52 protein-coding genes and 1 tRNA gene (2 of these 53 cut by a window edge) are annotated in these 57,671 nt (G+C 66.8%); 18 read left to right on the top strand and 35 right to left on the bottom strand.

What is annotated here, in order from left to right:
* From OH799_RS30935 to OH799_RS30925, 3 genes are all read right to left on the bottom strand, one after another.
* Positions 1 to 4,549: the 5' portion of a carboxyl transferase domain-containing protein gene (locus tag OH799_RS30935; protein WP_406271458.1), read on the bottom strand. The gene continues 986 nt to the left of window position 1, outside the view; 4,549 of the gene's 5,535 nt are visible here — the first part of the coding sequence; the start codon lies at positions 4,547 to 4,549; its stop codon lies off the left edge, out of view.
* Positions 4,550 to 5,036: 487 nt separating this feature from the next.
* A complete protein-coding gene (locus tag OH799_RS30930) occupies positions 5,037 to 5,669 on the bottom strand; it encodes an NAD(P)-dependent oxidoreductase (protein WP_406271455.1) in 633 nt (210 codons plus the stop codon).
* Positions 5,666 to 6,622, bottom strand: coding sequence for an EamA family transporter (locus OH799_RS30925; protein ID WP_406271453.1), 957 nt, complete (start codon positions 6,620 to 6,622; stop codon positions 5,666 to 5,668). Before OH799_RS30925 ends, OH799_RS30930 begins: the two co-directional genes overlap by 4 nt.
* Positions 6,623 to 6,701: 79 nt before the next feature.
* Between OH799_RS30925 and OH799_RS30920 the strand changes: the two genes are divergently transcribed.
* The gene (locus OH799_RS30920; RefSeq protein ID WP_406271451.1) at positions 6,702 to 7,580 is read left to right on the top strand and encodes a LysR family transcriptional regulator; all 879 of its coding nucleotides are present in this window, start codon (positions 6,702 to 6,704) and stop codon (positions 7,578 to 7,580) included.
* 67 nt (positions 7,581 to 7,647) lie between these two features.
* On the opposite strand, the gene OH799_RS30915 is transcribed toward OH799_RS30920, so the two are convergent.
* A complete protein-coding gene (locus OH799_RS30915; RefSeq protein WP_406271448.1) occupies positions 7,648 to 11,106 on the bottom strand; it encodes a protein kinase domain-containing protein in 3,459 nt (1,152 codons plus the stop codon).
* 505 nt (positions 11,107 to 11,611) lie between these two features.
* Here OH799_RS30915 and OH799_RS30910 point away from each other — a divergent pair.
* Positions 11,612 to 12,928 carry a lipase family protein gene (locus OH799_RS30910; protein WP_406271445.1) on the top strand — a complete coding sequence of 439 codons (1,317 nt, stop codon included), beginning with the start codon at positions 11,612 to 11,614 and terminating at the stop codon, positions 12,926 to 12,928.
* Positions 12,929 to 13,212: 284 nt separating this feature from the next.
* Positions 13,213 to 13,923 (top strand): TIGR02206 family membrane protein, encoded by a 711-nt coding sequence (locus tag OH799_RS30905; RefSeq protein WP_406282751.1) that lies wholly within the window; start codon positions 13,213 to 13,215, stop codon positions 13,921 to 13,923.
* Between the two features lie 27 nt (positions 13,924 to 13,950).
* On the opposite strand, the gene OH799_RS30900 is transcribed toward OH799_RS30905, so the two are convergent.
* From OH799_RS30900 to OH799_RS30795, 22 genes are all read right to left on the bottom strand, one after another.
* Positions 13,951 to 14,520 carry a hypothetical protein gene (locus OH799_RS30900; RefSeq protein WP_406271442.1) on the bottom strand — a complete coding sequence of 190 codons (570 nt, stop codon included), beginning with the start codon at positions 14,518 to 14,520 and terminating at the stop codon, positions 13,951 to 13,953.
* A gap of 14 nt (positions 14,521 to 14,534) precedes the next feature.
* Entirely contained in the window at positions 14,535 to 15,479 is a 945-nt protein-coding gene (locus tag OH799_RS30895) for an MlaD family protein (RefSeq protein ID WP_406271439.1), read from the bottom strand.
* Positions 15,476 to 16,483, bottom strand: a complete 1,008-nt coding sequence (locus OH799_RS30890; protein ID WP_406271436.1) for an MlaD family protein — start codon at positions 16,481 to 16,483, stop codon at positions 15,476 to 15,478. The genes OH799_RS30895 and OH799_RS30890 overlap by 4 nt, the downstream gene beginning before the upstream one ends.
* Complete coding sequence (locus tag OH799_RS30885; RefSeq protein ID WP_406271433.1) at positions 16,480 to 17,499, bottom strand: MlaD family protein; 1,020 nt, start codon at positions 17,497 to 17,499, stop codon at positions 16,480 to 16,482. The genes OH799_RS30890 and OH799_RS30885 overlap by 4 nt, the downstream gene beginning before the upstream one ends.
* A gap of 1 nt (position 17,500) precedes the next feature.
* Positions 17,501 to 18,487, bottom strand: a complete 987-nt coding sequence (locus tag OH799_RS30880; protein ID WP_406271430.1) for an MCE family protein — start codon at positions 18,485 to 18,487, stop codon at positions 17,501 to 17,503.
* The gene (locus OH799_RS30875) at positions 18,484 to 19,494 is read right to left on the bottom strand and encodes an MCE family protein (RefSeq protein WP_406271427.1); all 1,011 of its coding nucleotides are present in this window, start codon (positions 19,492 to 19,494) and stop codon (positions 18,484 to 18,486) included. The genes OH799_RS30880 and OH799_RS30875 overlap by 4 nt, the downstream gene beginning before the upstream one ends.
* Positions 19,491 to 20,525: an MlaD family protein gene (locus tag OH799_RS30870; protein ID WP_406271424.1), complete on the bottom strand. Its 1,035-nt coding sequence runs from the start codon at positions 20,523 to 20,525 to the stop codon at positions 19,491 to 19,493. The genes OH799_RS30875 and OH799_RS30870 overlap by 4 nt, the downstream gene beginning before the upstream one ends.
* 2 nt (positions 20,526 to 20,527) lie before the next feature.
* Positions 20,528 to 21,373: an ABC transporter permease gene (locus OH799_RS30865; protein ID WP_406271421.1), complete on the bottom strand. Its 846-nt coding sequence runs from the start codon at positions 21,371 to 21,373 to the stop codon at positions 20,528 to 20,530.
* Complete coding sequence (locus tag OH799_RS30860) at positions 21,370 to 22,167, bottom strand: ABC transporter permease (RefSeq protein ID WP_357267782.1); 798 nt, start codon at positions 22,165 to 22,167, stop codon at positions 21,370 to 21,372. Before OH799_RS30860 ends, OH799_RS30865 begins: the two co-directional genes overlap by 4 nt.
* A gap of 38 nt (positions 22,168 to 22,205) precedes the next feature.
* Entirely contained in the window at positions 22,206 to 23,840 is a 1,635-nt protein-coding gene (locus OH799_RS30855; protein WP_406271417.1) for a fatty acyl-AMP ligase, read from the bottom strand.
* Between the two features lie 43 nt (positions 23,841 to 23,883).
* On the bottom strand, positions 23,884 to 24,135 hold the full coding sequence (locus OH799_RS30850) for a phosphopantetheine-binding protein (RefSeq protein ID WP_406271415.1): 252 nt from the start codon (positions 24,133 to 24,135) through the stop codon (positions 23,884 to 23,886).
* Between the two features lie 38 nt (positions 24,136 to 24,173).
* Positions 24,174 to 24,920, bottom strand: coding sequence for an ABC transporter permease (locus OH799_RS30845; RefSeq protein WP_357267917.1), 747 nt, complete (start codon positions 24,918 to 24,920; stop codon positions 24,174 to 24,176).
* A 65-nt stretch (positions 24,921 to 24,985) separates the two neighbouring features.
* The gene (locus tag OH799_RS30840) at positions 24,986 to 25,948 is read right to left on the bottom strand and encodes an ABC transporter ATP-binding protein (RefSeq protein WP_406271412.1); all 963 of its coding nucleotides are present in this window, start codon (positions 25,946 to 25,948) and stop codon (positions 24,986 to 24,988) included.
* The gene (locus tag OH799_RS30835; RefSeq protein ID WP_406271409.1) at positions 25,945 to 26,667 is read right to left on the bottom strand and encodes a hypothetical protein; all 723 of its coding nucleotides are present in this window, start codon (positions 26,665 to 26,667) and stop codon (positions 25,945 to 25,947) included. The genes OH799_RS30840 and OH799_RS30835 overlap by 4 nt, the downstream gene beginning before the upstream one ends.
* Positions 26,668 to 26,690: 23 nt before the next feature.
* On the bottom strand, positions 26,691 to 27,215 hold the full coding sequence (locus OH799_RS30830; protein ID WP_406271406.1) for a hypothetical protein: 525 nt from the start codon (positions 27,213 to 27,215) through the stop codon (positions 26,691 to 26,693).
* Positions 27,212 to 27,871, bottom strand: a complete 660-nt coding sequence (locus OH799_RS30825) for a hypothetical protein (protein ID WP_406271403.1) — start codon at positions 27,869 to 27,871, stop codon at positions 27,212 to 27,214. The genes OH799_RS30830 and OH799_RS30825 overlap by 4 nt, the downstream gene beginning before the upstream one ends.
* Positions 27,864 to 29,381 carry a pyridoxal phosphate-dependent decarboxylase family protein gene (locus tag OH799_RS30820; RefSeq protein WP_406271400.1) on the bottom strand — a complete coding sequence of 506 codons (1,518 nt, stop codon included), beginning with the start codon at positions 29,379 to 29,381 and terminating at the stop codon, positions 27,864 to 27,866. The genes OH799_RS30825 and OH799_RS30820 overlap by 8 nt, the downstream gene beginning before the upstream one ends.
* Positions 29,378 to 30,742 carry a diaminobutyrate--2-oxoglutarate transaminase family protein gene (locus tag OH799_RS30815; RefSeq protein WP_406271397.1) on the bottom strand — a complete coding sequence of 455 codons (1,365 nt, stop codon included), beginning with the start codon at positions 30,740 to 30,742 and terminating at the stop codon, positions 29,378 to 29,380. The genes OH799_RS30820 and OH799_RS30815 overlap by 4 nt, the downstream gene beginning before the upstream one ends.
* A complete protein-coding gene (locus OH799_RS30810; protein ID WP_406282747.1) occupies positions 30,739 to 31,752 on the bottom strand; it encodes a fatty acid desaturase family protein in 1,014 nt (337 codons plus the stop codon). Before OH799_RS30810 ends, OH799_RS30815 begins: the two co-directional genes overlap by 4 nt.
* A 44-nt stretch (positions 31,753 to 31,796) precedes the next feature.
* A complete protein-coding gene (locus tag OH799_RS30805; RefSeq protein ID WP_406271395.1) occupies positions 31,797 to 32,792 on the bottom strand; it encodes an NAD-dependent epimerase/dehydratase family protein in 996 nt (331 codons plus the stop codon).
* Positions 32,789 to 33,961, bottom strand: coding sequence for an N-acetyltransferase (locus OH799_RS30800; protein ID WP_406271392.1), 1,173 nt, complete (start codon positions 33,959 to 33,961; stop codon positions 32,789 to 32,791). Before OH799_RS30800 ends, OH799_RS30805 begins: the two co-directional genes overlap by 4 nt.
* Positions 33,958 to 35,040, bottom strand: coding sequence for a hypothetical protein (locus OH799_RS30795; protein WP_406271389.1), 1,083 nt, complete (start codon positions 35,038 to 35,040; stop codon positions 33,958 to 33,960). Before OH799_RS30795 ends, OH799_RS30800 begins: the two co-directional genes overlap by 4 nt.
* Positions 35,041 to 35,589: 549 nt before the next feature.
* On the opposite strand from OH799_RS30795, the gene OH799_RS30790 reads away from it, so the two are divergent.
* Together OH799_RS30790 and ilvD are read left to right on the top strand one after the other, a co-directional pair.
* Positions 35,590 to 35,713, top strand: a tRNA-OTHER gene (locus tag OH799_RS30790).
* A gap of 97 nt (positions 35,714 to 35,810) precedes the next feature.
* Positions 35,811 to 37,517 carry a dihydroxy-acid dehydratase gene (gene ilvD, locus OH799_RS30785; RefSeq protein WP_406271386.1) on the top strand — a complete coding sequence of 569 codons (1,707 nt, stop codon included), beginning with the start codon at positions 35,811 to 35,813 and terminating at the stop codon, positions 37,515 to 37,517.
* Positions 37,518 to 37,589: 72 nt separating this feature from the next.
* On the opposite strand, the gene OH799_RS30780 is transcribed toward ilvD, so the two are convergent.
* Complete coding sequence (locus tag OH799_RS30780; protein ID WP_406271383.1) at positions 37,590 to 37,952, bottom strand: cupin domain-containing protein; 363 nt, start codon at positions 37,950 to 37,952, stop codon at positions 37,590 to 37,592.
* 517 nt (positions 37,953 to 38,469) lie between these two features.
* On the opposite strand from OH799_RS30780, the gene OH799_RS30775 reads away from it, so the two are divergent.
* Positions 38,470 to 39,738, top strand: coding sequence for an ATP-binding protein (locus tag OH799_RS30775; RefSeq protein ID WP_406271380.1), 1,269 nt, complete (start codon positions 38,470 to 38,472; stop codon positions 39,736 to 39,738).
* A 224-nt stretch (positions 39,739 to 39,962) separates the two neighbouring features.
* Here OH799_RS30775 and OH799_RS30770 read toward each other — a convergent pair whose 3' ends face one another.
* Complete coding sequence (locus OH799_RS30770) at positions 39,963 to 41,543, bottom strand: hypothetical protein (protein ID WP_406271377.1); 1,581 nt, start codon at positions 41,541 to 41,543, stop codon at positions 39,963 to 39,965.
* 438 nt (positions 41,544 to 41,981) lie between these two features.
* On the opposite strand from OH799_RS30770, the gene OH799_RS30765 reads away from it, so the two are divergent.
* Positions 41,982 to 42,290 (top strand): YbjQ family protein, encoded by a 309-nt coding sequence (locus OH799_RS30765; protein ID WP_406282744.1) that lies wholly within the window; start codon positions 41,982 to 41,984, stop codon positions 42,288 to 42,290.
* 82 nt (positions 42,291 to 42,372) lie between these two features.
* Here the strand turns inward: OH799_RS30765 and OH799_RS30760 are convergent, their stop codons facing one another.
* Positions 42,373 to 43,392, bottom strand: a complete 1,020-nt coding sequence (locus tag OH799_RS30760) for a crotonase/enoyl-CoA hydratase family protein (RefSeq protein WP_406271374.1) — start codon at positions 43,390 to 43,392, stop codon at positions 42,373 to 42,375.
* Between the two features lie 108 nt (positions 43,393 to 43,500).
* Between OH799_RS30760 and OH799_RS30755 the strand changes: the two genes are divergently transcribed.
* Positions 43,501 to 44,142 carry a TetR/AcrR family transcriptional regulator gene (locus OH799_RS30755; protein ID WP_406271371.1) on the top strand — a complete coding sequence of 214 codons (642 nt, stop codon included), beginning with the start codon at positions 43,501 to 43,503 and terminating at the stop codon, positions 44,140 to 44,142.
* A gap of 180 nt (positions 44,143 to 44,322) precedes the next feature.
* On the top strand, positions 44,323 to 45,228 hold the full coding sequence (locus OH799_RS30750; protein WP_406271368.1) for a cutinase family protein: 906 nt from the start codon (positions 44,323 to 44,325) through the stop codon (positions 45,226 to 45,228).
* A 14-nt stretch (positions 45,229 to 45,242) separates the two neighbouring features.
* Here OH799_RS30750 and OH799_RS30745 read toward each other — a convergent pair whose 3' ends face one another.
* Together OH799_RS30745 and OH799_RS30740 are read right to left on the bottom strand one after the other, a co-directional pair.
* The gene (locus OH799_RS30745; RefSeq protein ID WP_406271365.1) at positions 45,243 to 45,695 is read right to left on the bottom strand and encodes a MarR family winged helix-turn-helix transcriptional regulator; all 453 of its coding nucleotides are present in this window, start codon (positions 45,693 to 45,695) and stop codon (positions 45,243 to 45,245) included.
* A 122-nt stretch (positions 45,696 to 45,817) separates the two neighbouring features.
* Complete coding sequence (locus tag OH799_RS30740; RefSeq protein WP_406271362.1) at positions 45,818 to 46,360, bottom strand: Rv3235 family protein; 543 nt, start codon at positions 46,358 to 46,360, stop codon at positions 45,818 to 45,820.
* A 412-nt stretch (positions 46,361 to 46,772) separates the two neighbouring features.
* Between OH799_RS30740 and OH799_RS30735 the strand changes: the two genes are divergently transcribed.
* The 3 genes from OH799_RS30735 to OH799_RS30725 all read left to right on the top strand — a co-directional run bounded on the left by OH799_RS30735 (position 46,773) and on the right by OH799_RS30725 (position 49,084).
* On the top strand, positions 46,773 to 47,867 hold the full coding sequence (locus OH799_RS30735) for an LLM class flavin-dependent oxidoreductase (protein ID WP_406271359.1): 1,095 nt from the start codon (positions 46,773 to 46,775) through the stop codon (positions 47,865 to 47,867).
* On the top strand, positions 47,864 to 48,463 hold the full coding sequence (locus OH799_RS30730) for an FMN reductase (protein WP_406271357.1): 600 nt from the start codon (positions 47,864 to 47,866) through the stop codon (positions 48,461 to 48,463). The genes OH799_RS30735 and OH799_RS30730 overlap by 4 nt, the downstream gene beginning before the upstream one ends.
* Positions 48,464 to 48,535: 72 nt before the next feature.
* Positions 48,536 to 49,084, top strand: a complete 549-nt coding sequence (locus OH799_RS30725; protein WP_406271354.1) for a YceI family protein — start codon at positions 48,536 to 48,538, stop codon at positions 49,082 to 49,084.
* 54 nt (positions 49,085 to 49,138) lie between these two features.
* On the opposite strand, the gene OH799_RS30720 is transcribed toward OH799_RS30725, so the two are convergent.
* A complete protein-coding gene (locus OH799_RS30720) occupies positions 49,139 to 49,978 on the bottom strand; it encodes a DUF72 domain-containing protein (protein ID WP_406271351.1) in 840 nt (279 codons plus the stop codon).
* 246 nt (positions 49,979 to 50,224) lie between these two features.
* Here OH799_RS30720 and OH799_RS30715 point away from each other — a divergent pair, with 246 nt between their 5' ends.
* Together OH799_RS30715 and OH799_RS30710 are read left to right on the top strand one after the other, a co-directional pair.
* A complete protein-coding gene (locus OH799_RS30715; protein ID WP_406271348.1) occupies positions 50,225 to 50,593 on the top strand; it encodes a hypothetical protein in 369 nt (122 codons plus the stop codon).
* 224 nt (positions 50,594 to 50,817) lie between these two features.
* Positions 50,818 to 52,497, top strand: a complete 1,680-nt coding sequence (locus OH799_RS30710; RefSeq protein ID WP_406271345.1) for a glycerol-3-phosphate dehydrogenase/oxidase — start codon at positions 50,818 to 50,820, stop codon at positions 52,495 to 52,497.
* A gap of 46 nt (positions 52,498 to 52,543) precedes the next feature.
* Here the strand turns inward: OH799_RS30710 and OH799_RS30705 are convergent, their stop codons facing one another.
* Positions 52,544 to 52,708: a hypothetical protein gene (locus OH799_RS30705; RefSeq protein WP_406271342.1), complete on the bottom strand. Its 165-nt coding sequence runs from the start codon at positions 52,706 to 52,708 to the stop codon at positions 52,544 to 52,546.
* Positions 52,709 to 52,825: 117 nt separating this feature from the next.
* Between OH799_RS30705 and OH799_RS30700 the strand changes: the two genes are divergently transcribed.
* Complete coding sequence (locus OH799_RS30700) at positions 52,826 to 53,500, top strand: class I SAM-dependent methyltransferase (protein ID WP_406271339.1); 675 nt, start codon at positions 52,826 to 52,828, stop codon at positions 53,498 to 53,500.
* Positions 53,501 to 53,518: 18 nt separating this feature from the next.
* Here the strand turns inward: OH799_RS30700 and OH799_RS30695 are convergent, their stop codons facing one another.
* Positions 53,519 to 53,923, bottom strand: coding sequence for a GNAT family N-acetyltransferase (locus OH799_RS30695; protein WP_406271336.1), 405 nt, complete (start codon positions 53,921 to 53,923; stop codon positions 53,519 to 53,521).
* Positions 53,924 to 54,121: 198 nt separating this feature from the next.
* Between OH799_RS30695 and OH799_RS30690 the strand changes: the two genes are divergently transcribed.
* Both OH799_RS30690 and OH799_RS30685 read left to right on the top strand, forming a co-directional pair.
* Positions 54,122 to 55,345, top strand: a complete 1,224-nt coding sequence (locus tag OH799_RS30690; protein ID WP_406271333.1) for an Ig-like domain-containing protein — start codon at positions 54,122 to 54,124, stop codon at positions 55,343 to 55,345.
* Positions 55,346 to 55,375: 30 nt separating this feature from the next.
* Positions 55,376 to 55,567: a hypothetical protein gene (locus OH799_RS30685; RefSeq protein ID WP_406271330.1), complete on the top strand. Its 192-nt coding sequence runs from the start codon at positions 55,376 to 55,378 to the stop codon at positions 55,565 to 55,567.
* A 196-nt stretch (positions 55,568 to 55,763) separates the two neighbouring features.
* Here the strand turns inward: OH799_RS30685 and OH799_RS30680 are convergent, their stop codons facing one another.
* Positions 55,764 to 56,417 (bottom strand): SDR family oxidoreductase, encoded by a 654-nt coding sequence (locus OH799_RS30680; protein WP_406271328.1) that lies wholly within the window; start codon positions 56,415 to 56,417, stop codon positions 55,764 to 55,766.
* 190 nt (positions 56,418 to 56,607) lie between these two features.
* Here OH799_RS30680 and OH799_RS30675 point away from each other — a divergent pair, with 190 nt between their 5' ends.
* Positions 56,608 to 57,671, top strand: the 5' portion of a protein-coding gene (locus tag OH799_RS30675) for an LCP family protein (protein WP_406271325.1). 559 nt of this gene lie beyond the right edge of the window; the window shows 1,064 of its 1,623 coding nt (coding positions 1-1,064); its start codon is at positions 56,608 to 56,610; its stop codon lies off the right edge, out of view.

Here is a 57,671-nt window from a genome sequence, read left to right as displayed (position 1 = left end):
TCAGCACATCCCGCGCGGCGGTCAGGTTCGGCGCCCAGTACTGCGCCTGCCCGTTCGGGCCCATCACCCGGTCGTAGCCGCCGATGCCGAGGTTGTCCTCGGCCGACACGCCACCGGAGAAGTCGAGCGACTCCTTGCCTGTGAGCACCATCGCCGAGTCCGGCGTCATCACCAGGATGCCCTTGGTGTGCATGAGCATCGTCGCCTCGGCATTCCAGTAAGGCTGCGCGCCGACGTTGATGCCCGCGACCACGATGTTGATCTCGCCGCCGCCCTGGGTGAACTCGACAATCCGCTTGAGCGCGGCAGCCACCCAATCCATGTTCTCCGTGCCCGACTCCATGGAGATCCGGGCGCCGGCGGACAGCGCGTACCACTCCAGCGGCACCCGCATCCGGTCGGCCAGGTCCAGCGCCGCGATCACACGGCGGCACTCCGGTTCCGACAGTGCGCCGAGCGACTTCGTCGGGTCGCCGAGCAATACGACCCTGGTGACGCCCTGCGGGTGCCGCCGGGTCGGCGTGGTGATCACACCCGCGACGATCGCCGCGGTGTTGCGCCCCTTCGGCCGGTCAACCGGCACCAGCGCGTGGTCGGCGTCGAGATCGTGCTCAAGGAAATCGCCGAGTAAGCCGGTCAATTCGTACGGGTACACGGTGTTGCGGCTGCTCGCGCGCAGCACCTTCTGTCGGTAGTCGTCGACCGGCTCGACCGGCTCGGCCGACGGTTCGCCGACGGTCAGCTCGGTGCCGCCGGTCGCGTCGAAGGAGATGCGCACGGTGAGCTTTGTCAGCTCGCCGGTCTTCCGGTCGCGCCGGCGCGCGATGAACAGGATTTCCTCCAGCCCTGCGCCCGCGGTCGTCGGCAGCACTCGCCCGGCGATCATCTCCAGCTCGGCGCGGGTGAGGTCGCTCGGCGGCCAGATGTAGACCACGATCCGGTTGGTGTTGAAGCGAGTCTTCGACGGTCGCCGCGACTGCGCGCGGCGGATCGAGTCGATGCAGGTGGCGATGGTGTTCTCGGCCGTCGGCAGCGCGATAAGCCGGCCCGTGTGCTCGCGCAGCCCGGTCAGGTCACGCACCTGCGCGAACGCGACGAGGCGGTCGTCCGACGGGTTCTCCCGCGCCACGCACCGGAAAAGATAGACCTCCTCGTCCAACGACGGCAACCGGGTGAGGTCGAACTTGCTCAGCCGCTCCAGCTGCATCCGCTGCGCGATGTACGGGTGCAGGCCGCGGATCAGACGCTCCTCATTCATCCCCGTGGTCGAGGGACGGAAGGTGAAGTGGTGGTGTATCACCGCGGCACCGCGGCCCGCGACAGTGGTGGTCAGCCTACGGACCTGGTTCGGCAGCGGGTGCGTCCTGACGACCTCCTGCAGCGCAGCCGCCATCACGTCGGAGTCCTCCGGCTGCTTCTCCCAGGCGAGATAGATATCGGCGTCGATGGCGTTCCCGCCGCTCGCCAGCTCCGCGAGCCCGCGCAGCGCGCTGCCGAGCGCTTCGAAGCTCACCGCACAGGAGACCACCCGCGAGCCGACACGCTCGGCGACCACGAACGTGCAGCCCCCGACCCCGGCGGTGCGGACGCCGGTGAGCCCCTTGTTGCCGTAGTACCGCCTGGTCAGCACTTCCAACATGACCGCGTTGTCCAGGTGGTGGTGGATAAGCCGCTGACCGAGCAGCCGCACCAACGGCTCGGTGCTGCGCACCATCTCGGCGATGCGCTCGGCGCGGTCCGGCGAGTCCGGGTACGCATCCAGGTGGCGCAGATGCTTGCGGACATCGGCATAGACGCGGGCGCGGTTGCGGCGCAGCAGTGGCTGGCCGAACCAGGCGAACACCACGCCGCGCGCGAGGTCGGAAACCACGGGATAACGGACCTGTGTTGCGGCCACCAGCCGCTCCAGCGCGAGGCCGGCAGGCTCACGGAGCGTCTCGTCGGGCATCGGTTCCCACAGCCACGCGCGCAACAACGTCGCGACCACCGCGGCGGTGGCGGGCCCGCGTTGCAGAGCGAGGAAGATCCGGAACACCGCGGCTTCGAGCTCGGGGGAACGCTCCAGCTCGGTGACACCGTAGTGCCCGAGCGCCGTGGCGAGCTTGGCCTGAAACGACTCCGGCAGCCGAGCCCGCTCGACGTCGAGGCTCTGCAGGTAGGTGTGGAAGTACTCGCGGGCGCTGTGCAGGTGGCCGCCGACATCCTCGCCCGCGGGCCGATTGCGGCTCAGCTCGGCGAGGTCGGCGAACACGTCGAGGAGCTCGAGCTCCTCGGCCAGCGGCCGGCGGCCGTCCGCCATCACCGCCCGGCGCGCGACCAGGTAGTCGTCGAGCACCCTGCGTTCGTCGTGCGGGTCGACATCGAAGCCCAGCAGCAGGCTGCGCAAGTCCTCCTGACCGCGCGAGGCACGCTCCCGCGCCGTGATCTGCCCGGACGCGTCGGGCAGGTCCAGCTCGACGGATCCCGCGGCCGAAGTGTCCTCGGCTTCGGTGTCGTCGTCGGCGAGCGGCTCCAGCCGCAGCAGCGGCGCACCGGTCTCCACCTTGCTGCCCACAGACACGACACATTCCTTCAGCCGCGCCTTGAACGGCGCCCGCAGCACCGTCTCCATCTTCATGCTCTCCAGCACAAGCACCGGCGCACCCGCCTCGACCTCGGCGCCGACCTCCAGCGGCGTGGCGACCACCAGCGCGGGCGCGGGCGAGCGGACGACGCCGCCCTCGTCTCGGCTGACCCGGTGCGTCACGCCGTCCACCTCGACCAGGTGGATCGGCCCGTGCGTGCCGGTGAGCAGGCGGTATCGGGTGCCGTTGACGACGATCCGCCCGGTGTGCCGGTCGAAGCGCTCGAGCTCGACGTCGGCGGCACGGATGTGATCCGACGCAGTCTGCGCGGGGCCCTGCGGTGGTGACGCTGCGCTACCCCCTCCGGGCCTGACCGCGCGAACTGGGCCACCCGATTCGATGCCGACGCGGAACCGATGCGCGCCGACCCGCGCGACGCGCACGCGGTAGCCGACGCCACGCAGCTTCAGATCCAGCGGCCGTCCACTCTCGTGCTGCACCTGTGGGCGGCCGCCGAACGCCGTCGACAGCAGCCGATGCCGCTCGACGCGTTCCTCCTCCTCGTACGCCTCGATGGCGGCGGCTGCCAGCGCGACGGCGGAGTGCTGATGCGAGACCAGCCTGCCCTCGCCGCGGGCGCGGTCGATCCAGCCGGTGTCCGCGCTGGCGTCGATCACCTCCGGCTGATCGAGCAGATCGAGCACGAAGCTCTTGTTCGTCGCGCCACCTTCGATGATCACCGTGGTTTCCGACATCGCCCGGCGCAGCCTGCCGAGCGCCTCGTCGCGGTCGCGGCCGTAGGCGATGATCTTCGCGATCATCGAATCGAAGTCGGCGGGGATGGTGTCGCCCTCGCTGACGCCGGTGTCCACGCGGATGCCCGGCCCGGTGGGCAGGTCGAGGCGCGCGATGCGGCCCGGGGAGGGCGCGAAGTCGCGGTCGGGGTCTTCGGCGTTCAGCCGGGCTTCGATGGCGTGCCCGCGCTCCACCGGCGGCTCACCTTCGAGCCTGCCACCGGATGCCACCCACAGCTGCGCCCTGACCAGGTCGAACCCGGTTGTGGACTCGGTGATCGGATGCTCGACCTGCAGGCGGGTATTGACCTCGAGGAACGCGAACTGCTTGTCGCCGGGATGGTAGAGGAACTCGACGGTCGCCGCGCCCCGGTAACCGACCGCGACGGCCAGCCGTTCGGCCGACGCCTTGAGCTCGGCCGTCTGCACCGGGCTGAGCACCGGCGACGCCGACTCCTCGATGACCTTCTGGTTCCGCCGCTGCACCGAGCAGTCGCGGACGCCGAGCGCCCACGCGGTGCCCTCGCCGTCAGCGATCACCTGGACCTCCACGTGCCGGGCACCGGTGATCAGCCGCTCCAGGAACACGACGCCGCTGCCGAATGCGCGCGCGGCCTCCTGGCTGGTGCGCTCGTAGGCGTCGGCGAGCTCGGCCTCGTTCGTGACCACGCGGATGCCGCGTCCGCCGCCGCCCGCGGTCGCCTTCAACATCAGCGGGTAGCCGATCTCGGCCGCCGCCGCCAGTGCGGCCTCCAAGGTCTCGACCGCACCGCGGCTCCACGGCGCGACCGGCACACCGACTTCCTCGGCGATCAGTTTCGCACCGATCTTGTCACCGAGCATGCGCATGGCCTCCGCGCTCGGTCCGACAAAGGTGACGCCGACCCTCTCGCACAGCTCCGCGAATGCCGGGTCCTCCGCCACGAAGCCCCACCCGACCCACGCGGCGTCGGCCCCGGTCTCCACCAGCGCGAGCTCCAGCGCCTTCAGGTCGAGGTACGGGCGCTCGGACGCGGGACCGAGGTCGTAGGCGATGTCGGCCTCTCGCACGAACGTGGCAGTGCAGTCGACGTCGGTGTGCAGGGCGACGGTTTCGATCGGTGTCGCGGTCTCCGCGGCCAGGTCCCGGACAGCATGAATCAGCCTCATCGCGGCCTCACCACGGTTGACGATCACGATACGTCTGAACACTCGACAGCCCTTCCTATGTTTATGCACCAGCCCGGTCGACCGACGCGACACATCCAACGCGCCCGCAGCGAATTGTCTGGAGAAGCTTGTCATGAGGTCATGGGATGCGCTCACCAACAGTGGTACCACCTGCCGCGTAATGCGTTACAGAACTGCCCACAACCCGCAGGCTGGACCCGCACTCCCGCCTTGCCGTTCCACAGCGATTCCGCGCGCGCCGCAACATCTCCATGGGAAGAATCGCAGACCGACGAGCGAGCTGTCGCGTCAACTCACCGTCTCTCAGCTAACTACACCAAAAGTCCGGAACCGACTACAGTTCAACCGCATACAACAAACACCTGACCTTCGCCGTTTCTTGGCTACGATCTGGCGCCGGGTCGACGCGGACAGCCGGCCGGCCACCGACTTCACGATGATCAGCCCCGTACCTTCGGGGCGTGCGCACGATCCCGTTGGAGGCCCGGAGGTCGCATCCGATGCGGGCCTAGTAACCGACGGTGAAGTGTTTGGTTTCGCGTGGGTTCTCGAGCTCGTCCAGGACGGCCGCGGCAAGGTCTTCGACGGAGATTCGGGACGAGCCATCGGCGCTGGTGATGAGTGTGGTGGTGCCGCGTCGGTATTTTCCGGTGCGACGTCCGGGTTCGAGGATGGCGGGTGGGCTGAGATAGACCCAGTTGGCAGGGTGTGCCCGGCATGATTCCCATTGCGCGACGCTGGCAGCAGCGATGGTGCGGATTGCTTCCGGCACGTACTCCGGGCTGTCGATAACGAGCCGGTCGAGGCGTCCCGGGATCTGCAAAGGGGCGGCGCCGCCGACGATGAGGATGCGCGTCCGAGCTGTTGCGGCGGCGTCGAGCAGCGCTGTCGTGGTCGTGGCGACAGCGTATTCGCGCCCGGGGGCAGGTCGGGTCGCGGCCACGATCGCGTCGGTGCCGCTGAACAGTCTGCTCATGTGGTCGGGGTCGTTCGCGTCGCCCTCGACGCCGGTCACTCCGGGTGGCAGGGCGGCAGGCCGCTCTTTCCGGAATACCGCGATGAGGTCATGGCCCCGGCGTGCGGCTTCCTTGACGACGCGCGAGCCGACCATGCCGGTGGCTCCGACGACGGCGATCTTCATCGAGGTGTCCCTTTCGGTGTGGGTGTTGAGACAGACCCGGGTGAGCGGGTGGACGAGGGAAGCTGTCCCGCGACGATCGCGGCGAGTGAGAGCCCGAACCCCACGAGTTGGATCGGGCCGAGTGTCTGGCCGAGCAGGATGGCGCCGAGAACGGCGGCGACCAGCGGCGAGAGCAGAGCGAGAATCGCGACAGAGTTGACGGGCAAGGTGGTAATGCCGCGCAACCACAGGATGTAGGCGATCAGGCCGCCAACCAGACCGAGCCAGAGGTAGCCGAGGGCGGCGGTCAGGTCGATCGCGGGAGGTAGTCCCTCGACAAGAAAAGTGACAGGCACCAGGAACAGACCTCCTGCGGTGAGTTGCCAGCCGGCGAAAGCGGTGGGACTGACGTCGGCGGGACGTCCCCAGCGTTTGGTGAGGGTCACGCCGAGTGCCATCGTGGCCGCGCAGGCAAGGCCTGCCGCGATCCCGCCGATGTCGAGTGCCGCGTTCGGCCCGATCACCACCAAGCCGACCCCGACCATGCCGGTCGTTCCCCACGCGAGACGCCAGGCGGAGGGGCGCTCGTGCAGGACGGTCACGGCCAGACCGGCGACGATGAGCGGCTGGGCCGCCGCCAGGGTGGCGGCTACGCCCCCGGGGAGGCGCTCGGCCGTGGTGAACAGCAGGGGAAAGAACAGGCCGATATTCAGCACGCCGAGCGCCGCGGCTTTCCCCCACCACGTTCCACGCGGCAAGGTCCGGGTGATCGCCAGCGCGATCAGGCCTGCGGGCAGCGCACGCATGAGTCCCGCGAACAGTGGGTGCCCCAGCGGGAGAAGCTCGGTGGTGACGACATAGGTCGTGCCCCACGCCAAGGGAGCGAGGGCGGTCAGGGCGGCGCCAGGCAGATTTCCACGGGGAGAACCGCTGCCGGTTCCGACGGGAACTCTCTGTGCTACTGGACTTTTCACGCTTGCAGTCTCACCCGACAGCGATCAATGAGTCCAACACATGTTTGTCACACCATCAATCTCGATACAAGATTGATCGATGGAGCTTCAGCAGATGCGCTACGTCGTCGCCGTCGCCGAGACGAACAGCTTCACCCGGGCCGCCGAACGATGTCTGGTTGTCCAGTCCGCCCTCAGTCACCAAATCGCGCGCCTGGAACGGGAACTCGGCGCGCGACTTTTCGAACGCACCAGCCGCCGGGTGCGGCTGACGCCGGCCGGTGCAGCGTTCCTCCCGGCCGCCCGCCAGTGTTTGGACGCCGCCGAGCGCGCGGCCGCCGAGGTCGCCGCGGCTGTCGGAGAGGTACGCGGACGGCTGGCCGTGGGCCTGATCCCTACTGTCGCCGCGGTCGATATCCCAGGCGCGCTGCGGGACTTCCGCCAGCAGTACCCGCACGTGCGCATCAGTCTGCGTGTGGGCGCGAGCGAAGACCTCGTCGAGCAGGTCGAGAAAGGAGCCGTCGACGTGGCTTTCCTCGGGCTGCCGACCACCGCGCGACCCCAGGGTGTCGCGGCCCACGAACTCGCCCGTGACCGACTCGTCGCTGTGGTCGCGCCAGACCATCCACTAGCCCACGAACCGGCGGTCGACCTGCGCAGGCTTTCTTCCGAGGTATTCGTGGACCTTCCGGCTGGGACGGCCGGACGTGCCCAATCCGACCAAGCCTTCTCAGCCGCTGGTCTCGACCGTAGCGTCGCGTTCGAAGTGACCACGGCAGACTCGATGATGGCTCGACTGGTCGGGCAGGGCCTCGGCGTCGCCATGCTCCCCTCCGCCTACGTGCCTCAGCTCGCCGGCGTAGTCACCATCGAGGTCGCCGACGCGCCTACCCGCGTCGAGTACGTCATCTGGAGCCGCTTCAGCCGCACGCCGGCGGCGACCGCCTTCCTCGCCGTTCTCGACATCCCCACCGCTTGATTGCGATGGCCATTGTGCCGCCGAGTTCGAGGGACTCACTCGTTCGGCGACTACTGCGATGGTTCGTTTACTGCGATGGTTCGTTCTCGGCCTGTCCGCAGCTCAGCGGCACCTGCTCGAACTCTGCCATTATCTGCCGCAGGAAATGCCGGAGCGGAGTATCCGATTTCGTCGTGTTGTAACAAGTTTCGATAACAGGCTGCAGCTGGTGGCCGGTGTCGACGACAACCCGCAGCAGCCTCTGCTCGGCGCACCGGCTCAGGACCGGGGCCAGGAGCTCGGCCGCACGCCGGGTGTGCCCTGTCGCCGACAGGCAGCACCCGCGCAGCAGCTCGGCGTGCAGCAGCGCGCGCGGCCGGTTCTGCCCGGCGATCTCGCGCACCAGCTGCTCGGCGCGACGGCAGGCCAGCTCGGCTGCCACACTGGTGCGTTCGGCCAGCAGCAGCCGGATCGCCGAGTCGTGGGCGAGTTCGGCGGTGATCGCCGATGCCGCATTCGGCTGCCTGGTGTATGGGGCGAGCTGCTCGAGGTCTCGACGATCGGTATCGGCGATCGGCAGCCCCAGACGGATGCGCTCGTTCACCATCCGGGCGGCGAGCCGCGGAATCGGCGCTATCGCCGCGATCGCGGCGCCCTCGTCCAGCCGTTGCCGTGCGGTGTCGAGATCGCCACGCACTCCGGCGAGACGGGCACCGGTCCCATAGGCCGCCAGCAGGAACTCCACCCCGCCGCCCTCGACGGCCAACCCGATATCCAACAACTCCTCGGCCTCGATGAATTGCCCCTTCTCATACAGCAATTCGCCGAGTAGTGCACTGGCCAGCCGGGTGGAGTACGACTGCCGGCCGGTCTGCAGGGCCAGGCTCAGCGCGGTCCGGAAATAGGATTCCGCCGACGCAAGGCCGAGTTGCTCGCTGGCGGCTACCCCGGCGATGCAGTCGCAGTACATGACGGCAAAGGGGCCACGACCACGATTTCGGTACGGTTCGAACCAGCGATGCCAGCGGTACACCTCATCGAACTCGAAGCGATGTAGCGCAGTCCCCATCGCCATCATTGCGACTGCCTGCGCCATATACGGTCGAAGCGGCTCGCGGGCTCGCACCAGCACCGACTCCGGCACCCTCACGGGTTGGTCTACGACCAAAGCCGCGCAGGTGCGGGCCAGCGCCGATTCGATGCGGGTCTCGTTGCTCTGGTCATCGTCGGCCGGCGCCTCCGCTAGTGCCGCATCCGCGCGGTCGAGCACGGTGGTCGCGACGTCCAAGCGCTGCAGGGCGATGTTCGCCCAGGCGATCTTCACCTGCAGCTTCGGGTTCTGTGCCGTCAGCGAGTCGGGCAGCTTGGCCACCAGACCGAGTAGGGTCGCCATCCGCGAGTCCTCCAACAGCGCCTCGGCGTGCGCGTCCACCAGTTCCATGGCACGGTCGGGAGCGTTGGCCGCCAGCGCGTGATCGACGGCCTCGGTGACCATTGCGTGGTCGGCGAACCACTCGCACGCCGTGGAATGCAATTCCTCGAGCAGACCGGGATACTGCTGGATCAGTCGGCGGCGCAGGAAGTCGGCGAACAACGCGTGATAACGAAACCACCGCAGTTCGTCGTCGAGAGCGCGCAGGAACAGATCCCGCGCGCGAACCTCCTCCAGCAGTACCTGCCCGCCGGTCACGCCGGCCAGCGCTTCGGCGAGCCCCCCGCAGATCCGCTCGGGAACCGAGGTCCGCATCACGAACTCGAGCATGCCCGGCTCGAGAGTATCGATCACGTTCTCCATCAGATACTCGCCGATAGCGTAATGCCGTCCAGAAATCTGACTGAGATATGCGCCCGGATCCTCACGTCCGCGCAGCGACAACGACGCCAGCTGCACCGCAGCCGCCCAACCCTCGGTCGATGCGCGCAAGTGCGCGATCTCCTCGGCCGCCAGCGACAAGTCGTTGACCCCCGCGACGAACGCGGCGGTCTCGACATCATCGAACCGCAGACCGGCCGCATCGATCTCCACGAGCTCATCACGAACCAGCATCCGACTCAACGGCAACCCTTTGCGACTACGACTGGTGACGATCATCTGCAGGTGATGGCAGCCTCGATCAAGCAGGAACTCCATCGCCGCCACGGTGACCGGGCTGCTCACCCGATGCCAGTCATCGACCACCAAGGCCACCGCCTCGCCACGGTGGTGAATCTCATCGATCAGGGTGGCCATCACGTGCTGCGCCGCATCGCTGGAGCGTTCCTCGAGGATTTGCGCCAGATCGGTCGCCACCGCAGGGTGCGCGCGGCGAATCGCCTCGATGACATGAGAAAGGAACCACACCACGTTGTTGTCGTCGAGGTCCACGCTGAGCCAGGCGACGCGGACACCGTCGCAGGCGAGAGAATCGATCCACTGCGCGGCCAGCGTGCTCTTCCCGAACCCGGCCGGCCCGTGGATCAGCACCAGCCGCTGGGACCGGCCTCGCCGCAAGATGTCGAGCAACCGTCGCCGCGCGACCGGCTGACGCGACGGCTCCGGCGGCCGATAACGGGTCGACGGTGTCACCAGCGCCGTCTGCACAGACAACGGCGGCGCTGGTGTGGGAGCCGGTTCGACACCGATCTCGCACCCGCCGGTCACATCGCTGGCCGCAAGCACCATCGAGTTCACTGCCACACCGCTCGAGAACTCGATATTCCGGAGTCGATCACCGAACTCACGCGCGGTCGCGGGCCGCTGCGCGGGATCACCGGCCATCGCCGATTCGACAGCGACACACAACAGCGCGGGCACCCCACCTCGCCGCAGATCCGGAACCGGCTCGGTGGTGACCCGCACAAACTGCGCGACCACCGACTCACCCCGCCGCCGTTCGAAAGCCGCGTGACCGGTCAGCAAACAGAACAGCGTCGCGCCCAGACTGTAGATATCCGCGGCCACCGTCGGCTCCCCACCCCGAAGCACCTCAGGAGCCGTGAACGCCGGAGTCCCCGCCACCAACCCGGCAGCGGTCTGGAACCCACCACCGACACGCGCGATACCGAAATCGGCCAGCTGCGGCTCACCGTAGTCGGTCATCAAGATATTGGCGGGATTGACATCACGATGCACGATGCCGCGGGTGTGCGCGGCCGCCAACGCTCCGGCGATCTTCACCCCGACCGACAACACCTCCTGCCAGGGCAACGGCCCCTTCACTCGGACCCGCGACTGCAACGACCCCTGCGCATGAAACGGCATCACAAGGTAGGGCTTACCGGTCGTGGTGACATCAGCCCGCAACACCTGCACGACATGCGGATGCGCCGAGAACCGGCCAAGGGCCCGCTGCTCACGCAGGAAACGCGCCCGGTCCTGCTCGGTCACCTCCGAATCGAGAACCTTCACCGCCACAGCACGATCAAGCGAGTGCTCCACACACCGATACACCACACCGAAACCACCCCGACCGATCTCCCGCGCACCATCAAACCCCGCCGCAGCCAACTCCGCCGCGACACCCGAACCGACATCGCGCTGCGTCCCCTCGAGGTCATGGCTGCCCACCGTCTGCACATCAATTCCAGTGGCTCAACGAAATATTCTGTATACCGTTATATTTCGCCCGCAGCCTGATGGGCGGCCGCTTCCGTAGCCGTTCATGTCCGCCTCTCGACGTGAGAAAGCCCGACAGTTCGATACTAATCCCGGTCCCAGCTGATAACCTCAGTTTGCTGTGAGATTGCGGCTACCCGCGGTCCGCTTCGGACATGGCTGCGGGTGCTTGCAGATGAGGGGTAGCGCTTTGCGGTACGTCGCGACTATAGGCGGCGAAAAGTCCCAGCGAGTCCCGTCACCGATGGCGGGAAGCCGGGCCGAGCCCGTTCGGTGAATCCTGCGCCATCGGCGACCTCGTCGATGGCCCCGACTGGATAGCCGAACTCCAGAACGGCCGCCGGGCGGCCGCGATCGACACGGCGCGCGTCTGTGCCTGGCTCTGGGCTCGGTACAGATACTCTCAGTATCCGATCTAGACGACATGGGTATCCCAAATCGCAGGAAGGATCGAATCGTGGGGAGCCGAATACTCAGATTGACCGCAGCCTTGACGGGAACCCTCATCGTGGTCGGAGGCGGGGCGATCTCCGCACCACTGGCATGGACGCAGCCGGCGGCGGAGGCCGCCGCTGATTTCTACGTACCACCCGCGCCGCTGCCGCAGGGAGCGGGCACCATCGTACGCACGGAGGCGGCGCGGCTGGCGCTGTCCATCCCCGGACCGACCGGGACGATCCCGGCAACGTCGACGCGCATGATGTATGTCAGCAGCGATACCCACGACGCGCCGACCGCGGCGGTGGGAACGTATCTGGAACCGGCCCAGCCGTGGACAGGACCGGGAGAGCGGCCGCTGATCGCGTACGCGGTCGGCACAAAGGGACAAGGCGATCAGTGCGCGCCCTCGAAGCTGCTCTCGCAGTTCGTCCAATACCAGCCTCCGCTCGACCTAATGGTCGAATACGACGTCCTGGCGCTCTATACGCTGCTGGCCCGCGGCATGGCGGTAGTGGTGACCGACTACCAGGGCCTGGGCACGCCCGCTATTCACGACTATCTCAACCGGAAAGCGCAAGCCCACGCGGTACTGGACTCCGCGCGTGCCGCGCTGCGGTTGCCTGGCACCAGCCTCACCGCCAACGCGCCGGTCATTCTCTACGGGTACTCCCAAGGCGGCATGGCCTCGGCCGGCGCGGCCGAATTGCAACCGAGCTACGCCCCCGATCTGAACGTGCGCGGCGCGTACGTCGGCGGACCAGTGGTGGACGACGAATACTTCATCGGATTCAACGACGGCCGAGCCCCCATCGCACCCGCCTTCGCCTGGATCCTCAACGGCATCGCCGCCGACTATCCCGCCACCCGCCCGGTGCTCGACGCTGAACTCAACGACATCGGCAAGGCGATCCTGCGCGAAGCCCAGGACAAATGCGCCGTCCCGATCGGACTGGCGCAGCAACATCAGTTCACGTCCCAATGGACCACCAGCGGACAATCTCTCATCGACGTGATCAATCAGTCGCCGACGTTGAGAGCAGCATTCGACCAGCAGCGAGTCGGCACCCTCACCCCGTCGGCGCCCGTCCTCATCGCCGCGGCCATGAACGATGAGGGAGCGCCGTTCGTACCCATCCGCGATATGGCCGCCGGCTGGTGCGGTGGTGGCGCGACGGTTCAGCTGGATTCGAACGCCCATATTCCCACTGTCATTTCCGGATTGGCGATGACCCACGTGCTGGCCTTCTTCCCGGCGCTGGCCGCCTCGCAGCAGTGGTTGACCGATCGGCTCGGGGACCAGCCTGCCCCGACCAACTGCGCCGCCCTGCCCTAGCCGCGGATGCCGGCGAATTCGGCAATCGGTTGTACGGTGTTCTGCCTCGAGTGTGCCGCGCATTGCCGGCTCGTCACATGCGAGGTGGTGCCGCGATCTCTGTGTACGATGCCCGGCGCGGTTCGGCCCCATGCCGAACCGCGCCGCTGGCTGACCTGGCCGAGGACATCGCGCAACCTCACATGCGAAGCCAGCGAGCATCGCCCGACGTTCGCCGGATGAACCGCCCCGCCTTTTCGGCCCGGGTAGTCCATCAGGGCCCGCTACTGTCGGTGAATGTGGACATGCCCTCTGCGCAACAGGAGTTCTCCGCATACGGGCTATCGCACTGGATAGCCCTGGCTGTCTTCGCGGCGGGAGCGGTGCTCGTCGTCCGAATCGGTCGCAAGCACCAGAGTGCCTCTACCGCACGCTGTTTCAGCCGATCTTTCGGAGTCGCGACCCTCGTGCTGTACTCGACGATCTACGTCGTCGCCCTGATCCCACCGACTATCGGTCGCTCGGTTCCCTTACGGTTGACCGATCTCGCGAGCCTGGTGTCCGCGTACGCGCTGTGGTCGCACCGGACTTGGGCGTATGCACTGACCTACTACTGGTGTCTCACCTTGAGCACCCAGGCGCTCGTTTCACCGGCCTTGCACAGTCCGGACTTTCCCGACCAGGAGTTCTTGGCCTTCTGGGCGATTCACCTGATCGTGGTCTGGGCGGCGATCTACCTCACCTGGGGCATCGGCATGCGCCCGGACTGGCGCAGCTATCGGACTGCCGTGGTGGCCACCGTAGCCTGGGTAGTGGCGACCTTCGCATTCAACACCTTCGCCGACACCAACTACGGGTTCGTCAACGCGAAACCCGAAACTCCCTCACTGCTCGACGCGCTCGGGCCTTGGCCCTGGTATCTGTGCACGGTGGCCATCCTCTTGCTAGCCGTGTGGGCACTGATGACCTGGCCTTGGGTCCAAGCGGCCAGGTCCTCGCCGCACCACGGGGGCTGATCCACGGCTCATCGCAGTGGCCTGTTCTCATTGCGAGCGGTAGTCGGCGACAACCCAGTTGCCGCCGTCGCGGTGCACGTTCACCGTCAGCAGGGTGGCGGCGCTGACCGGTTCGGGATGCTGCACGTTCTGGGTCTGCTGGGTAGCGAAGACCGTGACGGTGTAGTCGTCGCCGTCGACGGTGCCGATAGCGGTGCCGACCACGTCGCCGTGTGCGACGACCTGGGCCTCGGTCATGATTTTGCTGAGCGTGTCGTGGACGGTGTCGTAGCGGTGGGACAGGCGGTCGGTGGTTCCGTGCCGCACGCTGTCGAAGAAGGCGTCGAGGTTGCGGAAGTCGTAGGTCAGTGACCGTTTCGCGTAGTCCGCGGCGACCGCTGCGGCTTTATCGCGATCGTCGACGTCGCGCCGCAGGGCATCGAGGTCATGTTCGGTGGTGTACCAGCGCCACCCGAGGAAACCGGCGAGAGCGGTAAGGGCGACCAGCGCAGCGACCAGTGCGCGCGGGATCACCGAGGAGACCGGACATTTCGCCTCTTCGGTGCGCACCGCTGTGGAGGATTCGTCGTCTGTAGTCGTCGCCGATTCGTCGGTCATTGTTTCTACCTCGATTACTTCGGTGGGATGACAGTCACTCGGGCGGGCCCGCCCTCGGGGAACATGGTGGACAGGATGTCGACGATCGAGCCGGCGTCGAGGCGCAATGGCCGCAGCCGATCGGTGGCCGGCCGGACGATGCCGGCGATCAACGCCAATTCCGGGGCCAGCTGTGCGACGTAGTGGTTCATCCTGAGCATCATCGGCGTGAGCGTGTCATCCCAGACGTTCTCGCCGACATGGGAGTAGTCCTCGAAGGCGCGGATCAGGTGCACCACTTCGGGATCGGCGCGATCGATCACCGGGGCGACGGCGCTGAAGGTGCTGCCCTGGCCGTCGAAGTTGTCGGCGAGGGTTTGGAGATTGAGCCAGAGCCGGTGGATCTGATCCTGTTTGTCCCGCATGGTGTTCGCCAACAGGCTGGCGGACTGCGCGAGGTTGGCGATGTCTGCCTGACGTCCGGCGGTGGCATTGTCGAGGGTGGTCAGCAGACTATCGACGACCGCGGGGTCCAATTGGGCGAGCAGGGTGTCCAGACGTGCCATCATCTCGCCCGCGGTGATCGGAATCTCGACCTGGCCCGCCGCTATCACGGAGCCCTCGGCGAGGTAAGGGCCGTCCGCGCTGTGCGGACGGAATTCCAGGTACTGCTCACCCGCGGCAGACAGATTCGCGACCCGAACCGTGCTGGTCACCGGAATCCGGTATTTCGCATCGAATTCGATGGCGACGGCGACGCCGTCCTTGGTGGTGGTGATGTCACGGACGCGGCCGATCGCCATGCCGCGCAGATCGACGGACGATGTTTCCATCAGCCCGCCCGAGGTCGGCATCCGCACCGTGATGGTCGTGGTGTCCCGCGCCGGATTGATATCGAGGACGCCGGCGGCGAGATACAGGGCACCGGCGAGAGTGGTGGCCAGGAGACCGGTCAGGGATGCGGTTGTGCGCGGGCTCATGGCACCATTCCGATCGACCGGAGCACGGTAACCAGTGCGTCGGCCTGCTGTTCGGCGGACGCTGACGTCGCGACGCCGTGAATCCGGATATTCGGTGGCGCACTGAAATATGGGATCAGGGTGTCGCGCAGTAAACGAGTGAACTTGTCGGCGTTCATCGGGATGGTGGTGTCCGCGTCGGCGACGGTCAACAGCAGCGGCCGCATGGCACGGTAGATATCGAGAGTGTCGCCGTAGATCGGCCACACCAGATCACCGGCGGGCTGCAGGAGATGGCCGAGTGCCACCGAAAGGTCGACGATCCCGAAGAGGACATCGCTCAGACCGGCGGCGCGGTCGGGTCCGAGGACGAGAGCGCGGTCGACGGCGGACCTTTTGACCGCCAGGTCGTCGCTGATAGCGGCAGCCGAGTCGAGGACGCGGTCGAGATCCGCTGTGCCGGTGGACAGGTCGTGCACGTCCGCACGGATCTCCGCTGCCAGACGCTGGTACTCGCCGTCGTCGGGGAAGGCGGCGTTGACTCGGCCGATCGCGGTGGCCAGGTCGTCGAAGCGGCCGTTGGCCAGTACATTCGACATTCCCCGCAACAGGTTCTCGACGCTGTCCGGGGGGCGGGTCTGCGCCAGTGGTATGACATCGCCCGATGTCAGGCGCGGACCTGCCCCGGCGGCTGGCGGCCGCAGCGCTATGTATGACTCGCCGAGCAGGGTGGTTTGCCGAATCTCGGCGGTGGTCGATTTCGGCAGCTGCACTGTCGATGTCAGGTCGACAGTCGCGATAGCGACCCGGTCGGCCAGTTCGACCCGGTCCACAACGCCGACCTCGGCGCCGTCCGCCATGACCTTCGCCTTCGCCGGCAGACTCAGCACGCTGGCGAACTCGATCCTGATCTCGTAACTCGCGCCTGAGACACGGGCTCCGGGAACCGGCAGGTCGGCCGGGTCGACACCACATCCCGCGATCAGAACGACCGCGCCGACGGCACAGAGAGGACGCCATTTCATCGCGGCCCCGTTCCATCGGCGTGCTGGCACACTGTGCCGGACAGCGGGGTGTCAGCGGTCGCCGGGCAACTCATCGCCGGGGCGCCGGGCGCGATCGGTAGCAGAATGCGCAGGAGGGCATCTACGGCGGGCGGCAGATGCGACAGCAGATCTCGGATGCCGCCGGCGTTGTGCAGCGCGGCATGCGCCGCCGGAACGGCGGAGTCCAGCGCCGTGTATACCCGATCGCCGTACTTGTCGACGTTGCGTGCCAGCACTGGAAGCACCTGGTTGGACAGGTCGACCATGGGTGCGAAGTTCGCCGAAAGTCCCTCGACCACTTCCAATCCGTCGTAAAGGTGGTCCAGCAGTAGCTGCATATCGGGCCAGTTCGCGGCGAACATGGTGGTGAGCAGGTCGAGGTTGTCGATCAGCCGCCGCATGGTGGCGTCCCGGTCCCGCGGGTCGCCGACCAGCCGCGACAGGTGCGCAAGCAGGTCGTTGGTGGTCGTTCCGGTGTCGCGCATGGCGCGGTCGAGGCCGGCGAGAGTGTCGCCCGCGCGGGTGTCACCGGGTACGCCGCCGGTGATGTCGGCGGTCAATCGTCCGAGGGCGTCGAAGGATTCGCTGACCCCGAGCGGGGTTTTGGTGCGCGACAGCGGAATACAGGTGTCAGCAGCGAGTTCCGGACCGTCGGTGTGGGATCGGATGAGTTCGACCCTGCGGTCGGTGACGATCGAGCCCGACATGGTGACCGCGCTGGTATCGGACGGTAGTGTCACGTCCTGGTCGAGGCGCATCGTCACCCGCATGCGGTCGCCGAGGGGTTCGATGCGGTCGACGATCCCGGCGCGGACGCCGAGCACGGTGACGTCGTTGCCTCGGTAGAGACCGTCGGTATCGGTGAACTCCGCGCAGACGGTCTTGCCGAAACTCGTCCGGTCTAGGGGTGTGACCGCAGAGGACCCGAGTCCGGCGAGCACGGTGAGTACGGTGATCCCGATCAGCGGATACCAGACCCGTTTTCCGACCCTCATATCAGCAGTCCTTTCCCGCACGGGGCACGCAGAGATCGGGTCCAGGTGCTCCGGCTGGTTCCCCTGTTCCGCTCAGCGCGGCGATCTTGACGATGAAGTCGTTGATCGCGGCAATGACCGTGTCGAGCCGCTCGGGTGCGTCGGCGACCTTGGCCAGCAGTTGCTCGAGGTCGGTGATGGCGGGCTCGAGCGAATCCCCATACGCCATGATCGGCCGGTGGGTGACTTCGATGAGTCGACGAAGCAGCTGGAAGGCGCGGATGACCTCGGTCTTGGCCTGACCGAGTTTCGCGGAGATGATGCCGAGCTCGCGCACGAACCCGGCGAGGACCTCGCGGTCGGTCGCGATAGCCGCGACGTACTCGTCGGAAACCCGGACGGCGCGGTCGAGCCGATCGGATTGAGCCGTGATGGTTGTAGTGAGACCGGTGAGGCTGTCGAGGATGCCGCGAGGGGCGTCGGGCTGATTCGCCAGTGCCGCGTCGAGTTCGGCGACCGTCTCACGCAATGTCGATCCGTCGATACCGTCCAGCCGTGGGGCGCTCTGTTCGAATACATCGGCCAGCTCGTACGGGGTCCGGGTGCGCTCACGTGGAATCGGCTGGGCGCCGAGCGGTCGCGCACCGGCTGGCGTGAGCGCCAGATAGTGGCCGCCGACGGGGGTCAGCAGCCGCACCTCGGCGGTCGAGTGATCGCCGACAGGCTGGTCGGTGTGGACCGTGAACCCGACCCGGACATGGTCGTCGGCAAGTTCTACGGTACGAACTCGACCGACGGGGACGCCGGCGATCCGCACCTCGTCGCCGGCCTGCAGGCCACCGGAGTCACGGAATTCGGCGACGTGCCCGTGCTCGGTGCCGGGAATCAGCTGGACCAGGCCGACGACCGCGATGATGATCGCGCCAATCGCGAGACCCGCCAAGCCCCAGCGGAATTCGCGGCGTCCCTCGGAATGATCGGTGCGGATTCTGTGCGGGATGAGTCTCATTTGCACACCACCAGATGTTGATTGCCGAGGATGGCGCTTCCGATGCCGGGGGGCTCGACGGGCTGCGTCGAGCAGGTGAAGGCGGGCGATGGACCATTTGCCGGGTAGTTCGCGTTCAGGCCCCCGAGCAATTCCGGCATCAGGGAGAGGATCTCCACAAGTTGGTCGGTGCGCGGCACAAGTCGCCGCAGCAGCTGGTGCAGTGGTGCATGGGTGTCATCGAAGAGGGATTCGAGTTCGGCGAGGATGCCGACGTCGGGCTCGAGCCCGTAGCCGGCGGCTCGCAAAGAGTTCACCAATTCGTCCGCGCGATGGCTGAACACTCCGATGATCCCCGCGACCTGCTTGATGAGCGCGCCGACCTGCTCGGATTTGCCGCCGATCTCCGCCGCGATCTCGCCGAGGTTGCGGATCAGCACCACGAGGACCGCATCCCGGTTCTTCGCATACCGCAGCAGGCCGTCGAGATCAGCCAGTACCGGGCCGATTCCGGCACCGTCGCCTTGAAGGACCCGAACCAAGTTCTCCCCCAAGCGGTTCAGCTGCCCGGTATCGAGTGCGGTGAACAAGGGTTTGAACCCATTGAACAACCGGGACACATCGAAGCTCGGCTCGGTACGGTCACGTGGGATCGTCGCACCGGGCGACAGACGGGTACCAGCGGGCCGGGCGTCGAACAGCTCCACATAGCGCTGACCGAGCAGAGTCTGGTACCGCACCGCGGCGTGGGTCGTGTCCAGGACGGGCCGGTCACCACCCACGGTGAACCGCACCCGAGCAGCCGCGTCCTCGGTCAACTCGATGGTCGTGACCGTGCCGACCTGGACCCCCGCCATCCGAACGCTGTCTCCGGTGACCAATCCGGACACGTCGGTGAAAATCGCGTCGTATTCGGTGGCCACGCCAGTTGCCGGCCCGCGCAGGGTGGACAGGATCAGGCTCAGGCAGCCGATCACCAGAAGCAGGAAGATCGACAGCTTGATCGCGGGACCACGCACCGCCGTCACCGAACACCTCCAGGACCGGTGTCGGTGACGGAGCGGGCGATGTGCGGCATCGTGTCGGCGATGATCTCGAGTTGCCATTGCACTTTTCCATCCACGACCGGGAACGCGGCACCGATGCGGTCGAGAAGATCCGGCAGGCGCTGATAGGCCGGGGCGATCGAGCCGTAGGACATGCCGAGCGGCAGGCCGAGATCGAGTACCACAGCGAGAATTTCGGCGAAATGATCGCGGTTGTCGCCGACCAGCCGTGCGTATCCGGGCAGGAAATCCTGGCTCAGTCCGGCGATCGCCTTGCGAGTCCGTGCGCGGTTGGTTTCGTCGCCGAAGTACTCGCTCTGGTCCAGCAACGCGATCAGCGCGTCCACCATCTGTGGTTCCAGGACCGCCAATCCATCGGACAGGTCACCTGTGATGTGCAGGTAGTGGGTCGTACTCCCGCGACGATCCTGCTCCAATGCCCGAGCGATGCCGGTGATCGCCTCAACGGTCGGACCGAACAGCCCCGGGTTCTCGGTCGCGACGTCGAGCAGGTTCCGCAGCCGGGGTGAGTCGAGCACCTCCGTGAGCCGGCCGGTGCGCTGGAGGACACCGGTCGCTGTGGCGCCCATGGCGCCGGTGGCGAGTGGTACGACCGCGTGCTCCCGGACCTGCGGCCCGTCACCGAGATTCACCAATTCGATCGCGGGGGTGCCGAACACATTGGCGACAGTGAAGCGCGCGGCGACGCGATCGGTCAGCGCCGGAGCCTGATCCCGATCGATGCTGATCTCGACGCGGCGGGTGTCGCCCGCCGTCTGCACCCGGCGTACGGTACCGATCGCGGCTCCTTGGAACTTCACGTCCGCACCGGCCAGCAGACCGTCGACGAGCGAGTCGGCCTCGATCGTCAGCGAGACGTCATCGTGGAACCGGCCCTGCAGGTGAGCGGCGGTCAGCGCGGTCACCAGCAGCCCGATCGCCACTACGGCGAGCCCACGCACCCGCAGCGCCAGGGTGCTCGGTACACGGCTACCACTTCGTCCTTGCCACATGGCTACCCCGAGATCCTGATTCCCGTGCTCGTGCCCCAGAACACCGCGGTCATCACCATGTCGAGGACCACGATGAGAATGAGGCTGGCCCGGATCGCCTGCCCACACGCACGACCGACCCCTTCGGGCCCGCCGGTGGCATGAAAACCCTGATAGCAGTGCACCACGATGACAGCCGCCACCAGAACGATGGCCTTGATCAGTGAATACAGCACGTCCGCGGGCCGAAGGAAGGACTCGAAGTAGTGGAAGTAAGTGCCCGCGGACTGTCCGTGCAGCACGTTCACCACCACCGCGCAGGACAGGTAGACCACGATCAGCGTCGTCAGGTAGAGCGGAATGATCGTGGTGGTCCCCGCGATCACGCGCGTGGTCACCACGAACGGGATGGGCCGTACGGCTTGGGCTTCCAAGGCGTCGATCTCCTCCGAGATCCGCATCGCGCCGATCTCGGCGGTCATCCGGCAGCCGGCCTGCGCGGCGAATCCGATCGCCACCATCATCGGCCCCAACTCCCGCGTATTCGCATACGCGGAGACAAACCCGGTCAGCGGGCCCATACCGACCATATCGAGCGCGCTCAGCCCTTCCATGCCGACCGATCCGCCGACCGCGATGCCGAGGAATACCAGTACCGCCGCGGTGCCGCCGCCGACGACCAGTCCGCCACTGCCCCATACGATGTCGGTGAGCACGACCATCGTCTGCCTGCGGTAGGCGCGCACGGTGTGCGGCACGGCAGCGAGCACCTGCATCCCGAAACTCAGCTGATGTCCGAGCCGCTCGAGTGCCGTGCCGACGACCGATCCGACGCGGCCGGTGGCAAGGTTCAACGGCGATGCCGTCATCCGAGCACCCGCGAGCCGAACATCGACAGCAGTTGCGTGATGATCAGGTTCAGGCCGAACGTCGCGACCACGCCGAGTACTACAGCCGCGTTCACCGAGTCGGCGACGCCTTTGGGGCCCGCGGTGGCCTCGAGCCCACGCTGGCAGGACAGCACCACGACGACGATCCCGAACAGCGCAGACTTCGCCAGCGCGGCAACAAGATCCGAGACCGTGACGAAAGACGCGAAGGACGAGAGGTAGCCGCCGGGTGCGCCGTGTTGCAGTCCGACGTTGATCAGGTAGCCGGTCGACAGGCCCATGAAGATGACCACCACGCACAGCAGCGGAGCTATCACTGTCATCGCGGCCAGGCGTGGCGCGACGATTCGGCGGACCGGATCGATGCCCATGACCCGCATGGCATCCATTTCCTCTCTGATGGTCCGCGCACCGAGGTCGGCGGCGATCGCCGCGCCGGCGGCCCCGCCGAGCAGCAGCGCCGCTACCAAAGGGGCACCTTGTCGAACGACTCCCACCCCGGCGGCGGCCCCTGCGAGCGAAGTGGCACCGACCTGTTGGGTCAGGTTTCCGACCTGTACGGAGACGATCACCCCGAATGGAATCGACACGAACACTGCGGGAACCGCCGTCACGCTCACGATGAACCAGCCCTGCGCCAAGGCTTCCCGCCAGGCGAACCGCCCACGAAACACGTCGGCGGCCAGCCAGCCGAGCGCGGACCAGGCCAGTATCGACGCGCGACCGAAGGTGCGTACGGCTGGGGCTACCGCGGCCGTACCTTGTTCACGCACTACCGAACCTTATCAATAACGATTACCGATACCAATTGCTAACCGATGGCCAGAAGCCCGCGGGCTTCGAGCCGGCGCAGCTTTCCTGAGGGTGTCTTCGGGATGCGCCCCACCGGGACGACCACCACCCGGCGCGGGCTCACGCCGAGCGCCGCCTGGACACGGTGTGCGACATCACGGGAAATGCGTGCGCATCCGTCGATGTCGGCACTGGCCGCGGATTCCACGATGACCGCGAATCCCTCGCCCCTCGCACCGGTTTCCGCGGGCACGGCGACGGCGTTGCCGGCACGGACACCGTCGACCTCGGCAGCGGCGCGTTCGATGTCGACCGGGTAGATGTTGCGTCCAGAGATGATCAGCATGTCCTTCTTGCGTCCGCACACCACGAGTTGGCCGTCCTCGGTCAGGTAACCGAGGTCACCGGTGGCTAGCCATCCGGAATCGTCGACGGCCTCGAGGAATCCCGCGTCGGTCCGATACCGGGTGGCGATGCTGTCACCGCGCAGCTCGAACTCGCCGATCTGCCTGGTGTCGGCGAGGGCGCCGGATTCGGTGCGCACCCGCGCCTCGATGCCGGGCAGCGGGTGCCCGAGGCCGATATACCTTCGGGCGTCGTCTGCGGTGGAAACCGTTGCCCGGCCGTCTGTTTGCATCGCCTCCGGGTCGACGTGATCGACGCTGAATCTGTCGCCCGGCCGGGTGAACGACACCGCGAGGGTCGCCTCGGCCATGCCGTAGGCGGGCACGATTGCCTCGCGTCGCAGTCCGAAGCGAGCACCGGCGTCCAGAAATCGTTGCACTACAGCGTTATCGATAGGTTCGGCACCGTTGAGCACGAACCGTAGCGACGACAGGTCGAAGTCCCCGTCACCGGCGCGGGCCAGGGTGCGGGCAAGAAGTCCATAGGCGAAGTTCGGTGCCGCCGACATCGAGCCCCGGTACCTGGTCACGAGCTCGGCCCAGATCAACGGAGAGGCAAGAAAATCGGACGGCGTGATGGCGACGAGTTCGACGCCGAGGAACATCGGCGCGACCAGGAAACCCATCATGCCCATGTCGTGGAACAGTGGCAGCCAGCTGACCATCACGTCCTGGTCATTGATGAGTGACGCGATCTCCATGGCGCGGATATTGGCGTACATATTCGCGTAGGTGATGGCCACCGCTTTCGGACTTCCGGTCGAGCCCGACGTGAGCTGCAGAAATGCCAGATCGGTTTCCTGGGTGTCCACCGGTTCCACGTCGGGACCGGCAAGCAGATCGACGACCGCGATACAGCGCAGCCGCTCCCCGCCGAACTCGGCGACGGCCGCACCGAAGGGATCGCCGACCACCAGGACCGCGGCATCGACCACCGCGATAGCGCGCCGCGTATCGGCGGCCCAGGCCGCTAGGTCGGTGCGCGGCGTCGGCTGGTGCAGCATCGTCACCGCCGCACCGGCCAGCCAAATGCCCTGCACCAGGATCGCGATATCGCCCGGGGCACCGGCGAGTACGGCGACCGCGTCCCCGCGGCGCACGCCCGCTTCCCGCAGACCACCGGCGATGCGCCGGGCACGCCGGTGCACGTCGCGCCATTCCGTTCTGGTGAGGTCGGCTGGGTCGCCGCTGAGCAGACCGCGATCGCTTCGGTCGGCGCTGTGCAGCAACGCTGTGATGAACCTGTTCACAACAGTGCCGGCCCTTTGTGATCGAGTGGCATGTGTACCCGTGTCATCCGACCGTGGCAGCGAGCTTGTTCGCGACGAGCCGCTGCAGATCACCGAGTGTGCGGCAGGAGAAGACGTCGTCCTTCGCCAGCGAAACCCCGAGCCGATCACGGATTTCGACGACACCGGTCGCGAATGACAGCGAATCGAAGCCGAGGTCCGCGACCAGGTCCGCATCAGGGTGCATCTCTTCGGGCGTGACATCCAGATCCTCGATCAGGATGTCGCGCAGCACCTGTTCCAACGAGTCGGTCATGGGTGTCTTTTCCTTTCGGTCATGAATACCGTGCCGGTTCAGGCGCCGATGCGGCGCAAGACGAGTCGTCGTAGCAGGAGCTGTAGGACGACGAAAACACCTGCCGCGACAGCTACCCCTGCTCCGAGCCGGACCGGTTCGAAATCTCCGTACATCAGCGTGGCCGCGGCCTCGACGACGTGGGAGAACGGGTTGAGCATGATGGCCACCTCCAGCCACCGCGGCAGGAAGTCGGTGGGCATGAGTGCCTGGCTCACGAACAGCACCGGCAATGCCAGCGGCAGCAGCGCGATCGGCGCCTGCGGGTTCAGCGTGCGCACCGCGGCCAGGTAGAACAGTGAGCTGTAGGCCGCCGACCACAGGCACATGAGGATCAACAGTGCGGCCGCCGTGACGATCCCGGCCCGCAATGGCGCGCCGAGTGCCGCGAGCAGCCCGATGACGATTCCGCCGGCCGGCAGGATGCGCGCCGCCTCGAAGCCGATCTTCGCCAGCACGATCTGCGCGGACGAAATACCTTGCAGTCGAAGTCTGTCGACGAACCCGGACTGGATCTCCTCGATCAGCGTGCTCGCGCCGAACCCGGAGCCGATCATGGGGATGAGCATGATGATGCCCGGCGCGATGTACGCGGTGTAGGAGGCCAGCGGGAACCCGGGCAGATCGGCCACGCGTTGGAACATCGCCCGCACGAAGACCACCAGGACGACCGGGAACACGATGGGGAAGATGAACCCGAACACCGGCTGGCGCAGGCCGACGACGAAGTAGCGGGCGAACAGCATCAGCGTCGTGACCGGTGGCGCCGGCGGACGGTGGGCCCGTGCCGGAGCAGTAGTGGTTGTCGTGCTCATCGGGTGGCCTCCAAGAAGGCGTCGCGCAGCGAAGTGCTCTCGACGCGAACCTCCGCAGCGCTCAGATCGTTTCGGCCGAGTACATCGGTCAACCGGCCGAGGTGGGCGGCATTCGCGGTGGGTAGCTCGATCGTCAGCGCTCGGGCGCCGTCGGCCGAATCGGCGACGGTGAAACCGGCGGCCCGTAGCTCGTCGGCGACGTTCGGCGCTATCTCGCGGTCCGCCGTGACGACGGCGCGAGCGCCGTGCGCGCGGGTGAGATCATCAGCGGGCCCGGAAGCGACCAAGGCCCCGGCCTTGATGATGCCGACCTGGTCCGCGAGCGCGACGGCCTCCTCCATGTCATGAGTGGTGAGCACCACGGTCCGTCCCTCACTGCGCAGCTGTGCGATCACCCGCCACACTTCGTCCTTGCCTTCGATATCCAGGCCGCTCGACGGTTCATCGAGGAACAGCAACAACGGATCGTGCGAGACCGCGAGCGCCACATCGACCCGGCGGCGCATACCTCCCGACAGCGACCCGATCCGCCGATTCTGGAAATCGCCGAGGCCGAATTGCTCCACCAACGCCGCGACCCGGGGACGACGCTCGGCTCGTGGCCAACCGGCCATAGCGAGCCCGAGGTCCAGCTGCTCCCGTGCGTTCAGCCAGGGATCCAGTGCCACCTCCTGTAGGGCGACCCCGATCAGCGGGCGCAGCCTGCGCACCTCGTGCAGTGGAATCCCGAGCACCTCGGCGGTGCCCGACGACGGCGACAGCAGGGTGGTGAGCATGCGGATCGTCGTGGTCTTGCCCGCGCCGTTGCGGCCGAGCAGGCAATAGACGACGCCCGGCGGTATGGACAGGTCGAGCCGGTCGACGGCATCGACGGCCGCACCCGGATAGGTTTTCGTCAGCCCCGTGGTAGTGATGGCTGCGGCGCCGACGTCGGTCGGTACCGTTTGTATCGCCGTCATCGGGTCCCCTGGTTCTGGCCGACCGTGCGGACGATGTTCTGCTGGAATCGCACGCCGCTGGCCTCGAGTGTGGTCTCCAGTTCCGTGCGCGCCGCGATCCCGATCCCGTCGACCGTGTCGGCGGTCTGCCGAAGGGTGCCCGCAACCGGGCCGTCGAAGGCGATATCGGTCCGGATCGTATGCAGTTGCACCGCTTTTCCGTTCCACTGCCCATCCCGGCTGCCGGTCACGGTGCTGGTGCCGGTGAGAGTTGTGCCGCCGGAGCAGTGGCCCGATACGGGCTGTGGGCCTGCGGTGGGATCGAGTCTCAGACCGCCGAGGATGGTGCATTGCAGCGTGATGCGGGTGTCGAGCGGGTTCGTCACCGCCAGCCCGGTCACGTATCGGCCGGTGCTGGTGGCGGATACCGTCATCACCTCGTAGGGGAACTGCTGCTGGTGCCCGAAGTGGCTGAGTACGGTTTCTCCCGGGATGGCGCCCGGGCCGACGGTCAGCACGCCCGGGCCTGCGACGTCGGTGGTCACGTCGAGATAGGCCACCGAGCCGGAAACCTCTTCCGCGAAGACCCCGGATCCGGCCGCGGCAGTGATCGGCGTGCCCTCCGGCGCCGTACCGCGTTCGAGCATCGCGAACCGTTCGGCTGCGGGCTTGCCCGCGTCGGCGTTGACCGCGCCACACGCTGAGACCGCGACAGCTATCGGCACCATGACGCCGAGCATCGCCCGGGTCCTACGCTGTGCCGTCACGGCTGCCCGCTCGCGGTCGGCTGCGTGGCCGATTGTCCTCCGAGATGTGCTTGCAACCGGCGGTGCCGGTGCCGGAACAGGAAGGCGAGCGTGGCCCGCAGAACGCGGCCCCAGCCCGGGATCAGGCCCATCGGGGCACGGGGCACGAACGAGACGGCGTCGGTCACTTCGGTGCGGTCGCCCACTGCGCGCAGGGTCCGTTCGTGCACCCACACGCTCATCGACATCATGGTCGACTGTTCACGGAAACGGGTTCCCGCGTCGATCTCGGCGACGGTGATGTTGTCGAAGTCGATCGGGAACAGCCCGAACAGCAGAAAGAAACTGCGCCCCAGGTTGGTTCCCGGGTCGATGTCAGCGATGGTTCGGCCGCGAAACGGCTGCGGAACCGTCATCTTCAGATAGGGCCGCAACTCGGCATTGATGCCCTCCGGCGAGGTGACCGTGGCCCACACCCGCTCGATCGGCGCGTCCACCGTGCTGACCATGTCGATGCGGCGGGTTTTCCGTGCGAATGTCATTCTGTCACTTTCATTTTCGATAGGAAGTCGCTGGTGTCGATCGCGTGCAGGTCGATCACGGCGGGAATGCTGTCGGCACCGACATAGTCGGGCAGCAACTGGCCGATCCGGCTGATCGCCGCACCGAACAGAAGCCGGTACCACTCGAACAACGGCACGACGAGCGCCACGGTCACATAGCGGACGCCTTCCTCGGCGAGGCAGCTGGCGAACCGGGCCCACACCTCGTCGATGACACCGGCGCGCCGGTGGGTACGCCGTACCGCCTGGGTGGCCAGTTCGGCGACGGTGTCGGGTCGGATCTGCTCGAAACGCCGCGACCACTCGGGAAGCAGGAGATTCTCGTACCCTCCGGCCGGATGGGGAAAGGCTCGGGTGTCACTGATCGTGCTGAAGCTGTCCAAACCCAGCCGGGAATCCCAGCGCAGGGCGCGCAGTACCGCGACAGGGTCGCCGGTGGATTCCGCGCCGAAGCCGACATAGAACTCCGAGGATTGTTCCCAGCGGCGATACTGCAGCATCTCCCCCGCCTCGTCATCGGCAGCGGTGGTGTAGGTATTTTCGCGGCCGAATACCTCGTACTCCCAGCGCTTCGCATCGGCGAAGCCGGAATCGGTATGCCGGATCCGTTCGATGCGCAACTGCGGTTCAGGCACGGACGACCACCTCTTCACACATCCGGTCGGCGAGCAGTTGCCCGCATTCGGCGATGTCGATGACCAGGTCGCGGGCAATGTCCACGGTGCACACCGGGTTGACGAAGGTGAGCTTGACGGCTACGTCGCCGTCGACTCGTGTGCGACCGACCAGAGCCTGTCCGGACATCGCCATCTCGTGGCGGATGGCGTCGTTGACCTGATCGAGCTGACCGGATGTCAGGCTCGGATGCGTCCAGCGCAGCACCACCGTGTTGGTTCCGCCCGCGCCGATCACCTCGAGGTGGTCCTGCGCCGCTGCCGTCGTGTGTGCCGCCGCGGCCGCCGCCACCGTGCTGTCGATCATGTCCGCCATGGTCGTAGCACCCACAGCGCGCAGTGTGACAAGGATCTTCAGCGCATCGAAACGGCGGGTGGTCTGCAGCGATTTCCCGACGAGATTGAGGGTCTCGTCCGGGTCGTCGTCGGACGGGTTCAGGTAGTCGGCGTGACTGGACATGACATTCAGCGCCTCCCGGTTCCGCACGAACAGCGCACCGCAGCTGATCGCCTGAAACAGCAGCTTGTGGAAATCGATCGCCACCGAGTCGGCGCCGCCGATACCGTCGACGAGATGACGGTGCCGGTCGCTGAGCAGCAGGCAGCCCGCGGCACACGCGTCCACGTGCACCCAGATACCGCGGTCATGGGCGATCTCGCACACCCGTGTAAGCGGATCGATCACACCGAAATCGGTGGTGCCCGCGTTCGCGACCACCGCGATCACCTGCTGGCCGGCGTGCTCGCAGCCCTCGATAGCCGCGGTCAGCGCACGCGGATCGAGTCTGCCGGCACGGTCGGTGTCGACCGGGATGATCGAGCGGGCGCCCAGACCGAGCAGGCTCGCGGCCTGCGTCACAGTGAAATGCGTTTGCGCCGTGCACAATACACGCCATGTGGTGGCGCTGCCTGGAAGCCCGCGCTGGCTGATGTCCCAGCCGAACCGCTCCCGCGCGTAGTTGTCCCTGGCCAGCAGCAGGCCCTGAAGATTCGACTGGGTGCCACCGCTGGTGAACACACCGTCCCCGCCGACGCCGTAGCCGAGCACCTCGCACATCCACTCGATGATGTGCTCCTCGACAGCGCTGGCGGCGGGGCCTTGGTCGAAGGAATCCATGGACTGGTTGAGAGCACTGAGCATCACCTCGGCGGCCAGTGACGAGATGGCCGGTGGGCAATGCAGATGCGCGACATACCGGGGATTCGACACCGCCGTCGACAGCGGCACCACGTGCTGGGCGATCTCATCGAGCGCGGCCGCCAGCCCGACACCATCAGGCGGGGCCACCGGCAGGCTCCGGATCCGTTGCCGCAGCGCACCCGAGCCGGTCACCACGCCCGGTGCGGGTGAGTCGCGGAAGGCGTCTGCGATGTGCCCGGCAGCCGCGGCGACAGCGTCCACGTAGTGGTCGACACTTGTCGCGGTCAGGAATTCGGTAGCGAACGGCGACGTGGGGCGGGGGTCGATCATGCGGTCTCCGTCGGCTGCAGTCGGTCCGAGTCGCGCACGCGCGAGACTCGGTGCACGACGTCGTCGAAGATCTCCAGCACAGTGGCGATCTCGGCGGCATCGATGATCAGCGGTGGCAAGAACCGGACCACGTTGCCGTAGCGCCCGCCGGTCTCGACTATCAGCCCGGCCCGCAGGCACTCCCGCTGGATGTGCGCGGCCAATCGGGTGCTCGGCGGCGCGACACCACGGTGATCGGACGGCGCGTCGGGATCTATGATCTCGACCCCGGCCATCAGGCCGGCCGTGCGTACGTCTCCGATCAGGCCGGATCGCTGCTCGATCGCGCGCAGCCCGGAGCAGAGCAGCTCCCCCATCGCGCTGACGTGGTCGGCCAGTCCGGAGGCCGCCGCGTAGCGCAGCACGGCACTGGCGGCCGCGAACGCCATGGCGTTGCCGCGGAACGTTCCGGTGAATGTGCCCGGATCCCAGACATCGAACTGGCGGCGGATGACGAGGACCGCGATGGGGATTCCGGAACCGAGGCCCTTGGACATGGCGATCATGTCGGGTTCGATATCACTGTGTTCGAAGGCCCAGGCGCGCCCGGTCCGGTAGACACCGGCCTGGACCTCGTCGGCGATCAACGGCACCCCGGTGCGGGTGGCCGCGTGTCGCAGTGCTTGCGCCCACCGCCGCGGCGCGGGGACCACCCCACCCTCACCGAGCACGAACTCCGCCAGTACCGAGGCGGGAGCGACCAGGCCGCTGTGCGGGTTGTCGAAGGTGTCCGCGACGGCGTCGACGGCGCGCTGCACACCCTCCTCGCCGCCGACCCCGAACGGGCACCGATAGTCTTGCGGATACGGCAGGAATCGCACCGCGGATGATAGCGCGACCTGCCTCGTGCGCAGCCCACCACCGGAACTCACCGACCTCGCCGCCCTGCTGCAGCCGTGAAAACCACCCTGCACCGCGACGTGCTCGCTACCGCCCGTCGCGATCTCGGCGACCGTCAACGCGGCCTCGATCGCATTGGCGCCGCTGGGCGAGCACAGGTGCACGACGCAGTCGTCGGCCAGTCCCCTGGGCAGGGTGGCGAGCAGGTCCTCGACGAACGCGTCCCTGGTCGGCGTGTGAAAGTCCAGTGACAGCAAGGGTTCGCCGGAATCCAGTGTGCTCCGCACGGCCTCGGTCACGACCGGATGATTCCAACCCAGTGACATGGCGCCTGCCCCGGCCAGGCAGTCGAGATACCACCGGCCGTCGACATCGCGCACCCGGACGCCATGCGCCTGCACGGGCGTGATCGGCAGGCGCCGGGAATAGGTGGCTGCGCGGGACTCGTGATAGCGGGTGATCGGCGCTCGCGTCTGCGTCACCGCGCACCTCCGTTCAATTGCAGAGCGGGCCGGGACAGTAACCGCCGCAAGGTCGTCCACCACGATCGGTCGGCGGTGTGCCAGTAACCGCCGCCCGCGGGGATCGCCGCCGCCAACCTGCGTCGCGCCTCGGGTAGCGCGTGATACGGCAACCATGGGAAGAAGTGGTGGACGGCGTGATACCGCAGCCCCACCGGCGCCCATAGCTCGGACAGCAGCGGGTGCGACGTATGGTCGACGGAATCGAGGATCTGATCCGGGAACGACATCGGCTGGTTCCCGCTCTCGTAACGGTGCGACACCAGCACCCGCCACCAGTTCACGAACAACAACACCGTGATCACCGCGTACGCCTCGGCGAAACGAACGACGGGAATCACTCCGGTGAGCAGGAGACCCGCGATCAGCACGCCATAGACGAAGCAGGCCGCCTCCTGGACGATCCACCGGCGCGGGATCGGACCATCGGGCAGCTTCCGCACGAACTCCGCGTCGATGGCCAGTGCCGACGCCCGAGTCAGCACGAACTCGCGCAGTGGCCGGATCAGCCAGCTCAACGGAGCGAGGACGACGAACCGGATGATGAAGACCGGTAGCCCGAGAAACGCGGTGAACGGGGTGAGCAGTACCCGCCAGCGAGGTTGTTCGGCGTAATCGACATACTCGCCGTCCGATTCGGTGCCGTAAGTGCGCGACGCGTGGTGTTCCTGATGGAACTCGTAGATGAACTTCGGCGACAGCAGCGGAATCCCGACCAGCACATGCCAGACGAGCGAGAACGACCGCAGATGCTCGGCGGCATGCACGAGTTCGTGCACGAACAGCACCGCGCGATAGAGCGCCAACGCCGAAACGAGCACGCAAACGGCCGCGGTCGGCGACCATGGATTCCGCGCCGGAAACAGCACGAACGCCGTGGCGCCAATGGTGACCGAGGCCAGCAGATCGGCCCAGTAAACCCAGAGTTTCGGCGTTTTCAGGTCGACCATCATTCGGCGCGCCTCGGACATCGAAATACCGAGTGCCGCTTCCGATCCCGCGGTGATATGCGTTGTCACCGCACACCTCTGGCCGGTGTGGGACCGATCAGATCACCGAACATCGCGTCGAGCGGCGTCTGGGTCATGCCCAGCTCGGATACCGCCCGCCCTTGGTCGTAGTACAACTGCCTGGTCAGCAACTCCACGTTCTCGGGCACCAGCAGTGACGACCGCATCGGATCGCGAGACAGCCGGGCGAAACCGGCGTTGAACCGCGCGACCGGCCGCAACGCTCGACTGGGTAGCGTGCGCACCGAGCCAGGTCTCCCGACCGCGGTCAGCAGCCGGTCACCGATCTCACGGTAGGTCAGATTCGCGGTATTCAGGATGTACCGTCGACCGGCTTGCCCCTGCCGCATAGCCTTTCGCGTGCCGTCCACGAAATCGCGCACGGCGCAGACCGCAGTTCCGCCGACCGGCATCGCCCGCAGCAGCCCACGCCGAGCGGCGCCCACCATCCGGGACCACGCCCAGCGCGGATCGCCACCCGGGGCGAACACAGCCGAGGGATTGACGACGACCGTATCGAGACCGTCAGCGGCAGAAAGATCGAGCACTAGCCGCTCGGCGGACCGCTTGGTGGTCGCATAGGCGTTGTCGGTCACCGAGTCACGCACATCGAACGTCTCGTCGGCAACTACGCCGTCGGGCGGGTACCCGATGGCGGCGATGGACGATACATGGACCAGCCGCTGTACGCCGGCGTCGACGGCGGCGCGGGCGATGTTGTAGGAGCCGAGCGTATTCACCTGCCACATCCGGTCGGCCATGCTGTCCAGCGGCACCACCACCCCGGCCAGGTGATAGACCCGGCCGACGCCCTTCATCGCCGCGGCGAGGCTGCCGGGATCGGTGACGTCGCCGTAGCGAATCTCGAGCCGCGGCGCCGACATGACCGCGCCGCCGGGTTCGACGAGCGCGGCGACCGTCTCACCGTCGTCGAGGAGAGCTCGCGTGAGGGCGGCCCCCAAGCATCCGGTCGCCCCCGTCACCAGTGTCACTTCGTTCATTCGATCGCTCTCTCGTACACGCGATACCGACGTGATGGCGGTGATTTCATCTGCGCCACCAGCGCTTTCGACCAGTGGTTGTGCTCATGGATCCAGGTTGTGGTGACCTGGCGGTAACGCCCCGACAGCACCGCCTTCGCGATCTCACCGGCGACGACCCGGCCGGCTCCCAAGCCCATCTGTTCTCGCGCGACGCCGATCATCACGACGACCGCGGTGTCGACACCGCGAATCCGGTTGTCGTTCTTGCACAGCAGCCGTGCCAGCAATGGCAGGGTAAGCCGGCCCGACCGCGGCACCACCTCGTTGAGATCCGGGACCAGCATCGAGAACCCGCATGCCGTTCCGTCGATCTCCACGATGCGGATCAGCTCCGGATCCAGTACCGGCTTCAAATCCGCGGCGATCCGGCCGAACACCGGCGCACTGATCGGCACGTGCTCGGGATGATCGTGAAAGGAATCGTTGTAGATCCGCCGCAGCAGCTCGAGTTCCTCGTCGTAGCGCCGCATATCCGGAATTCGGACCCGGATGCGCCCCGACGCCAGCACCTTCTCGGCCCGCGCGACGAGCCTCTCCGCACGCTCGGCGTCCGTCTCGCGCGACCAGCGGTAGGTCGTGGTGTCGAACCGCCGACGGAAGCCGCACTCTTCCAGCAGCGTGGCGTAGTAGGGCGGATTGTGCGGCTGCATCACTGTCGGCGAGTGATCGAAACCATCGACCAGCAGCCCCATTTCGTGCCGTGGTGAGTAACTGTAGGGGCCGGTCAACACGGACGCACCCCGGTCGCCCGCCCAGCGCCGCGCGGTCGTCAGCAGTGCGTCGGCAACCCCGACGTCATCGACGCTGTCGAAGAACCCGAAGAAGCCGTAATCGCCGTAGCGGTGCACATATTCGTGATCGATCGTCACCGCCACCCGGCCAACCGGCTCATTCCCGCCTCGATAGGCAACGAAGTGTGCGATATCGGCCTCGGTATGGAACGGATTCGATGCGGCACGCATCCCGTCGGCCACGCCCCGGCGCAGCGGTGGCCGCCACACCGGATCCGCGGCGTGGACCAGCCAGGGTAGATTCACGAAATCTCGCCTGCCGCGGCGGGTATCCGCGGCGCGGACCACCAAGCCAGAAATCCGGTTCCGAACAATCTCGACGTTGTCGATGGTCATTGCTTGGGCTGCACGATTCCGAGATCGTAGGCCAGCTCAGGATTGCCCTTGCTCTTCCACAGCGCACCGTCCATGTAGAAGTGATGGAAGACGAAGGTCAGCGGAATGACACCGAGCAGAATCGTATCCAGCTGGCCGGTGACAATGCCCACCGCCGCGAAACCCAGTACATAGAGCGGCAGCGCACGGCGGCTGGACAACCTGGCCAGCAGCAGCTTCCGCTCCTTCGGATCCGCGGACAGCTGGAAACGCGTGTTGTTCCGAGTCCAGTTGATCAGGTGATATTGCAGGCTGTGTGTGGTCGTCGCGATCAGGATGAGCGCGAACAAGTCCGAAACCAGCAGGTATGAGAGGTTGTACGACACTACCGCCAGACCGAACGTCGCCCATGACATCGCGGGCAGCGCCCGCCCGCCCGAACGGTGCAGCAGTACCTGCTCACGCACGAACAACCCGATCAGCACCGCGGCCACGCCAAAGCCTGCGAGGACGAGAGGCAACGGGATGGGCGGCGTCGGCACCCGCAGATCGGAGAACGGCAGACGATGACCGAGCACCACGTACTCGGAGAATCGCAGACCCTCACTCGCCCGATACACCACGGGGGCAAGAGATCCCGCGAACAACGCGTACTTCACCAGCTTGCGACCCGACCGGTAGCCGTTCTTCGACGCGTAGATGTTGATGATGCCAAAGTGCTGTTTGAGCACATGGAACACCTGCCAGTACGCCCACACGGCAACCACAATCGCCGTCCAACCGGTGAACATCAGCGAACCGACCAGGGCGGCAACGACAAACCAGCTGATCAGGTAATGCCGTCCGTAGCGTTCTCGCTCCCGCGGATCCAGCCACACCCGCGCCGATGTCGCCATGACATGCGGATAGTCCGACAGCACCGAGAACCCGACCGCAGCGACCAGGAACGCACCCTTGTGCGCGGTGGTCAGCGACAGCACAACCGACAGCAACGCACCCAAACCCAGCACGAGGAAGACATCGACGCGCGGGCTCACGAACCACCCCGACCGCGCGGGCCTCTCCGCACGCATCCTCGGTTCATCGACGACGGATGACATGTGTTCCTCCCAAACAGAAACGTATGAGCCCGCGCTCCGAGCGCCCGTCCCCCAATACGCGCTGCCCGCACGGCAAATGCATCGACCAGCGCACGCCACTGTGCGCGGGTGGTCCGCTCGCGACACCGCCTGCGATGACACGACCCGCGCGCGTCTGCGCAGCGAGACGAAACCCCTTGCTCCAGGCGGAATATCACGCCCATACTTGCCAGAATTCCGGCAGCGAACTACCGCGCAGAATCATAGAGGATATTGATCACCGTTTTCAACAGCGAGCTGAAAGTTTCCTGAGAAGCACGGGTACCGGTCCAGAAGCGAGGTGCACCGGCAGGGGTAGACATCAAGGGTCGAGGGAATTCTCGTCGCAGGTCAGCCCCTCGGGATAGCGGTGAACAACTGCTGGCTCCGTTCGCTGCGACAACCGGTCCGACAGCACGTGCCCGGGCCAGCGATGACCCCGAAATAGCATCCCGGCGCCGGAACGCGAGCGGACTCGCTCCGGCGCGTCCCTTAAGCTGCCCACAGCGGGATCGCGCAGTCCCGCAGGATGCGGTCCGTGGCAGAGCGGCCCAATGCAGACCGGTGCGCGAAGGAACCTCGCGCACCGGTTCGGTGGTCACGAGCGGCCCTGCTCCGAAACCGCCCGCGGGTTCGAATCCCGCCGGTCACCGCATCCGCCAAAGCCGTCACCGCAGGCCGGTCCCGATCAGGTCATCTCGTGGGAGTGTTCGACGCCTGTATCTCGGTCCGTGCGGGGATGATGAGGAACCGTGGCCAATGATCCGAACGCCCCTGACATCAAGCCCCGCAGCCGTGACGTCACCGACGGGCTGGAGAAGACCGCCGCCCGCGGAATGCTGCGCGCGGTCGGCATGGGCGACGAGGATTGGGAGAAGGCTCAGATCGGAGTGGCCTCCTCGTGGAACGAGATCACTCCGTGCAACCTCTCGCTCGACCGGCTCGCCAGGGCCTGCAAGGACGGGGTGTTCGCCGGCGGCGGCTATCCCATGCAGTTCGGCACCATCTCGGTCTCCGACGGCATCTCCATGGGCCATGAGGGGATGCACTTCTCCCTCGTGTCACGTGAGGTGATCGCCGACAGTGTCGAGACGGTGATGCAGGCGGAGCGTCTTGACGGCTCGGTACTGCTCGCGGGTTGTGACAAATCGCTGCCCGGCATGCTGATGGCGGCGGCCCGCCTGAACCTGGCGAGTGTGTTCCTGTACGCCGGTTCCATCCTGCCCGGAATCGCGAAACTGTCCGACGGCAGCGAGCGCGAGGTGACCATCATCGACGCGTTCGAAGCGGTCGGCGCCTGCTCGCGTGGGCTGATGAGCCGAGAGGACGTGGACGCCATCGAACGGGCCATCTGTCCGGGCGAAGGCGCCTGCGGCGGGATGTACACCGCCAACACCATGGCCAGCGCGGCCGAGGCGATCGGCATGTCGCTACCAGGCAGTTCGGCGCCACCCGCCACCGACCGCCGCCGCGATGGCTTCGCCAGGAGAAGTGGCGAGGCCGTGGTGGAGTTGATCCGGCGCGGGATCACGACGTCGGACATTCTCACCAAGGAGGCCTTCGAGAATGCCATCGCGGTCGTGATGGCATTCGGCGGCTCTACCAACGCTGTTCTGCACCTGCTGGCGATCGCGCACGAGGCGAACGTCGAACTGACGCTGGATGATTTCGCCCGTGTCGGTCGCCGAGTGCCGCACCTCGCCGATGTCAAACCCTTCGGCCGCCACGTGATGACCGACGTGGATCGGATCGGCGGCGTGCCGGTGATGATGAAGGTGCTGTTCGATGCCGGGCTCTTGCACGGGGACTGCCTGACCGTGACGGGGCGGACGGTGGCGGAGAACCTGGCCGACATCGCCCCTCCGGATCCCGACGGCAAGGTGGTTCGGGCCATGGCTTCGCCGATCCACCCGACCGGCGGCATCACCATTCTCGCCGGGTCGCTCGCGCCCGGCGGCGCCGTCGTCAAGTCGGCGGGTTTCGACTCCGACGTGTTCGTCGGCACGGCACGGGTTTTCGACCGCGAGCGGTCGGCAATGGACGCTCTCGAGGACGGCACCATTTCGGCGGGCGATGTAGTGGTCATCCGGTACGAGGGACCGAAGGGCGGTCCGGGGATGCGTGAGATGCTGGCGATCACCGCGGCCATCAAGGGTGCCGGATTGGGCAAGGACGTACTGCTGCTCACCGACGGCCGGTTCTCCGGCGGCACCACGGGACTGTGCGTCGGGCATGTCGCTCCGGAGGCGGTCGATGGTGGTCCGATCGCGTTCGTGCGCGACGGTGACCAGATCCGGCTCGATGTCGGCGCGGGCACCCTCGACCTGTTGATCGACGCCGAGGAACTCGCGCACCGTGGGAAGGGATGGGAACCGTTGCCGATCCGCTACACCCGCGGGGTACTCGCCAAGTACTCCAAGCTGGTGGGCTCGGCGTCGCACGGTGCCGTCTGCGACTGAGGCCGAGCGGTAGCCGGAGCGCCCACAGCTGGCCGGGACTCGGCGTTCTGGTCGGTGAAGCGCCCGATCGGGCTATCGTTTGGCATAGTCGGCGAAGCCCTGCCAGTCGAGCATGACGCAGGGTTCGTCTCCGACAACCCAGGCGTCGTGACCGGGTGCTGCGATCATGAAGTCACCTGGCCCGTATTCCTGTTGCTCGCCGTCGTCCATAGCCACCACCATCCGCCCCGAGATGCAGTAACCGATGTGGGACGCCTGACAGCTGTCGGTCTCGGCGATCGGCTTGACGTGGACCGACCACCGCCAACCGGGTTCGAACACTGCCCGGCCTACCGGGCCGTTCTCGAGGTTGATGAGATCGAGTTTGCCCTTACCCTGCTCGAAGGGTCGGGTCTCCTCCGGCGAATCGAAGCTCTTGCGCACCAGACCAGACATGGCTTTTCTCCTCTGGGATCCAGTCGCGAGTAATGAGGTAGCTAGACCTCGTACCTGCGAACCTCCGGTGGCGTGTCGATGCCGACCTCCTTTGTGAAGGGGCCAGTACACTGCGGCCCCATCTCCCGAAGCAACACCCAGCTGCTCCGCAGTGTCGTCTGAGATCCACGCACGCCAAAAATTCAAAAAGTGATGCGGATCACATCTTATTTCACCGGATTCGCTAGCTGCAAGGTAACCAATAACCATGCACCACCAGATGGATCTGGCGGCTGCCGCGCGCACTCAACCAGCAGGGTTCGGCGCAACCCGCCAGAGCAGATGATCGACGAGCTGGGCGAGCGTCGCCGCGAGAGACATAAGCCGAGAGCGGATCGACGGAAACCTTGTCGGCAGACCGACGGCTGACACATCGGCAGATCGACGGCAAAGTCGTCGGCAGATCGACGGCAAAGTCGTCGGCAGATCGACGGCAAAGTCGTCGGCAGATCGACGGCTGGTACCTTATAATTCTTCCATGCGACAAGCCGTCGAGTACCTGCCCCGCCGAGCCGCCGGACTGATCGAGGCGGCGCTCTCGGACACGCGCGTCGTCATCATCAACGGCGCACGTCAATCCGGTAAAAGTACGCTTGCCGATCGGTGTCTCGGAGATCGCCCTGACGCCGTGAAGCGGTACCTCGACGACCCTCGAACCCGAGCCTCCGCCGCCGCCGACCCGATCGCATTCCTGGATGCCCCTGGGACCATGCTGATCGATGAAGTACAGCGAGTTCCCGAACTCTGGCTGGCCATCAAGAACATCGTCGATCGCGACCCACGGCCGGGTCGGTTCCTGCTGACCGGCTCCGCGCGTCTGTTGAGCCTCAGCGAACTCTCAGACGCCCTGCCCGGCCGCTCGGAGACCCTGGAACTCTTCCCGCTGTCGCAGGGCGAAATACTCGGCACACCCGAGGGATTCATCGATGCGGCATTCGCCGAAGGCACTCGGTTGCGGACCGCTCCGTCGGATCTGCGCCGCCGAGACTATATGGCGATCGCCGCACGAGGCGGATATCCCGAAGCCGTCAGGAGGATCAATCCCCGGCGCCGTGCCCAGTTCTTCAAGTCTTACCTCGACGACATCATGAGCCGTGACGTCCATCAGGTCGCCGATATCCAACGCAGCTCCGATATGCGCCGACTTGTCGCAACCCTGGCCGCACAAAGCGGTGGTCTGCTCAACTACAGCCGACTGTCGTCAGATCTGGGCGTCCCGGTCACCACTATCCGCGAATACATCGGCCTGCTGGAAGTCGTCTATCTGATCCGGCTGATCCCCGCGTGGTCCGCCAACGCCACCGCACGGGCGATCGCCACACCGAAGCTCGTCTTCAACGACTCCGGCCTCGCCGCTCATCTGCTCTCCGGCATAACCAACGATGCCACCACCGGCGGGCTAATCGAAACCTTCGTACTCGGCGAACTCGCCCGTCAGCTCACCTGGAGCCAGACCATGACCCGGCTGCTCCACTATCGTGACCGGGACGGCTATGAAGTCGACGCGATACTCGAAGACAACGCGGGCCGCATCGTGGCCATCGAGGTGAAGGCCGCCGAAACGGTGCGGACCGACGATTTTCGAGCCCTGCGCATCCTGCAGCGCCGCCTCGGCGCCCGATTCCACGCAGGCTTCGTTCTCTACTGCGGCGACCAGCAACTCCCCTTCGGCGATGGCCTGTCGTGCGTACCGATCAACGCTCTGTGGACAACCTCGCAGCCTGACTTGGCGGCGGGACAGAGCTAGCTCCGCCGCATGGCCCGGACCTTCCCACACTTGCTTTTTCGTACACGACACCGGAACCTGTCCAGACCATAGACGAAGTCGGCCGAGCAGAATCAGGAACCGGGTCGGCAGTGGCATGGTGTCCGGGGCGGGACAGATCCTGCGGTGGGAGCCGAAACGACAGTGCCCGTCTCGCCAGGTCGGTCGCCTGGCGAGACGAGCACTGTCGTCAAAAACGGAACTCCCTAGGACTCGCGTCCCGCGGTTGACGCGGTCCGCTTGGTACGGGCGCGACGGCGCTCGGCCTGCAGTTCGGCGAGTTCCTGCTCGAGGATATCGGCGACGCGGAACGAACCGGTGTCGTAGATATCCGGCGGGCGGACATCGGACGTGGCGCTGTCCTTGCCGTTCTTGGCATCGACTGTTCCGTTGCCACTCTTGGCTTCCGCGATCGGGCGGGTCGTGGCGCCGACGCCGGTGACCACCGGCAGCGCGGCGGTCGGGGCTTCGGAGTCGGATACCGAGGGGCGTGGCTTTGCCGAAGCCGTCTGCCGGACAACAGCTTTAGCGGTAGCCGACTCGTCGATGGGCACTCGCGCCGCCGGTCGATCGTCGACCTTGGTCGCCGGTGCGACGGGCCCACTGTCCACGTCGGCCTTCTTGCCGTTGGCCGCCATGGCAGGCTTGGCCTTGGCGGCCACCGACGCGTCGAAATCGTCGACCCGCACCGGTACTGTGGGACGAGTCTCGAAGTCATCCATCACGTCGAGCGCCGAGATGGTGTCGGGCAGCACCGGCTTCCGGGGTGATTCGACCGGAGTGCGCTTCTTCTCGGCCTTCACCATGGCGACGGGAGCGGGAAGCTCGGGATGTGCCGGTGCGCCATTGGTTTCGACGATCGCGTCCTCGATGTCGGCCTGCGGGATCACCTCCACCTCGGCCGGCGGCTCCGGATGCGCTTCGACGTCGGGCGGATCGTGCGCTGCGCCCGGGGCCGTCACTTCCGCGGGAACAGGCATGCGGTATCTGGGCAGCGTGAGCCGAATCTGCTCGGCCGGGTCGGGCAGATCGCGGACCTGCTCGGTGGCCCTGGCGATGGCGAGGCCGTAGCGGGCGCTGGCGGCGTCGTGGATGAGCAGCGCGACACCGATCATCACCGGCGCGATGGCGTGCACAGCGGCGTCGTACCACGCGCCCGCCCGCAGGTAGGGGTAGGTGTTGAGGCTGACCGTCAAGGACAGCAGGGCGACTTCGGCCGCGGCGACCTGACGGCGGTTGTCGATGACGCCCCATTCGGCGACCTTGTTGGTGCCGATCATGATGATGATCAGGCAGACGCTGATCATGCCTTCGAGGAGATAGCTGAACCAGTACAGCGGATCGGCCGCGCCGCCGGGCGCGATGTTGTGCTGGACGTTGACCGCCGACCACAGCATGCCCGCGGCCACGACCCCGGCCAGCGCGCGCAGCGACCACGACCGATGCCGGTAGAGCGAGGCCAGTTTCGCGTGCGGGCTGGATTCTCGTCGCTGCGCGGCAATCGCCTTGCGGGCGAGCAATAGATCTCGCATGTCGGCCTTCTCGATCGCTTCGGTGGTCTGCCTGGCACGGTCGGATGCGGCGGCGGCGGCCTGCGCCTCTTTCCAGCGCTGTCCGCGCTCCTGCGTGCGAATCCGTTCGGCGAGGTCACGTTCGGCATACAGCTCGTCCTCCGACAACGCCTCGGTGAGCGCGGGATCGAACTGGTAGGCGAGCCGTCCCCGGGCCTTTTCGACCCGTCTCGCCAGCTGTGTGACCTCGTCCTCGATGGGGTGTTCGATGACCATCAGCGCTCCCCGCACGGGAGATTCGATGGCGGACAAGTGATCACGTATGGCAACGGCACATCCCATTCATAGTCGATGTACCGCTGCCAGCGAAACTATTCATTTGTCGGGACGAGGAACAATTCGGCGTGCCGCGGACGACACACGCGGCACAGCGCGATTCCACGGTCGTGAGATCCACGGGTGATCAGGCAGGAGAGGCAGTGGAACGGCATGCGCGCGCCATGATTCGGCGTCCATGCACGTGGTTGGCGGCGTTGCGGCCGTCCAGCCGCGACAACCACGCGCAGCCGGGTCGGCTCCGGCAGGGTCGCGGCCCGTACCATCCCGCTCATGAATCAGCCGATGCCGCAGCAGCAGCCGTACCCAGCACAGCAGCCCTACCCCCCGCAGCCATCGCAGCAGCCGGGACCGCAGTTCCCGCTCTTGGTCTCCACAATGAACGACGTGCCCGGCCAGGAGATCGTCCGGGTGTTCGGCGAGGTGGCCGGGCTGACAGTGCGTAGCCGCAGCTTCGGCTCGAACTTCAGCGCCGGTTTCCGCTCCCTGGGCGGCGGCGAAATCCCCGAGTACACCCAACTCCTCTATCAGTCCAGGCACGAAGCGATCATGCGGATGTGCCAGCACGGCATGTCGTTCGGAGCCAACGCGGTGATCGCGATGCGCTTCGACTGCAATGAGATCGCGGGCACGATGAGCGAGGTCGCGGCCTACGGCACGGCGGTGCTGATCAGGCCGGCGCAGTAGCGGCCGAGCGCGCTACTCCTAGGTCGAGGATGGGCAGCTCGGTGTTTCGGCGTCGATCTCCGTGCTGTGCGGGGCTATCGGACTACCGGTCGGACGGGCCGCGCTTGTGATCGCCGAACGGTTCATCGCGTTCCCGCACCGCTTCGCGGAAACCGGCTGTGGCAGCACGCGCTTGGAAGGCGTAGCCCTCCCTGGTGTGCCGGGAGATGCCATCGAACACAGCGCTGATCATGCCGGAGTTCGCGACGCCCTGTGCGTACAGCGCCGAGTTGAGCGCCAGCTTGGCCATCATCAGCTGGTTGATCGGCATGCGGGCGATTCGCGCGACGAATTCCTCGGTGCGCTGGTCTAGTTCGTCGGCGGGGCACGATTCGACTGCCAATCCCCATTCGGCTGCCTGCTTTCCCGTGATGCAGTCGCCGGTGAACAGCAGGCGCTTGGCGCGCTGGTCACCGAGCCGGTGCGCCCACATGCCCGCCGCGGGAACACCCCAGACGCGGGTGGGTGGGTAGCCGATCTTCGTGTCGTCGGCACAGATGATCTGGTCGGCGAACAGAGCGATGTCGCTGCCGCCTGCGACGGCGAAGCCGTGTAGCTTGGCCACCGTTGGCTTGTTCGCCTGCAGCAGGCTCGCGAAGCCGCGGTTGAAGCGGCTCATCATCGCATAGTCGATCATCGGGTCCCAGGTCTGCGCCGGATTGTGGTTGCGTCCCTGCGCCGTCGGATCGACGACCGTCCCCGCCACATCGTCGGGACCGCCGCCCACCACGAAGCTCTGCTCGGCGAACATACTCAGGTCGTACCCGCTGCAGAATCCCTTACCGCGCCCCGACAGCAGGATCACATGCACCCGGGGATCGAGATCCGCACGCTCGACGGCGTGCGCCAGGTCGTGCGGGGTGTCCGGCGTGATCGCATTGCCCTTGTCCGGGCGGTTGAAGGTGATCCGCGCGATGCGGCCGTCCCGCTCGTAGATCAGCGTCCGGTATTCCCGGTCGCTCTCCGGCTGCGGACGATCCGTCCAAGGCGAGTCGGGAGTTTCGGTCCAATTCCGATACCACGCGCCCGGCCCGGCATCGGCTGGGATGCCACTGTCTGTCACTGATTTCCCTTTCGATGGCGACCGATACCCGATATCGGCAGTCTGTCCGATCGACCATTTGACAGTCAATAGTGACTGTGAAAATGTCGGCCCGACGAAAGGAGCCGGATGGCGGGAAAACGCGAGGAGCAGAAGCGAGCGACCCGTGTCCGCATCCTCGACGCCGCCGCAGGCCTGTTGGTCGATCGGGGCTACTCCGCGCTGTCCACGCTGGCCGTGCAGCGCGCGGCAGGCGTAACCCGCGGCGCCCTGCTGCACCACTTCCCCACCATCGCGGCGCTGGTTTCGGAACTCGTCGCGCATCTGGTCGCCCGCAACGAAGCCGCGGTCCACGAGGTGGCGGCCCAGCTCGACAACAACTCCGACCCGGTAATGCGCGCCCTGACCGCGCTGCACGAGTCGATGACCCGCCCGGCCGCGCAGGCCGAATTCGAATTGTGGGCGGCCGCGCGTACCGATCCGGCGCTCGCCGTGGCGCTGCGCGATGCGGAACGACGAGCCGGACGCGACCTACACCGCGTGATCGACACACTGTTCGGCCCGCGCATCATCGACCATCCGCGTTATCCTGCGATCCGCGACCTCACCGTCGCGATACTGCGCGGAACAGCGCTCGCACGGCCGCTGCACGCGACCGGACACTCGGCCACGACAACCGTCGGCCAATGGGCCGAGGCCATCGACATCCTGATCACGCCCCGAAGCAGCACAAATCCGACAGATAACACAGCACCTACATGTGTGATATGAGTCACTTAAGACGGTAATTGTGCCGTCGCACACACCGCCGCTATTCTGGCTGAACATTTGAGACCAATGAGTCTCAATACTGCCTTCGACGGGCCTGGTCCGACCACCGCATGGCACTGGCGAAGGCCGATTCCTGCCGGGCAGCGCCCTGCGGCGCGTGGAGTATCAGGAGCAAACGCCATGCGATCGAAATTGATGTCGGCGGCCGTCGGAATCGCGGCGATGCTGTCCTGCGTCGGCCCGGGCGTCGGGCCCGCCGCCGCCGACTCAGGGTGCCCGAGCATGTACGTGGTGGCGATCCCGGGGACGTGGGAGACCACCGATCGGCTGGACAGCGACGGGCCGGGGCCCGGGATGCTCGCGGCGGTCACCAACGGACTGCCCGCCACGGCGCGCGTGGACTACGTCAGCTATGCGGCGACGGCATTCCCGTGGGAAAGCGAGGTCTACGGGGCCTCCAAGCGCGAGGCCGTGGACAGCGCGCGCGGCATGATCGCGGCGATGGCCCACCGGTGCGGCACGGCCAGGATCGCCCTGGTCGGGTACAGCCAGGGCGCGGACGCCGCGGGTGATCTCGCCGCGGAGATCGGCACCGGCCTCGGCGTCGTACCACCGCACCGAATCGCCGCGGTCGGTCTCATTTCCGACCCGCGCCGCTCGCCCGCCGACGCACTGGTCGGCCCCTCGGTCCCCGGCGCGGGCGCGGGCGGCCCCCGGATCGGCGGGTTCGGCTTCGTCAGCCCACAGACCCGCACCATCTGCGCGATCGGGGACCTCTACTGCGCCACCGCAGCGGACGATTTCGTGACCCGCTTCGCGGGCTTCCTGGCCCAGACCTCCCATCCTGAACCGGCCAACATCTGGCGCTACCAGCTCGAAATGGGCGCGATCATCGGCGATCTCATGACCAACGGTGGGATCACGCTGCTGCAGAACCAGCTTTCGGAGTCGGCCAACCAGGAACGGGCTCGCCTGTTCGACGAGTTCTACCGCTCCCAGGCGCACACCCGCTATGGCAGCTACCCGGTCGGCGGCGGAAAGACCGCGCTGTCCTGGATGCACGACTGGCTGAGCTCGGTGGCCTGAACTCCGGTTTCACCTCACGAGGAGGTCAGCCGCCGGCCGACCTCGCCGAGCCCGTCCGCGACGGCGACCTGCTGGGCGGGCGTGAGCACGTCGACGAGCACCCGGCGAACCGTGGCGATATGACCGGGGGCGATCTTCGCCAGACGATCCCGGCCCGCGTCGGTGAGGACGGCGATGACGCCGCGCACGTCCGTCGGGCATGCCTCGCGCACCAGCAGTCCAGCCTTCTCCAGCTGCGTCACCTGGTAGCTAAGACCACTCTTCGAGGTGTAGAGCGCGTCGGCGAGTTCGGTCATCCGCAAGTTACCTCCCGGCGCGTCCGCGAGCCGGACCAGGACTTCATACTGCGTGTGCGACAGCCCCTCCTGTTTGAGATGGCGTTCGACCTCGCGAGCGACGAGCGCTCCCGCCGCGAGGAAGTTCTGCCAGACCTCCCTCTCGCGCGCGTTCAACCACTGCGGATCCACGATCCCCACTCTAGTCTTCTTGTTCAAATTTGAACAGATTGGCACCTTCCTGCTGCTGCGCAACTGACCCGCGCAGGCGCGTCCGGCCGCGACGTGAAACGAACCCGCGCCGCGGCCTCGCATCACCTGATTCGCAGTGCCGTCAGCCGCCACCCCGCGGATCGGGTGCGTGTGATGCGCGCCGCCAGCGCGAAATGCCGCCCGCCGCGGGCATATCCGGCGCAGACCTCGGCAGTCTTGGCGTCCACCAGCGTCACGCTCACCCGGGTCGGCACCGCGACACCGAGCGAGCGGCCCGGCACGAGATCGGCGCCGATCAAGGTGCGCACCGCGGCGATCACCGTCGGGTCGGCGACCCCGGCCAGCTGCGACACCGATCTTCTGCGGTCGAGCACCTCCAACGCGACCCGCACCGCCGCCTCGGCGAAATGCCGAGCTGCCAAGTGGTTTTCGTGGTCACCCGAAGTGTCACCATGCCCCTTGCGCATCGCGTGTCGAACACCCGCGCCCACCCGTCCCGAATCGGCGGCGGGCGCGCGGGTCCGGCATGGCGACTCGCGCGCCACCGGATTCCGCGCCACCCGCTCGACTTCGGCGCCGCGACGACTTTCCAACGGCGGTTCCGGATTCGGAGCAGGCGACAGCCAATCGCGATATCCAGCCATATGACACCCCTTCGACCCCATTGCTACAACCCTGTGGCGGCCATTCTGCGGACACGCGACAGGATGTCGCGGGTAGTCGGCTACCCGATTCCGTAGTCCGCCCGCCTCACATGCGCATGTCCAGTGGCCCGCTGTCGCTGATGCTTGTCGTTACCGGACACGGGCGAAGGAACCAGGCACCCCTATGTCGAGTAGGCACTCACCATGCGAAGCCGAGATCGGTCACGCTTCTACGCCACCGAACTCGACACGGGCGCTCAGGTCACCCACCACCTGGCAGGTGACCTGACCCGGGATACCTGCCGTAACCGACGCCACACCGCAGCGGCGGGAATAGCCGGGCACTTCCACCGGTTGCCTTGGTTGCCATATCCACCAATTTGCTGTAAAACTTGGGAATCGAGGAGGCATCGTGCAGTTCGGGATTTTCACAGTCGGTGATGTGACGACGGATCCAACCACCGGCCGGACGCCGAGTGAGCACGAGCGCATCACGGCGATGGTGACGATCGCGCGCAAGGCCGAGGAGGTCGGTCTCGACGTGTTCGCCACCGGCGAACACCACAACCCGCCGTTCGTGCCGTCGTCGCCGACGACGATGCTCGGCTACATCGCGGCGCGGACCGAGCGGCTGCAGTTGTCCACCGCGACGACCCTCATCACCACGAATGATCCGGTAAAGATCGCCGAGGACTTCGCGATGCTGCAGCATCTGGCCGAGGGCCGCGTCGACCTGATGCTCGGCCGCGGTAACACCGGACCGGTATATCCCTGGTTCGGCAAGGACATACGCGACGGGATCCCGCTGGCGATCGAGAACTATCACCTGCTGCACCGGCTCTGGCGCGAGGACGTGGTCGACTGGGAGGGCAAGTTCCGCACGCCGCTGCAGTCGTTCACCTCGACTCCGCGCCCGCTGGACGGCGTGCCGCCTTTCGTTTGGCACGGCTCGATTCGCAGCCCTGATATCGCCGAGCAGGCGGCCTACTACGGCGACGGGTTCTTCGCGAATAACATCTTCTGGCCGAAGGAACACTTCCAACGGCTGATCGCGCTATACCGGCAGCGGTATGAACACTACGGACACGGCTCGGCCGACCAGGCCATCGTCGGCCTCGGTGGGCAGGTGTTCATGCGCAAGAACTCCCAGGACGCGGTCCGCGAGTTCCGCCCCTACTTCGACAACGCGCCGGTGTACGGACACGGCCCCTCGCTGGAGGAGTTCACCGAGCAGACGCCGCTGACCGTGGGCAGCCCGCAGGAAGTCATCGACAAGACGCTCACCTTCCGCGAGTCGTTCGGCGACTACCAGCGCCAGCTGTTCTTGATGGACCACGCGGGCCTTCCGCTGAAAACGGTGCTGGAGCAACTGGATCTACTGGGCGATGAAGTGGTCCCGGTGCTGCGCAAGGAATTCGACGCGCGGCGACCGGCCCACATTCCGGACGCGCCGACGCACGCGTCCTTGGTTACCGCACGCGACGCCGCGCTGGAGGCAACCCGATGACCCGCGTCGCCGTCGTCTCCGCGGGCCTGTCCCAACCCTCGTCGACCAGGCTGTTGGCCGATCGATTGGCCGCGGCCACCGACCGCGCGCTGACGGCATCCGGCGGGGGCGCGACATTCGACATCGTCGAAGTGCGTGGCCACGCCCACGATCTGGCCAACAACCTGCTGACCGGATTCGCGGCGGGCGGACTGCGGGAGGTGCTCGACACCGTCGTCACGGCCGACGGCCTGATCGCCGTCACACCAATCTTCAACGCCTCCTACAGCGGCCTGTTCAAAACATTTTTCGATGTGCTGGAACCGAATTCGCTCAGTGGGATGCCGGTGCTGATCGGCGCGACCGGCGGCTCCTCGCGGCATTCCCTCGCGCTCGAGCACGCGGTGCGACCGATGTTCAGCTACCTGCGCGCGACGGTCGTGCCGACGTCGGTCTACGCGGCGTCGGACGACTGGGCGTCGACGGACGCGGACGGGCTGAGTTCCCGAATGGACCGCGCCGCAGCAGAATTCGCGAAAGCGCTCGGCAATGCTCGACGCACTACCGATCCGTACGAAGACCCGGTACCGTTCGCACAGCTGCTCGGCACCCCCTGACCTCTCACCGACATCCACGAAGCCAACGCACGCCCCAAGTAATTTAAATCTCAACTATATGAGGAGAACGATATGACGACCGGAACCGCCAACACCCTGACCGCGGGCACCTGGGCCATCGATCCCACCCACTCCACCCTCGGCTTCTCGGTGCGCCACCTGATGGTCAGCAAGATTCGCGGCCGCTTCACCGACTTCTCCGGCAAGCTGGTCATCGGCGAGGACGGAACCGCCTCGGCCGAGGCCGAGATCCGGGTCGACTCGGTCACCACCGACAACGAACAGCGCGATGAGCACCTGCGCACCGCGGACTTCTTCCACGCCAAGGACTTTCCGGTAGCCACCTTCAAGTCCACCGGGTTCCGGGTGAAGGGCGAGGACTTCGTGGTAGACGGCGAGTTCACCATCCGCGGCGTCACCAAGCCGGTCTCGCTCGACGTCGAGTTCCTGGGCGTGAACCCCGGCATGGGCCATGGCCCGGTCGCGGGATTCGAGGCCAAGACCGTGATCAACCGCCGCGACTTCGGCATCACCATCGACATGCCGCTGCCCGACGGCGGAGCGGTGATCGGCGACAAGATCACGCTGAGCCTCGAGGTCGAGGTCGGCTCGCAGTCCTGACCGACGGGACGTTCCCGCAGGTGTTCGGATCTCCTGCGGGAAGGTCCTTTTCGGTCAGAACAAAGTCATCGGCTCGGTCGGCGTCGGCTCGGGGAGCGGATCGAGCTCGGGCAGCCGCGCGCGGACCTGGTCGTGAAAAAGGCGGGCCAGGCCCAATGCCTCGGCGTTGTCCGGAGTATGCAAGAACACCGTCGGCGACCTGCCTTCGCGCAGCCATTCGGTGACCACGCCGACCCACTGTTGCCAGCCCTCGACGGTCCGTGCGATGTCGTCGCGGCCGTGATACCGCACAATCGGATACTCCGTCAGCGCACGCATCCGGCGCGGCAGGCGTGGCTTCTTCGCCGCCGCCTCCTGCTCGCCCGCGCTGGTAGGCGGACCGCCGAAAAGCACTGTGGTATCGAACGGTATCCACTCGGCGCCGACTCGGGACAGTACATACTCCAGCCTGTGCGCCGCCTGCTGGTCGGCGAAGAACGCGGGATGGCGAACCTCTACGGCGGGCCGGTAGGCCGCGGGCAGCTGCCGCAGGAATCCGGCCAGCGCGCCGAGATCGGTCGGGCCGAACGAGCTGGGCAGCTGGACCCACAACGCGTGGATACGCTCGCCGAGCGGCTCCATCGAGGTGCGGAACGACCGCAGTGCTTCGTCGGCGCCGATCAGCCTGCGCTCGTGCGTGATCGGCTTGGGCAGCTTGATCACGAATCGGAATTCGGGATCGGACTGAGCTGCCCACGATTCCACCGTTCTACGCGACGGCGTCGCGTAGAACGTCGTATTGCCCTCGACCGCGTTGCACCATGTGGCGTACCAGCGCAGCCGCTCCCCCTGCGCGAGCTGACGCCCCTGCCATGCCGTGTGCGTCCACATCGCACATCCCACGTGAAGCCGCATACTCGCGACGCTAACGCAGGCAGCCGACGTAAGCGGCTTCGCGCGACACCCGCATTTTCCCAGAGCGGCTCGAACCGCCCGCGGCTCCGACCGCACGGACCCGAATCAGAGCGAAGCAAGCCGGCAGTTCACGAGCTCAGACATCGAGAGTGAGGCTTTCACCAGACGGCTGCCCCAGCACCGCGATTTCTGACGAAACTTATCGCACAGCAATAGAATCGGCATGACCGATGAGGACTACGACGCATGACGCGACCAGCGCCACACCACAACGATGCCGGGATCCGCTCGTTCCTCGGTATCGGCCGCATGGCCACGCTCGCCGGAATCGACTACGACACCCTTCTGCGCTGGCGCCACTGCGGCCCGGTGTGGGTGCCTTCGCCGGACATTCAGGTCGGCCGCTGGCCTGGGTGGTCGCAGCCGTGTGTCGAGCACTGGATCGCGGTGGACCACGAACCATTCCGCAGGCCCGAATGCCGGCGCTTCGCGGACACCGCGGAGATGCGCCGTGAGTACCGGGTCAACTGGATCACGCTGTGGCTGTGCATCGGCGACGGAACAATCCCCGCCCCGGTCGTGTGGGTGGACGGTCGACCCGGCTGGCGGCGCTGACAACCCCACCACATCCACCGCGATGCCCTTCGCCTGCGAGCCGATCGGTGCGGGACGCCGCCGTCATCATCGCTTCCGACGATCCTGATGACGTGCTGGGTCGAAATCAATGCCGGGGTCACGGTCACCGACACCTGTTCGTCGATGATCGCCGACCCGGACACACCGAGGTCCGAATTGTCCGAGATACTCGGGATACCGCCGAAGCAAGGAGAAATGCCGCTGTGTCCGCACGATTGGACTCTCAATACCGCACCCGCGCGGTGACTTCGCTCGGCGATTCCGAGATCGACGTGCTGGTCATCGGCGGCGGTGTGGTCGGCTCGGGCGCCGCTCTCGACGCCGCCTCCCGCGGCCTGACCGTGACCCTGGTAGAGGCCAGGGATTTCGCGGCGGGCACCTCGAGCCGCTCCAGCAAGCTCATTCACGGCGGCCTGCGCTACCTGGAGCAGCTCGACTTCTGGCTGGTGCGTGAAGCGTTGAAGGAGCGCGGCCTGCTGCTGCACCGCCTCGCACCACACCTGGTGCGGCCGGTGCCGTTCCTGCTGCCGCTGCGACATCGGGTGTGGGAACGGGCCTACATCGGTGCGGGCGTCGCGCTGTACGACACCATCGGTGGCGCCCGCGCAGTGCCCATGCACCGGCACGTTTCCCGCACACGCGCACTGGAATCGGCGCCCGCGCTGCGTCCCGATGCGCTGACCGGCGCCATCCGCTACTTCGACGCCCAGATCGACGACGCCCGCCACACCATGATGCTCGCGCGCACCGCGGCCCAGCACGGCGCGACGGTGCTGACCCGCGCCAAGGTGACCGGGCTGCTGCGCGACGGCGAGCGGGTTGTCGGCGCGAACGTCACCGATCTGGAGACCGGCCTGGTGCACACCGTCCGCGCGCGCCGGGTGATCAGCGCGACCGGTGTCTGGACCGACGAAATGAATCGGATGACCGGCGTCGAATTCCCGTTCCACGTCCGTATGTCCAAGGGTGTGCACATCCTGGTTCCGCGCGAGCGCCTCGACCTGGACACGGGGCTGATCATGCGCACTGAGAAAAGCGTGCTGTTCGTCATTCCGTGGGGCAGGCACTGGATCATCGGCACCACCGACACGGACTGGTCGCTGGACCGGGACCACCCGGCTGCCAGCAACGCCGACGTGCAGTACCTGCTCGACCACGTCAACCAGGTGCTGCGCCAGCCGCTGACCCGCGACGACATCGTCGGCACCTACGCCGGGCTGCGCCCGCTGCTGTCCGGCGCGTCGGCCGATACCGCGACGCTGTCACGGGAGCATGCGGTCGCCGAGCCTGCTCCGGGTCTGTTCGTGATCGCGGGCGGCAAGTACACCACCTATCGCGTGATGGCCGCCGACGCGGTGGATGCGGCGGTCGAGGGGCTCGGCCGGGGGGTCGCCCCGTCGGTGACCGAGCGCCTGCCCATCCTCGGCGCGGTGGGCTACCACGAACTCGCCGCCGACCTGGACAGCCTCGCACAGCGCCGCGGGCTGCCGAGAGCGACGGTCGAACGCCTGCTCGGCCGCTACGGCTCGGCGATCACCGACCTGTTCGACCTGATCGCCGACGAGCCCGAACTGGCCGATCCGCTGACCGGCGCGCCCGACTACCTCGGCGCCGAAGCCGTGTACGCGGTGACCCATGAGGGCGCCCTGCATCTGGACGACGTGCTCACCCGCCGCACCCGCATCTCCATCGAGGCCGCGGACCGCGGCCTGGCCGCCGCACCCGCGGTGGCCTGGCTCGTCGGCGCACGCCTCGGCTGGGACGCCGCGGCCACCGACCGCGAGATCACCCGCTACCGCGACCGGGTGCACGCCGAGCTGGCCGCAAACCAGGCGGCCGACGACGAGTCCGCGAACGCGGCCCGGCTGGTCGCCGTCGCCTGAACCCCGGCGCGTGGCACAGTTCGCGGGAGCATGCCACGTGCGGGGCTCAGTGGTCCATCCCACCGTGTCCACTCGGGGTGGACTCGTCGATCTCGAGTTCTTCGTCGGTGGGGTGCTCGTCGGCGTGGGTCGGCTTGCTGTGCTCCTCCGCGAAATCGGAGTCCTGCTGCATCGCCTCCGCCGTCGTCGGGTCGATTTCCGGTGTGGTCATGATCACGGCGTACCCGGTGTCGGCGAAGGGATGCAGGACCGAGGCCGACGGTGTTCGCACGCGGCCGCGATTCGCGGGGTTGACCTCAACCCCGGTTCAGGATGGACCATGGCAACCATGACAAGACCCGCCGAATTCTGGAACACCGTCTACGACAACGACACCGCACCATGGGTGATCGGCGCGCCACAGCCCGCCATCGTCGCGCTCGAACGTGACGGGTGGATCAGGGGCCGGGTGCTCGACCCCGGTTCCGGTGCGGGCGAACACACGATCCTGCTGACCAGACTCGGTTACGACGTACTCGGTATCGACATGGCGCCGAGCGCTGTCGCCTACGCCCGTGCCAACGCCGCCGAGCAGAATGTCCCCACCGCCGTATTCGAGGTGGCCGATGCGCTCGCGCTCGGCGACCGCCCGGATTTCGCCGGTGATCCGCCCGGCTCCGCAGCCGCGTTCGACACCATCGTGGACAGCGCCCTTTTCCATGTTTTCGGCAACGAGGACGAGGCGCGCGCCGCCTACGTTCGTAGCCTGCGCACGATCTGCAAGCCGGGCGGTGTGGTGCACGTCCTGGCGCTCTCGGACACCGAACCAGGGTTCGGACCTCGGATCAGCGACTCGGTGATCCGGGACTCCTTCCGTGACGGCTGGGAGATCGAAGACCTGCGGCCTACGCGCTACCGGGGACGGATCACCGACGTCGTGGCCGAGGAGGCAGCGCAGTTGGACGTGTCCGAGTCCGGTCTCGTCGACGTCGCCGCGTGGCTGGCCAGGATCCGCCGGCACTAGCCGGCGCCGTCCGCACCCTCATCCCACATCCCGCAGACGCAACAGCCCAGCTGCCGTCGACCGGAACCGGCAGGAATCGAAGTAGAACGGCGCGAGCCGATCCTCGAAGTCGACGTGCAGCCAGGTGCACCCCGCCGCTCGCGCGCCCCGCGCGGCACGGTCGACGAGTTCGGTACCGATGCCGCGATGCCGGTACTCGGGCCGTACTTCAGGATCGAGGAGAAAGGCATGCTCGCCCCCGTCCCACGCGACGTTGACGAATCCGGTCAGCGAAGCGTTCGCCGAGCGTGCTGTCACCCAGCCGAGGCTGTGCCGCGCGATCCGGTCCCAGCTGCCCGGCTCGGGCGTACCGCCATGCGACCGCGTCAACTCGGCCATCTCGTCATCACCGAGTTCGCCCCGCCATCGGTACCGAATCTCCATCCCGCGCGAGGTTACTGCGGCACCAGGGCCGCAATCCACCGATTTCCACGATCGATCAGGTCGTTCCTGTGGAGCGGCTGGGAACCTGCCGTGAGCCTCTGTCGCGGGCGTTTCACTGCTTGGGTGACCGGTAAACTACTGCCCGGGACAGTACGAGGGTGCGCTGTCGATAGGGCACGGGCGAACACAGGAGGCTTCATGGCGACCCCCCGCTTCCGATCCGGTGTCATCGCGGGGTTCGCCTTGGTGATGACGCTCGTCGTGGCGGCATGCTCGTCCTCGTCGGCACCGAAACCCGCGCAGGGAGCCACCGGCCCGGTGGCCGCGCCTATCGCCATCCAGCCGGGGTCCGGCGCCCAGGACGTCGATCCGCTCACGCCGGTCCAGGTGAACGCGACCGACGGCATGCTGACCTCGGTCGCGATGACCAACGAACAGGGCAAGGCGGTCGACGGCATCCTGACCCCGGACAAGACGGCCTGGAAGCCCGTCGAACCACTCGGCTACGGGCACACCTACACCGTCACTGCCGAGGGGCTCACCCTCACCGGCAAGATCGGCCCTACCAGCTCCACATTCTCCACGCTGAAGCCGAACAACCAGACCAAGGTGTACCTGACCACCACCGGCGGCACGCCGCTGGCCGACGGCGGCACATTCGGCGTCGGCACCGTCGTGGTGGCCCACTTCGACGAGGACATCCCCGATCGCACCGCCGCCGAGAAGCGGCTGGCGGTGACCACCGAGCCACCGGTCGAAGGCTCCTGGTACTGGCTGGACAACCGCAACGCCCACTGGCGCCCGAAGGAGTACTACGCCCCGGGCACCAAGGTCGCCGTCGTGGCGAACATCTACGGCCAGGAACTCGGCCATGGCCTCTACGGCCAGGAGGACACCAAGACCACGTTCAGCATCGGCGCCTCGCACGTCTCGATCGCCGACGACAACACCAAGCAGATCCAGGTCTTCGACAATGGCAAGCTGATTCGCACGATGCCGACCTCCATGGGTATGGGCGGTCGCGAGGTGATCGCGGGCAAGACGCTCACCTTCTGGACCCAGCCCGGTATCTACACCGTGATGGACAAGGCCAACCCGGTGATCATGGACTCCTCCACCTACGGCCTGCCGATCAACTCCCGCCTGGGCTACAAGGAGGCCATCGGCTGGGCCACCCGGATCAGCACTGACGGCATCTACCTGCATCAGCTCGACTCCACCGTCTGGGCCCAGGGCAACACCGACGTCTCGCACGGTTGCCTCAACCTCAGCGGCGAGAATGCCCAGTGGTTCTTCAACTTCGCCGTCCCCGGTGACGTGGTGGAGATCCGCAACACCGGCGGCGCCCCACTGGAGGTCTGGCAGAACGGCGACTGGGGTCTGCCGTGGGATCAGTGGGTGCAGGGCAGCGCGCTGCACTAGCTCACCGGCTCGGCGACACGCTCAGCTCTCTTGCCGACGATCGGCACCTGCACTACCCTCCTGCTGCCGCGAGACCGTTCGGTCTCCAATCCTGCGCGACGTATCCCCGGCGGCACGGGTCGGACCCGGGTCAAGATCGGAGCCGATTCGACGGCGATGCTGCTGTACTACCTCCTACTGTCGGCCTATCTGGCCGACGCCATCACTCCTCTCCTGGACTGAGGACGTTCGGTTCCAGCGCACCGCGAGCTGGTCGCCCTTCCGTGTCCTCGGCGATCCGGTGCACGCTGTGTTCGGCTACCGCGCCGACAACCGGGCGAAACAGGTGATCGTCAGTTCGCGTTCGGCGCGGCGACAGCGCCGGACCACCTCGCCGGCGTACATGCCGACCGAGTTCGCGGCGATCGGTCCCGATAGCTCAGCCGTCGTAGGAGACGTGCGGCGTCCACGCGGAGGCCGGGCGGGTGGCCGCCGCGTGCAATGCCTCGGCGACCCGTTCCCGGGTAAACGCTCCTTCGCCGAGCACGCCGTTGATCTGCACCGCGACGGCGCGGATGCCCGCGGGCGCCAGCGTGGTGTCCAGGCTGGTGACCAGGTTGCGCACCGCCGCCTTCTGGACGCCGAGCGAGGCAGCCTGATGCCACGGCTTGTCCGCGGCCGCGCTGCCGGTTACCAGCACGCGCGCCCCCTCGGACAGGTACGGACGCGCGGCCTGGACCGCGGGAAGCAGAGCCGCGGCGCCGACGGTGAAGTCCTCGATCAGCTCGGGCACCGACAACCGCAGCGGATCGGCCTGGCGGAAGATGCTCGGATTGAAGTGCAGCACGTCGATGCGGCCGTGCCGGTCTCCCACACCAGCGACGGCACGGCCCACATCGGTGGGATCTCCCAGATCCACTCCGACGCCGGACGCGTCGAACCCCTCGCCCCGCAGCTGTTCGGCCAGCGGCTCGGCCTCCGTATCGAAGCGACAGGCCAACACCGCGGCAAATCCGTCACGGGCGAACAGGCGGGCGACCGACAGCCCGACGCCGGGGCCGGCACCAAGCACGAGGAGCACAGGAGCAGTCATGCTTCCCGAGCTTAGGTGGGCCACCCGACCGCCACGTGATTCGTTGACGAACGCCCATCCGATTCTCGCCTCGTCGGCGCCGAGAGGTAACACTGCCGCGGCCACATGGCGCGAGCGAGGGCCGGCCCGTCGCGCCGAACCGTGGGTACTGTCGAGTCGAGGGCGTGGTCAGGCGGCAAGGAGTGCTCCGGTGGAACGAGAACGGATACCGGCCAGGAGAACCGCGGCACTGATCGACGACGACACCGTCCCGTTTGCCAGGATCAGCGCTCCACCGCGCTCCGCACCTCGCCCCCACCGCACCAATGCCCGTCGTCGCCCCGAAACCGGGCGGCACCGGCGAACCCTCCGCGTGGCCCGCATCGCGGCCCGACTGGTCGCGGCGGCCTCCGCCCTCGGGATCCTGGCCGGAACCGGCTTCGCCTGGTCCGCCAAGACCGACTTCGACCACGGGTTCACCCGCACCGACGCGATCGGTGCGGACGCGCCCCGCTCCCTCGGCGGCGACCTGAACATCCTGCTGATCGGCCTGGACACGCGCAAGGACCAGAACGGCAACGATCTGCCGAAGCCGATCCTCGACCAGCTGCACGCCGGCGATGGTGAAGAGGGCGGCTACAACGCGAACTCGCTTATCCTGCTCCACATTCCGGCGGACATGCGGAAAGTCGTGGCGTTCTCCATTCCGCGTGACGACTACGTCCCGGTCTCCGGCATCCCCGGCTACGACCACGCCAAGATCAAAGAGGCGTACGGATTGAAGAAGGCCGCCGCCCAGGCCAAGCTGATCGCCGCGGGCGAGAAGGACCAGGTCACGTTGGAACGCGAGGGTCGAGAGGCCGGACGCGCGTCCATCGTGTCGACCGTGCGCAACCTGGTCGGCGTCCCGATCGACCGCTTCGCCGAAATCTCGCTGGCCGGGTTCTACGACCTCGCCACGGCACTCGGCGGCGTGGACGTCTGCCTGAACCACGCCGTCGACGACAGCTACTACTCGGGTGCCACCTTCCCGGCCGGGCCGCAGCATCTCGACGGCTCCGAAGCGCTGGCGTTCGTCCGGCAGCGCCACGGCCTGGAGAACGGCGACCTCGACCGCACCCACCGTCAGCAGGCGTTCCTCACCTCGGTGGCCAAGTCGCTGCAGGATTCCGGGACGCTGACCGATATCGGCAAGCTGTCCCAGCTGATGGACGTGGCGCACCGCGACGTCGTGCTGTCCGACGACTGGAACCTGCTCGACTTCGCCCGCGACCT

This window comes from Nocardia sp. NBC_00881, assembly GCF_045207455.1.
GTDB lineage: Bacteria > Actinomycetota > Actinomycetes > Mycobacteriales > Mycobacteriaceae > Nocardia.
This window is presented reverse-complemented; position numbering and strand designations above follow the sequence as displayed.

Bases quoted from the DNA above. Each gene is read 5' to 3' on its own strand.
- OH799_RS30805 (WP_406271395.1), bottom strand. From the start codon at position 32,792: ATGAACGAAGTGACACTGGTGACGGGGGCGACCGGATGCTTGGGGGCC.
- OH799_RS30865 (WP_406271421.1), bottom strand. From the start codon at position 21,373: ATGACGGCATCGCCGTTGAACCTTGCCACCGGCCGCGTCGGATCGGTC.
- OH799_RS30850 (WP_406271415.1), bottom strand. From the start codon at position 24,135: ATGACCGACTCGTTGGAACAGGTGCTGCGCGACATCCTGATCGAGGAT.
- OH799_RS30930 (WP_406271455.1), bottom strand. From the start codon at position 5,669: ATGAAGATCGCCGTCGTCGGAGCCACCGGCATGGTCGGCTCGCGCGTC.
- OH799_RS30820 (WP_406271400.1), bottom strand. From the start codon at position 29,381: ATGATCGACCCCCGCCCCACGTCGCCGTTCGCTACCGAATTCCTGACC.
- OH799_RS30705 (WP_406271342.1), bottom strand. From the start codon at position 52,708: ATGACCACACCGGAAATCGACCCGACGACGGCGGAGGCGATGCAGCAG.
- OH799_RS30720 (WP_406271351.1), bottom strand. From the start codon at position 49,978: ATGCGGCTTCACGTGGGATGTGCGATGTGGACGCACACGGCATGGCAG.
- OH799_RS30810 (WP_406282747.1), bottom strand. From the start codon at position 31,752: ATGTCCGAGGCGCGCCGAATGATGGTCGACCTGAAAACGCCGAAACTC.
- OH799_RS30795 (WP_406271389.1), bottom strand. From the start codon at position 35,040: ATGTCATCCGTCGTCGATGAACCGAGGATGCGTGCGGAGAGGCCCGCG.
- OH799_RS30835 (WP_406271409.1), bottom strand. From the start codon at position 26,667: ATGCTCGGCGTCATGGTGCCGATAGCTGTCGCGGTCTCAGCGTGTGGC.
- OH799_RS30765 (WP_406282744.1), top strand. From the start codon at position 41,982: ATGAACGACGTGCCCGGCCAGGAGATCGTCCGGGTGTTCGGCGAGGTG.
- OH799_RS30715 (WP_406271348.1), top strand. From the start codon at position 50,225: ATGACGCGACCAGCGCCACACCACAACGATGCCGGGATCCGCTCGTTC.
- OH799_RS30730 (WP_406271357.1), top strand. From the start codon at position 47,864: ATGACCCGCGTCGCCGTCGTCTCCGCGGGCCTGTCCCAACCCTCGTCG.
- OH799_RS30775 (WP_406271380.1), top strand. From the start codon at position 38,470: ATGCGACAAGCCGTCGAGTACCTGCCCCGCCGAGCCGCCGGACTGATC.
- OH799_RS30800 (WP_406271392.1), bottom strand. From the start codon at position 33,961: ATGACCATCGACAACGTCGAGATTGTTCGGAACCGGATTTCTGGCTTG.
- OH799_RS30780 (WP_406271383.1), bottom strand. From the start codon at position 37,952: ATGTCTGGTCTGGTGCGCAAGAGCTTCGATTCGCCGGAGGAGACCCGA.
- OH799_RS30845 (WP_357267917.1), bottom strand. From the start codon at position 24,920: ATGCTGTTCGCCCGCTACTTCGTCGTCGGCCTGCGCCAGCCGGTGTTC.
- OH799_RS30895 (WP_406271439.1), bottom strand. From the start codon at position 15,479: ATGAGCCCGCGCACAACCGCATCCCTGACCGGTCTCCTGGCCACCACT.
- OH799_RS30830 (WP_406271406.1), bottom strand. From the start codon at position 27,215: ATGACATTCGCACGGAAAACCCGCCGCATCGACATGGTCAGCACGGTG.
- OH799_RS30690 (WP_406271333.1), top strand. From the start codon at position 54,122: ATGGCGACCCCCCGCTTCCGATCCGGTGTCATCGCGGGGTTCGCCTTG.
- OH799_RS30840 (WP_406271412.1), bottom strand. From the start codon at position 25,948: ATGACGGCGATACAAACGGTACCGACCGACGTCGGCGCCGCAGCCATC.
- OH799_RS30880 (WP_406271430.1), bottom strand. From the start codon at position 18,487: ATGAGACTCATCCCGCACAGAATCCGCACCGATCATTCCGAGGGACGC.
- OH799_RS30680 (WP_406271328.1), bottom strand. From the start codon at position 56,417: ATGACTGCTCCTGTGCTCCTCGTGCTTGGTGCCGGCCCCGGCGTCGGG.
- OH799_RS30750 (WP_406271368.1), top strand. From the start codon at position 44,323: ATGCGATCGAAATTGATGTCGGCGGCCGTCGGAATCGCGGCGATGCTG.
- OH799_RS30695 (WP_406271336.1), bottom strand. From the start codon at position 53,923: ATGGAGATTCGGTACCGATGGCGGGGCGAACTCGGTGATGACGAGATG.
- OH799_RS30755 (WP_406271371.1), top strand. From the start codon at position 43,501: ATGGCGGGAAAACGCGAGGAGCAGAAGCGAGCGACCCGTGTCCGCATC.
- OH799_RS30725 (WP_406271354.1), top strand. From the start codon at position 48,536: ATGACGACCGGAACCGCCAACACCCTGACCGCGGGCACCTGGGCCATC.
- OH799_RS30920 (WP_406271451.1), top strand. From the start codon at position 6,702: ATGGAGCTTCAGCAGATGCGCTACGTCGTCGCCGTCGCCGAGACGAAC.
- OH799_RS30870 (WP_406271424.1), bottom strand. From the start codon at position 20,525: ATGTGGCAAGGACGAAGTGGTAGCCGTGTACCGAGCACCCTGGCGCTG.
- OH799_RS30890 (WP_406271436.1), bottom strand. From the start codon at position 16,483: ATGAAATGGCGTCCTCTCTGTGCCGTCGGCGCGGTCGTTCTGATCGCG.
- OH799_RS30770 (WP_406271377.1), bottom strand. From the start codon at position 41,543: ATGGTCATCGAACACCCCATCGAGGACGAGGTCACACAGCTGGCGAGA.
- OH799_RS30700 (WP_406271339.1), top strand. From the start codon at position 52,826: ATGACAAGACCCGCCGAATTCTGGAACACCGTCTACGACAACGACACC.
- OH799_RS30905 (WP_406282751.1), top strand. From the start codon at position 13,213: ATGCCCTCTGCGCAACAGGAGTTCTCCGCATACGGGCTATCGCACTGG.
- OH799_RS30885 (WP_406271433.1), bottom strand. From the start codon at position 17,499: ATGAGGGTCGGAAAACGGGTCTGGTATCCGCTGATCGGGATCACCGTA.
- OH799_RS30740 (WP_406271362.1), bottom strand. From the start codon at position 46,360: ATGGCTGGATATCGCGATTGGCTGTCGCCTGCTCCGAATCCGGAACCG.
- OH799_RS30900 (WP_406271442.1), bottom strand. From the start codon at position 14,520: ATGACCGACGAATCGGCGACGACTACAGACGACGAATCCTCCACAGCG.